42 protein-coding genes (2 of these 42 cut by a window edge) are annotated in these 57,671 nt (G+C 55.0%); 23 read left to right on the top strand and 19 right to left on the bottom strand.

Annotation, left to right across the window (positions count from 1 at the left end; translation table 11 throughout):
• The 6 genes from MSL71_RS10865 to MSL71_RS10890 form a co-directional block, all read left to right on the top strand.
• Positions 1 to 1,090: the 3' portion of an agmatine deiminase family protein gene (locus tag MSL71_RS10865; RefSeq protein WP_180140129.1), read on the top strand. 32 nt of this gene lie to the left of the window's left edge; the window shows 1,090 of its 1,122 coding nt (coding positions 33-1,122); the start codon falls outside the window, past its left edge; it ends in the stop codon at positions 1,088 to 1,090.
• 572 nt (positions 1,091 to 1,662) lie between these two features.
• The gene (locus tag MSL71_RS10870; RefSeq protein ID WP_218951005.1) at positions 1,663 to 4,026 is read left to right on the top strand and encodes an arylsulfatase; all 2,364 of its coding nucleotides are present in this window, start codon (positions 1,663 to 1,665) and stop codon (positions 4,024 to 4,026) included.
• A gap of 365 nt (positions 4,027 to 4,391) precedes the next feature.
• Entirely contained in the window at positions 4,392 to 5,915 is a 1,524-nt protein-coding gene (locus MSL71_RS10875; RefSeq protein ID WP_180140130.1) for a phospholipase D-like domain-containing protein, read from the top strand.
• Positions 5,916 to 5,950: 35 nt separating this feature from the next.
• Positions 5,951 to 6,226, top strand: coding sequence for a DUF4389 domain-containing protein (locus MSL71_RS10880; RefSeq protein WP_180140132.1), 276 nt, complete (start codon positions 5,951 to 5,953; stop codon positions 6,224 to 6,226).
• Between the two features lie 1,090 nt (positions 6,227 to 7,316).
• Entirely contained in the window at positions 7,317 to 8,183 is an 867-nt protein-coding gene (locus MSL71_RS10885; RefSeq protein WP_180140134.1) for a HamA C-terminal domain-containing protein, read from the top strand.
• Complete coding sequence (locus tag MSL71_RS10890; RefSeq protein WP_180140137.1) at positions 8,183 to 10,339, top strand: DEAD/DEAH box helicase; 2,157 nt, start codon at positions 8,183 to 8,185, stop codon at positions 10,337 to 10,339. Before MSL71_RS10885 ends, MSL71_RS10890 begins: the two co-directional genes overlap by 1 nt.
• Before the next feature lie 420 nt (positions 10,340 to 10,759).
• Here MSL71_RS10890 and MSL71_RS10895 read toward each other — a convergent pair whose 3' ends face one another.
• Positions 10,760 to 11,062 (bottom strand): cyclic-phosphate processing receiver domain-containing protein, encoded by a 303-nt coding sequence (locus MSL71_RS10895; RefSeq protein WP_180140139.1) that lies wholly within the window; start codon positions 11,060 to 11,062, stop codon positions 10,760 to 10,762.
• Positions 11,063 to 11,513: 451 nt separating this feature from the next.
• The gene (locus MSL71_RS10900) at positions 11,514 to 11,966 is read right to left on the bottom strand and encodes a YceK/YidQ family lipoprotein (RefSeq protein ID WP_180140141.1); all 453 of its coding nucleotides are present in this window, start codon (positions 11,964 to 11,966) and stop codon (positions 11,514 to 11,516) included.
• A gap of 1,206 nt (positions 11,967 to 13,172) precedes the next feature.
• Between MSL71_RS10900 and MSL71_RS10905 the strand changes: the two genes are divergently transcribed.
• From MSL71_RS10905 to MSL71_RS10955, 11 genes are all read left to right on the top strand, one after another.
• Positions 13,173 to 13,844, top strand: coding sequence for a hypothetical protein (locus MSL71_RS10905; protein WP_180140143.1), 672 nt, complete (start codon positions 13,173 to 13,175; stop codon positions 13,842 to 13,844).
• 1,329 nt (positions 13,845 to 15,173) lie between these two features.
• Positions 15,174 to 16,838 (top strand): sulfite exporter TauE/SafE family protein, encoded by a 1,665-nt coding sequence (locus MSL71_RS10910; RefSeq protein WP_180140145.1) that lies wholly within the window; start codon positions 15,174 to 15,176, stop codon positions 16,836 to 16,838.
• Positions 16,839 to 16,917: 79 nt separating this feature from the next.
• Positions 16,918 to 17,700, top strand: coding sequence for a DUF169 domain-containing protein (locus tag MSL71_RS10915; RefSeq protein WP_180140146.1), 783 nt, complete (start codon positions 16,918 to 16,920; stop codon positions 17,698 to 17,700).
• A 169-nt stretch (positions 17,701 to 17,869) separates the two neighbouring features.
• Entirely contained in the window at positions 17,870 to 18,454 is a 585-nt protein-coding gene (locus MSL71_RS10920; RefSeq protein ID WP_180140148.1) for a hypothetical protein, read from the top strand.
• A gap of 334 nt (positions 18,455 to 18,788) precedes the next feature.
• Complete coding sequence (locus tag MSL71_RS10925; RefSeq protein WP_180140150.1) at positions 18,789 to 19,253, top strand: hypothetical protein; 465 nt, start codon at positions 18,789 to 18,791, stop codon at positions 19,251 to 19,253.
• A complete protein-coding gene (locus MSL71_RS10930; RefSeq protein WP_180140152.1) occupies positions 19,250 to 20,752 on the top strand; it encodes a two-component system sensor histidine kinase NtrB in 1,503 nt (500 codons plus the stop codon). Before MSL71_RS10925 ends, MSL71_RS10930 begins: the two co-directional genes overlap by 4 nt.
• 1,083 nt (positions 20,753 to 21,835) lie before the next feature.
• The gene (locus MSL71_RS10935) at positions 21,836 to 23,242 is read left to right on the top strand and encodes a sigma-54-dependent transcriptional regulator (protein WP_180140154.1); all 1,407 of its coding nucleotides are present in this window, start codon (positions 21,836 to 21,838) and stop codon (positions 23,240 to 23,242) included.
• A 184-nt stretch (positions 23,243 to 23,426) separates the two neighbouring features.
• Positions 23,427 to 24,749 (top strand): glycosyltransferase family 2 protein, encoded by a 1,323-nt coding sequence (locus MSL71_RS10940; RefSeq protein WP_180140156.1) that lies wholly within the window; start codon positions 23,427 to 23,429, stop codon positions 24,747 to 24,749.
• Between the two features lie 7 nt (positions 24,750 to 24,756).
• On the top strand, positions 24,757 to 26,187 hold the full coding sequence (locus MSL71_RS10945) for a TackOD1 domain-containing metal-binding protein (RefSeq protein WP_180140163.1): 1,431 nt from the start codon (positions 24,757 to 24,759) through the stop codon (positions 26,185 to 26,187).
• Between the two features lie 16 nt (positions 26,188 to 26,203).
• Positions 26,204 to 29,173 carry a TolC family protein gene (locus MSL71_RS10950; protein WP_180140165.1) on the top strand — a complete coding sequence of 990 codons (2,970 nt, stop codon included), beginning with the start codon at positions 26,204 to 26,206 and terminating at the stop codon, positions 29,171 to 29,173.
• Between the two features lies 1 nt (position 29,174).
• Positions 29,175 to 30,374 (top strand): HlyD family secretion protein, encoded by a 1,200-nt coding sequence (locus tag MSL71_RS10955; protein ID WP_180140167.1) that lies wholly within the window; start codon positions 29,175 to 29,177, stop codon positions 30,372 to 30,374.
• A 77-nt stretch (positions 30,375 to 30,451) separates the two neighbouring features.
• Here MSL71_RS10955 and metW read toward each other — a convergent pair whose 3' ends face one another.
• The 4 genes from metW to MSL71_RS10975 all read right to left on the bottom strand — a co-directional run bounded on the left by metW (position 30,452) and on the right by MSL71_RS10975 (position 34,965).
• A complete protein-coding gene (gene metW / locus MSL71_RS10960) occupies positions 30,452 to 31,072 on the bottom strand; it encodes a methionine biosynthesis protein MetW (RefSeq protein WP_218951006.1) in 621 nt (206 codons plus the stop codon).
• On the bottom strand, positions 31,062 to 32,201 hold the full coding sequence (gene metX, locus MSL71_RS10965; protein WP_180140169.1) for a homoserine O-acetyltransferase MetX: 1,140 nt from the start codon (positions 32,199 to 32,201) through the stop codon (positions 31,062 to 31,064). Before metX ends, metW begins: the two co-directional genes overlap by 11 nt.
• A gap of 123 nt (positions 32,202 to 32,324) precedes the next feature.
• On the bottom strand, positions 32,325 to 33,500 hold the full coding sequence (locus tag MSL71_RS10970) for an ATP-grasp domain-containing protein (RefSeq protein WP_180140171.1): 1,176 nt from the start codon (positions 33,498 to 33,500) through the stop codon (positions 32,325 to 32,327).
• A gap of 184 nt (positions 33,501 to 33,684) precedes the next feature.
• The gene (locus MSL71_RS10975; protein WP_180140173.1) at positions 33,685 to 34,965 is read right to left on the bottom strand and encodes an O-acetylhomoserine aminocarboxypropyltransferase/cysteine synthase family protein; all 1,281 of its coding nucleotides are present in this window, start codon (positions 34,963 to 34,965) and stop codon (positions 33,685 to 33,687) included.
• A gap of 168 nt (positions 34,966 to 35,133) precedes the next feature.
• On the opposite strand from MSL71_RS10975, the gene MSL71_RS10980 reads away from it, so the two are divergent.
• On the top strand, positions 35,134 to 36,069 hold the full coding sequence (locus MSL71_RS10980) for a LysR family transcriptional regulator (RefSeq protein WP_180140175.1): 936 nt from the start codon (positions 35,134 to 35,136) through the stop codon (positions 36,067 to 36,069).
• 264 nt (positions 36,070 to 36,333) lie between these two features.
• Here the strand turns inward: MSL71_RS10980 and dctP are convergent, their stop codons facing one another.
• From dctP to MSL71_RS11020, 8 genes are all read right to left on the bottom strand, one after another.
• On the bottom strand, positions 36,334 to 37,347 hold the full coding sequence (dctP, locus tag MSL71_RS10985) for a TRAP transporter substrate-binding protein DctP (protein WP_180140176.1): 1,014 nt from the start codon (positions 37,345 to 37,347) through the stop codon (positions 36,334 to 36,336).
• Positions 37,348 to 37,390: 43 nt separating this feature from the next.
• Complete coding sequence (locus MSL71_RS10990) at positions 37,391 to 38,665, bottom strand: TRAP transporter large permease (RefSeq protein ID WP_180140177.1); 1,275 nt, start codon at positions 38,663 to 38,665, stop codon at positions 37,391 to 37,393.
• On the bottom strand, positions 38,659 to 39,186 hold the full coding sequence (locus tag MSL71_RS10995) for a TRAP transporter small permease (protein ID WP_180140178.1): 528 nt from the start codon (positions 39,184 to 39,186) through the stop codon (positions 38,659 to 38,661). Before MSL71_RS10995 ends, MSL71_RS10990 begins: the two co-directional genes overlap by 7 nt.
• A gap of 91 nt (positions 39,187 to 39,277) precedes the next feature.
• Positions 39,278 to 40,048 (bottom strand): maleate cis-trans isomerase family protein, encoded by a 771-nt coding sequence (locus MSL71_RS11000; protein ID WP_180140179.1) that lies wholly within the window; start codon positions 40,046 to 40,048, stop codon positions 39,278 to 39,280.
• On the bottom strand, positions 40,041 to 41,273 hold the full coding sequence (locus MSL71_RS11005) for a YgeY family selenium metabolism-linked hydrolase (protein ID WP_246317767.1): 1,233 nt from the start codon (positions 41,271 to 41,273) through the stop codon (positions 40,041 to 40,043). Before MSL71_RS11005 ends, MSL71_RS11000 begins: the two co-directional genes overlap by 8 nt.
• Positions 41,274 to 41,281: 8 nt before the next feature.
• Positions 41,282 to 42,448, bottom strand: a complete 1,167-nt coding sequence (locus MSL71_RS11010) for a M24 family metallopeptidase (protein ID WP_180140180.1) — start codon at positions 42,446 to 42,448, stop codon at positions 41,282 to 41,284.
• Between the two features lie 29 nt (positions 42,449 to 42,477).
• Complete coding sequence (dpaL, locus tag MSL71_RS11015; protein ID WP_180140182.1) at positions 42,478 to 43,686, bottom strand: diaminopropionate ammonia-lyase; 1,209 nt, start codon at positions 43,684 to 43,686, stop codon at positions 42,478 to 42,480.
• A 195-nt stretch (positions 43,687 to 43,881) separates the two neighbouring features.
• A complete protein-coding gene (locus tag MSL71_RS11020) occupies positions 43,882 to 45,627 on the bottom strand; it encodes a sigma-54 interaction domain-containing protein (RefSeq protein ID WP_180140184.1) in 1,746 nt (581 codons plus the stop codon).
• Positions 45,628 to 46,296: 669 nt separating this feature from the next.
• Between MSL71_RS11020 and MSL71_RS11025 the strand changes: the two genes are divergently transcribed.
• The 4 genes from MSL71_RS11025 to MSL71_RS11040 all read left to right on the top strand — a co-directional run bounded on the left by MSL71_RS11025 (position 46,297) and on the right by MSL71_RS11040 (position 50,307).
• Positions 46,297 to 46,926 carry an ATP-dependent zinc protease family protein gene (locus tag MSL71_RS11025; RefSeq protein WP_180140186.1) on the top strand — a complete coding sequence of 210 codons (630 nt, stop codon included), beginning with the start codon at positions 46,297 to 46,299 and terminating at the stop codon, positions 46,924 to 46,926.
• A 1-nt stretch (position 46,927) separates the two neighbouring features.
• Positions 46,928 to 48,442, top strand: a complete 1,515-nt coding sequence (locus MSL71_RS11030; RefSeq protein ID WP_180140189.1) for an inactive transglutaminase family protein — start codon at positions 46,928 to 46,930, stop codon at positions 48,440 to 48,442.
• A gap of 2 nt (positions 48,443 to 48,444) precedes the next feature.
• On the top strand, positions 48,445 to 49,437 hold the full coding sequence (locus tag MSL71_RS11035) for an alpha-L-glutamate ligase-like protein (RefSeq protein WP_180140191.1): 993 nt from the start codon (positions 48,445 to 48,447) through the stop codon (positions 49,435 to 49,437).
• Positions 49,438 to 49,626: 189 nt separating this feature from the next.
• The gene (locus MSL71_RS11040) at positions 49,627 to 50,307 is read left to right on the top strand and encodes a spermidine synthase (RefSeq protein WP_180140193.1); all 681 of its coding nucleotides are present in this window, start codon (positions 49,627 to 49,629) and stop codon (positions 50,305 to 50,307) included.
• A 213-nt stretch (positions 50,308 to 50,520) separates the two neighbouring features.
• On the opposite strand, the gene MSL71_RS11045 is transcribed toward MSL71_RS11040, so the two are convergent.
• Both MSL71_RS11045 and MSL71_RS11050 read right to left on the bottom strand, forming a co-directional pair.
• Positions 50,521 to 51,411, bottom strand: coding sequence for a DUF1207 domain-containing protein (locus MSL71_RS11045; RefSeq protein ID WP_180140195.1), 891 nt, complete (start codon positions 51,409 to 51,411; stop codon positions 50,521 to 50,523).
• Positions 51,412 to 51,487: 76 nt separating this feature from the next.
• On the bottom strand, positions 51,488 to 51,820 hold the full coding sequence (locus tag MSL71_RS11050) for a hypothetical protein (protein ID WP_180140197.1): 333 nt from the start codon (positions 51,818 to 51,820) through the stop codon (positions 51,488 to 51,490).
• Positions 51,821 to 51,890: 70 nt separating this feature from the next.
• On the opposite strand from MSL71_RS11050, the gene MSL71_RS11055 reads away from it, so the two are divergent.
• A complete protein-coding gene (locus MSL71_RS11055) occupies positions 51,891 to 52,163 on the top strand; it encodes a hypothetical protein (RefSeq protein WP_180140199.1) in 273 nt (90 codons plus the stop codon).
• Between the two features lie 16 nt (positions 52,164 to 52,179).
• Here MSL71_RS11055 and MSL71_RS11060 read toward each other — a convergent pair whose 3' ends face one another.
• The 3 genes from MSL71_RS11060 to MSL71_RS11070 all read right to left on the bottom strand — a co-directional run.
• Positions 52,180 to 55,884: a hypothetical protein gene (locus MSL71_RS11060; protein ID WP_180140201.1), complete on the bottom strand. Its 3,705-nt coding sequence runs from the start codon at positions 55,882 to 55,884 to the stop codon at positions 52,180 to 52,182.
• A 333-nt stretch (positions 55,885 to 56,217) separates the two neighbouring features.
• Complete coding sequence (locus MSL71_RS11065) at positions 56,218 to 57,213, bottom strand: hypothetical protein (protein ID WP_180140203.1); 996 nt, start codon at positions 57,211 to 57,213, stop codon at positions 56,218 to 56,220.
• Between the two features lie 78 nt (positions 57,214 to 57,291).
• Positions 57,292 to 57,671, bottom strand: partial view of a LysM peptidoglycan-binding domain-containing protein gene (locus MSL71_RS11070; RefSeq protein ID WP_180140205.1) — the end only. The gene runs 937 nt beyond the window's last position; only the last 380 of its 1,317 coding nucleotides appear in the window; its start codon lies off the right edge, out of view; its stop codon occupies positions 57,292 to 57,294.

Raw genomic sequence — 57,671 nt, forward strand, 5'->3', positions numbered from 1 at the left:
GATGATCGCCGGAGGAAGCCTGTTCCTCCCGACATTTCAAATCAAGACCTCCAACGCCATGGATTTCAAGGGCTGGTATATGCCCGAAGAGGGGGAGCCCCACACGCGGACCTGGTTGGCCTTTATTGCCAGCCGGGACATCTGGTCAAGAAAGCAGATCCCCGAGGTTCAGCGTAACCTGGCAACCATCGCCAAGACCATCGCCACATATGAACCGGTCTCCATGCTTGTGAGGAAGCAGGACATGGGCAGAGCAAAAGAGCTTATTGGCGGCCCCAATGATCACAACTACCCCATCGAGCTGATTGAATTCGATATGAATGATCTGTGGATACGCGATACAGGGCCCATCTTTGTGGTGAACGGGAAGGGGCAAAAATCTGCCGTTAATTTCAACTTTAACGGCTGGGGAGAAGATCAGGACTATGAACTTGACGCAAAGGTCGCTGATTTTGTGGCCAAAAAGGCGGGGGTGAGCATTGTCCGGTCCAGCGTGGTGATGGAGGGCGGCTGTTTCGAAGTGGACGGCCAAGGCACCGCCATCATGACAGAGAGCTGTATCCTCAACGACAACCGGAACCCGGGCAAAAGCAAAAAAGAAGTTGAAGATGAGTTAAAAAAGGTGCTTGGGCTGAGAAAAATCATATGGCTCAAGGGCATTAAAGGCAGAGATATCACGGACGGTCACACCGATTTTTATGCCCGTTTTGCAAGGCCCGGTGTGCTGGTGGTGAGCCGCGATTCAGACAAATCCTCCTATGACTATCGGGTCACACGGGAAAACATCGACATCCTCAAAGCCTCCACCGATGCCGACGGCAACCCATTTGAGATGATTATTCTTGATACACCGTGGGATATCAATTCAACGTACGGAACAAAAAGTTTTGCGGCCGGTTACGTGGGGTACTACGCGTGCAATGGTGCCATTGTCATGCAGAAGTTCGGGGACAAAAAAGCCGACCGCGTGGCCAGGGAAAAAATAGCAAAGGCGTTCCCCCATCACCGCATTGAACAGATCTCCATTGACGGCATCGCCAGCGGGGGCGGAAGCATCCACTGCGCCACCCAGCAGGAGCCAAAGGCCTGAAAGGGGCGCTGAACATCATAAAGGCAGGTGGCGGAAAGGCCATGTCGGCATGCCCTTTATGCACCGTGCATGAAAGGGGAACCAAAAAAGGGGAGGGACGGAATCATCCTTTGCAGAACCAAAGGAGAATCGTCCCTCCGCTTTTATTTTAGGTGGCCGGCGTTCAGATAGAATCAGGATCTGTTTGATTTTTCGTCAAAATCTGTCATTATATTCGGTGTTTCATCATCGGTGAGACCCTCAACTCTGTCCCCTTCGGCCCCTCCCCCATAAGCTCTCGTCGAAAAACCGGGCCACGTCCCTCGCACATTCAATATCCAGCCATACCAAGTCTCTCTATCACTCAGCATCGCCTTGCAGGCTTTTTCATGTTTCGAGGCGCTCAATTTTCCGCAATCGCGACCCCGCAGAGGTGTCCGGGCGCGCCATGCCAATCGTCAGGCATGGCTCTTCTTGGCTGATTGCAAGCGCAATGGAGGATTCGGGTGAGGGAATCCTTGCTTCGGATCTGTGTGTGGGAACCGGCATTCCCGCCACGACGTTGACACGCTACAAACACAGGAGGACAGTTCATGAGATATTCGGTTATCACCATACTCTGTATGACCTTGACACTGTTTGCCGGTTTGACCACCCAGGTTTCGGCGAGGGAGGCCCTTGATCGCACGGTCCTGCCGATCCAGGAACCGGAACGGCCAACCTACAGCGAACTTGATGTGCGCAACGTGGAAACACCGCCTTTGTTTGAGGTCAAGGCCCCCGAGAAAGCCCCCAACATCGTCATCGTGCTCATTGACGACATAGGTTTCGGTGGTCCCAGCACCTTCGGCGGCCCCATTCAGACACCGACCCTGGACATGCTTGCCGCAGAGGGCATTACCTACAACAACTTTCATACCACGGCCCTCTGCTCGCCCACGAGAAATGCCCTCAAAACCGGGCGCAACCACCACACCGCCAACACCGGGTCCATCATGGAATCCTCCACGGGGTTTCCCGGAAACACCGGGCAGGTGCCCAACAGCGTTGCACCGCTGGCTGAGATGCTTCGCCTTAACGGGTACAGTACGGGGGCATTCGGTAAGTGGCATGAAACCGCTGCCTGGGAGACAAGCGTCTCCGGCCCCTTTGACCGCTGGCCCACCCATCAGGGGTTTGACAAGTTTTATGGTTTTATCGGGGGGGAGACGGATCAGTGGTATCCGCTGATCTACGATGGGGTCATCAAGGTGACGCCGCCGAAGACGGAGAACTATCACTTCACGGTTGATATGACCAACCAGGCCATCCAGTGGGTAAAGGCCCAGCAGTCCATGACCCCGGACAAGCCCTTCCTCATCTACTTTGCCACCGGCGCGGTTCACGCACCGCACCATGTTCCCAAGGAGTGGATCAAAAAGTACAAGGGCAAGTTCGACGAGGGCTGGGACAAAATTCGCGAAAAAACCATGGCCCGCCAGAAAAAGATGGGGATAATTCCTTCCAACACCAAATTACCCCCCAAACCCAAGGACATCAAAGACTGGGATGACCTCACCGACGACGAGAAGCGCCTGTTCACCCGTCAGGCAGAGGTGTTTGCCGGATTTCTGGAGCAGACCGACCACGAAGTGGGGCGCCTCATTGCTGCCATCGAAGAAATCGACGAGATGGACAACACACTTATCTTCTACATTGCCGGTGACAACGGCACGAGCGCCGAGGGCGGCTTTGTGGGCATGTACAACGAAATGACCTACTTCAACAACGTCACGGAGAAGGTTGAAGACCTGCTCCCGCTCATCGACGAGTGGGGCGGTCCGCAGACCTTCCCGCACATGGCCGCCGGGTGGGCCGTTGCCTTTGATTCTCCCTTTATGTGGACGAAGCAGGTGGCCTCGGATTTTGGCGGCACCCGCAACGGCATGACCGTCCACTGGCCAAACGGCATCAAGGAGAAGGGCGGATTACGCCGCCAGTTTTCCCACGTCATCGACATTGCGCCGACCATTCTCGAAGCGGCCGGACTTCCCGAGCCCAAGAGCGTAAACGGCACACCTCAAACGCCCATGGAAGGCACGAGCATGCTGTACTCGTTCAATGATGCAGGCGCCAAAGAGCGGCACACCACCCAGTACTTCGAGATGTTCGGCAACAGGGCGATCTACCATGAAGGCTGGTTCGCACGGACAATTCACCGTGCCCCCTGGATGGCCGTGGATATGCCTCCCCTGGAGTCTGACACCTGGGAGCTGTTCAACGTCCAAAGGGACTTCAGCCTTGCGAACAACCTGGCGGACAAATACCCGAAGAAGGTTGTCGAGCTGGAGGCACTGTTCATGAAAGAGGCTGAAAAATACCATGCCCTGCCCATCGATGACCGGGTGATTGAGCGAATGAACCCTGCCATTGCAGGCCGACCGGATATCCTGGGCGACCGGATGACACTGACGCTCTACCCCGGAATGGACGGTATGCTGGAGAACACCTTCATGAACGTGAAGAACCGCTCCAAGACAATCACGGCCAAGGTCGCCATCCCCAAAGGCGGAGCAAATGGCGTGATCCTTGCCCAAGGCGGACGATTCGGGGGCTGGTCCCTTTACATGAAAGACGGCAAGCCCATCTACACCTATAACTTTTTAGGGCTTGAGCGATATACCGTGGAATCCAAAAAGGCAATCCCCGAGGGAGAAGCCACGATTTTACTGGATTTCGTCTACGACGGCGGCGGGCTCGGCAAGGGCGGCAAGGCAACTCTCTCCGTCAACGGAAAGGCCGTGGCCAATGGCCGCATCGAAAAGACCCAGCCCTTGATTTTCTCCGCCGATGAAACGGCTGACGTCGGCCTCGACAACCAGACACCGGTGGCCGAAGACATCGGTATCGGGCGCGAAGAGACCCGTTTTACCGGAGAAATCCATAAGATCACCCTTGCGGTGAAAGATGTGAAGTAGCCCTTGGCATGATGCAGTAAAAGCGAAAGGGGCCGGGATGGACGTTGCGCTGCCAGGCTCGGCCCCGGAGCGCTGAATGACAAATCAAGACACCATGAAAAAAGGGTGGAGCAATGGCCAATGCTCCACCCTTTTCTCGTATTTTCTTATGTTGACATGGTAAGAATAATAAATTATCCCTGTTTGATTGAAACGATAGCATTTAAAGACAGGCAATTCCTTGAATTCAAGTATTCTTAACGGGGGTTCGACGTACCATGGCCAGTTCCTTTCCCAGGTGTTTCCGGTTATCACTTCTCGCGATTTTGCTTCTTTCTCATTTTCTTGTGTCCGCCGCGTGTGCGGAGACACCGCACCTTGATGCCGTGGAAGCCCAGCTTCGGCAGCTTGCTCCCGGTTCGGAAGGCACGGTCTGGAAGCGCACAGACGGCAACCTCATTGCCGGGCATGGCGTTGGCGGCAGCCATTGGCTGCTGCAGTCTCCCGACTGCTGGGGGCAGGGGGATTGCTCCAGTGCCACCGGTGCCCAGAGGCTTGCCGATGCCATCCGCAGCGATATCGCGGCAGCCCTTGAATGGGTGGATATCACCACCCTGGTTACCTACCCGGACGGCATGTTTCAGGAAGCCATCGTAAGCGGCCTCAAAGAGGCCCTTACCCACAACCCGGACATCACCATTCGCATCCTGGGGGGCACACCCCCTGTCATGGGAAGTGTGGATACGGGGTTAACCGAAACCGCCTCCAACTACATGGATCGCTTAAAAGCGGATCTGGGGTCGTCTGCGGACAACGCCCGCATCATCGTGGCCGGTGTGGAGACCAGCTGGCTCTACTCCTGGAATCACGCCAAAATGGTTGCCGTGGATGGAAAAACAGTCATCACAGGTGGCCACAATCTCTGGGAAGGTGCCTATGCTGGCGGCCCGAACCCGGTGAGCGATGTCAGCATGCGATTAACAGGACCTGCCGCCGAGTCGGCCCACATCTTTGCCGACCTGCTGTGGGACTTTGCCGAGACCTGGAGCCAGGACTGGTGGTCACGCCTTTTTTACGTGGAGGTTGTCAAAGGAGAGGGATTCAACTCCATAACTCGGTTTCCCACACCCCACGAGGTCTCCGCCTCACAGGCCGAAGGGGACGCCCCTGTCCTGGCCTTGGGCGGCCTGGGATTCGGTATGGACGTTCCCGGCGGCACGGCAGGTGGCCTTGAGCCCGCCAATGACAGCGAGGCGACCTGCTCCAGGCTCCACACCGATTACGTAAACAATGACGCGGAATACAGCGTCGCGAACCCCGAGGAAGCAGGCCTGCGGGCCCTGATCGCAAGCGCCACGGAGAGCGTCTTCATCTCCCAGCAGGATTTGCTTGCCGTGTGTGCACCCCCTGTGTCCAACTCCTGTTACGATGCCAGATTGTTTGATATACTTGCCGACAAGCTGATCCGGGAGATCCCCGTAAAAATCATTGTCAGCTCCCCCGGAGCCAAGCAGAGCCTGGCCGCTCCCTATTCAAACATGGATCAGATGACCGACATCACCGACATCCTGATTCGGAAAGTCCGGGCCCGGGCAGATGTGGACCAAACCACCGCCGAGGAGATCATCTGCCACAGCCTGCAGCTTGCCCCCATACGCATCGCAGACAACGTCGACACCTGGGCAAATGGAAGGGGCATTGCAAACCACGCCAAAGTCATCTGCGTGGACGACGCCGCCTTCTACATCGGTTCAAAAAACCTGTACCCCGCCACATTGCAGGACTTTGGCTTCATCGTCGAGGACAGCAAAGCCGCCGCCGACTTTAAGAAAGAGTATATGGATGTGATCTGGAGCGCGTCAAAACATGCCGCCATCGTAGATTTTGAAGAGGGTGTCTGTAACTTCTAACAATAAGCACGGAATACCAATCAAAGGAGAACTCCATGGAAACAAAATCAGACAGTGACAGCAGCCGCGTAGCCCAGGGCATTCGGGCTCTGTTCATGCTGGCGTTCTGGATCGCATCACGGGTCGTCCTGGCCATCGTTGTGGTCCTTGCTCTGTTCCAGTTGATCTGCAGCCTGGTAACCCGCAGCCCCAATGACAAAATCATGCGGTTCGGGAAAAACCTTGGGGTTTATCTGTCCCAGATTGTCGATTTCCTGACCTACAATACGGACCAGAAGCCGTGGCCGTTTCAGGATTGGCCTCGGTATTGACCTGTTGATATGGGAGGGGGAATAGCCAGATTGTGGTGGACGATTGAACGGTTATACGTGTCCGGTGGGGTGGGCATGTAGAGTGTGCTTGCGCATCGTCAAAGCACGGAAACAATCATGAAAACCGATGCGTGTGCTCGTCCCTTGCAGCCAATCGGCATGGCAAAGGGTGTTTGTTTACCGGGCAAATGGTGCGCAAGAACACCCACGGGGTGACGCGTGGCCGGTGGTGTGGGGGATGTTAGGTAGGGTGCGCCGTGCGCACCGCCTAACGTCTGTAAAAACAGCAAATATTAACCCTCGAAAAACGTCTTGAGGCAATGGGTGAGAGGCAGTGGCTTGCGTTGCGGTAAAAGGTGCGAAAGTTCACCCTGCTTATTATGAGGGGCAATGCCATCAGCTTCAGTTCCCATTCTTTCTGGTCAACACACCTCGCCGATGAAAACGGCAAGATATAGAATCTCCGATACCTCGAATCTGAGCAATCGGTTAGGTGCCCGGCCGATGGGCACGGCACCACCTTTGCCCATCCTGCAGGGGTAAAAATATATCCACCGGAAAAGGTTTGAGCTGAGTAGACCCAAACTGAGATGTCAGGAATTTTACAAATGATCACCGGAACCACGAAGCCCACGTAGGATGGGCAAAGCGAAGCGTGCCCATCTCTTTTTGGATTGCCTTAACTGTCCGATGATACCTTTGTAAGGTTTAAAGTGTTACCTCATGAGGGGAATCTGTGAGCATTAAACGAAACGTAGCGATTTTTAATTGAGTCGAGCATGGAGAAAGCGTATGGTTTATGTGGAAATTGAGCGTAGTTTTGGCAGGTTGGCTTGGATGGTGATTGAAGGGCGAGCATGGTCTATGCCAATACAAAACCAAACACAGTTGGTTTGAGTCGATGCGAAAGTGGATGCCGGTAACATATAAATAATTATAGAGGATAATTGATGCTTTATGCCCTCCATTCTAAAAAAATCGGCATGAAAAGTTTAAAAAAAGATTTTTGGTCAAGAGTGTAGTGTAGGTTTGTCCGTCCCCTCCCCTTTTTTTATTCTTATAACTGCCCTCAAAAGGATCGTGTCAATTAATGAAAAAGCCATCTCCTTTTCTTTCTGTTGTCGTACATGATGTCGGTGATCTTGGCGATGATCTTGCTTTGTGTGCTGGATATGAACGTGGTAATTGGCGTAATGACCAGTTTGCAGATCATATAATGGAATGGATCCCTGAGTTTGCTTTAAACTATACAGAAGTCAATGACATTGGTGCTCACAATGCCGTTAAAATGACAAGAAAAGCGGCGAGAATAGTCTACCAAACAGAGAAATACGGCCTACGAGGTGAATTTGGTGAATTATTTTTGCACATTGCTATGCGCCAAGTATATGATACTGTCCCAGCTGTGAGTAAAATTTACTATAAAAGCGCCGTAAATAAAACGGTTGAGGGTTTTGACGCTGTTCACGTAGTGAATAATAATGGTGACCTTGAACTTTGGATTGGGGAAACAAAATTTTATAATGATTTAAGTAGGGCAATCAGAGATGTTATTCCAGAGATTGTAGACCACTTAGAAACAGATTACTTACGATCTGAATTTATGTTGATCAAAAATAAAATTGATCCTCATTGGCCGGAAGCTGATTCATTGTCTGGATTGCTTGAGGAAAACGTTTCTTTGGATGAGGTTTTTAAACGAGCATGTATCCCTATTTTATTGACGTATGATAGTAATGTTGTTTCAAAAAATCATGCTATCCATGATGAATATGTAGATTTGCTCATGTCTGAAATAGGATCCAAATATGATGATCTGAGAGACAAGCTTGAATTTCAATACAGAGAGCGTTTTGGTTGTAGCTTGCCATTAGGCGTACATATTTTTTTGTTACCTTTAGAAAACAAAAAACGCTTAATTGCAACATTAGATTCTTGCCTTAAGGAGCTTCAATAATGATAAATGCGAATGAAATACGCGCAGATATTGCTACAGAAGATTGGCTGGAAGACCCATTCAAAATACTTTCTGAAGTATCCACCGTTTGCACGTCCAATTTAAAAGCAGGGCGTGAACTCGTCATTCGCATATTAGAAAGGCGAGATAAATTATCAGAAATGTATAGGCCAATTCTAAATGATCTTGCGATTCAGGTAGGGCTTTATCCTTACATTTCAAATGATTCAGATTTAGAACAGTTATCATTACGAAACGCAATTCAGCACGCTGCCCATAGGGCCGATGGCACAATGGGTAGTTATGTTCTTCATAGCGCACAGACTAGAATTTTGGTAAAGCTTTTGGCAGGCGAATCGATTATCCTGAGCGCACCGACTTCCTTCGGTAAAAGTTTGTTGATTGATATGGTAATTGCCGCAAAGGATTTCCAAAATATCGTTCTCATTGTACCGACGCTTGCGTTGGTCGAGGAGACGCGACGGAGAATGTCTCGGTTCGTTGATAAGTATGCAATCATCACTGCATCGAAGCAAAAAAGTCAAAATAATAATATTTTTATTTTGACTCAAGAGAGATTTCTTGCCATGGAATCCGAAATTCCTGATGTGGATTTTTTTGTCATAGATGAGTTTTATAAATTATCAATATCAGGTGAAGGAGATCGCGCAACACAACTTAACCAGGCATTGCTAAAACTGTCAAACACAAAGGCACAATTTTATTTACTGGGCCCATCGATCAAATCGGTACCGCCAAGTGTTATTAAAAAACTGAATTGCTCATTTCTTGTTGAAGATTTTGAAACCGTAGCTATTGAACTCCGCAAGTTACCGAAAAGACCGAATAAAGGAGAATCACTTGCAAGGCTAATTGATGGGATAGACGGGCAAACAATGGTTTATTGTAAGTCTCCCGGCAGTGCAAGAAAGGTTTTAAAAGACTATTTAGAAAGGCGTGATATTGCCTTGGCTACTGATCCCGAATTGGTTGAAGCGGCTGATTGGACAGCCAAGAATTACCATCACGAATGGCTCGTGTCTAAGGGGCTTCGCCATGGTATAGGTATTCACCACGGTAAACTGCCGCGTTCTCTTGGTCGGTTTATGATACGTATGTTCGAAGAGAAAAAAATTGACTTATTGCTTTGTACATCTACCCTCATTGAAGGGGTAAATACTTCTGCAAAAAATGTTGTGATATATGATGGTAGTCTTAACAAGCAGCCACTGGATTTCTTTACCTACAACAATATTCGCGGTAGATCGGGCCGGATGTTTCAACACTTTATTGGCAGGGTGTATGTTTTCACGGATCCGCCGCAACCAGATTTACCGTTTGTGGACATTCCTTCATTTAATCCAAGCGAAAAAACTCCGAGTAGCTTACTCTTACAAATACCTCGTGAAGATTTATCAAAAGACCTAAAATGCAAAATTGATAGGTTCACAAATCAAGATTTATTACCCATAGAGCTTTTAAGAGAATATTCAACGATTGAACCTGAATATTTACTGAATGCCGCAGATCACATCAGCAAATTGAGCCTTCATCAATTAAGTCTATTACAATGGTCAAGACGACCCGATTATAAGAATATTTTGGCAACATCGGAAATTATTTGGGATCAACTTAAAGGTGCTGCATCAGCTAAACGAAGTGCCGTATTTAGCGCGAAAATGATGACTTACTGGATTTGGGATCTATATAGAAAAAGAAACGTTTCGAAATTCAGAAGTTCGATGATAACGGATCAAATATCTCAAGGTAAAAAACCAGATGAAGCAGTTGAAAATGTTTTGTCTTTCCTTAGAGGATGGGCATCATTTAATTACCCTAAATATATGACCGTATTGGATGCGGTCGTGAATGCTGTTTTACAAAAGCGGGGGGTTCAATCCTGTAATTATTTGCCCTTTGCTGCTGTAATAGAGAAACTTTTTCAGCCTGATTCTTTTTCGTCACTTGAGGAATACGGATTGCCATTTGAAATATCGCAAAAGCTTCTTGAGAAGAGGTTGTTTAATTCCACAGATGAACTTGATGATGTTGTAAAGTCACTGCGCAAGCATAGGCTTACCGATTATGCTGATGGCATATATGAAAAGCGTGTGATTGAAGATTTTCAAGAGGGCATTGGGGGGGAATTTATCTAATTGATAACCATGTGAATGGTTGAGTACACATCTGTCAAAATGATTCCAGAATTTCATTTCCACTGAATAAGTCCCCTTCGGATCCTTTCCATTTCGATTGGGTAAGCTTCGGAAAGTCAAGTTCGATTCGGGACGGCTTTGGAGGGTAGGGGGCGCGTCTTGACATTTGACAGAACCCCTACTCATTGCTTCTCGATTCATTAATCGGTGGCTTGAGGACGATCTGGTTATAGGGCAAGGGCCTTATAAGCCAAATATTGGGCTCTGCTGTAGCATATAGTGCTTAACCTGAATGCTTTGACAGAATGTCCAATGTCAAGACGTGACCCCTTCTTCTTGCTTCTTCTAACGATTCGTTTTCCCAGTTGAAAAGGCGAATAAAGTAACGAGGGCAGTCTTTTGCAACCCGTTTTCAAATGGTTATTGTTTTGATTTTTTTGACCGCTTTAAAATGCTTCTGATTCCCGACTCCATTTTCTCTCTTGCTGAAGGATTTGCAGAGTGAACTTTTATAACTGGTGCTTGAAAGTCAGTTGTATAGACGGCCTCTTCAATCCACAGTATAACATCATAGCCAGTACCATGGTCATCATCCCCTAGGTCATGATCAAGGCTAATCTCTTCAACCTTGCCAGTTTTTAAGAGTTCAATGGCCTCTTCTGGCCAATAAACTCTTTTCCAGTCACGGGGTGTTTCCCTTTCATCATCCAGGTATACTTTCATAAGTCTCTATTGGTCCGAAAATAATGATTAAATAATTGCGTTACAAAGCGGCGTAATGAGGACCAGATTCCCCAGTGTCGGCAAACTGTCTTATTTCTCATTGGCAATGGGATACGGCTAGGAGCCGTGTGCAACGCATAATGCTTCATAAAATAGCAAATATTAATTCTGACGACAACATACTGAAGGGCTGATATATCACACCCGAGTAATTGAGTGCGCTCGTCCTTGATGGCCACGGCACCATCTATGACCGTCCTACAAGGACACACCGGGAGAGGTTTGCGGTGGGTAAACTCAAAATGAAATGTCAGGAATTTTTACGAATGATCACCGGTGCTACAAAGCCAACGTAGGATGGGCAAAGCGAAGCGTGCCCATCTTTTGTTGGGTGTACCACCATCTTACCATTCCATAGAGTCGGAGACGCTGTATTTCGTTTAGGTTTATTTTATCGTTCTTGGGCTTTGGGTAGAGGTGCTTTGCCTTGGATTTTTGCGTGGTGTGTAGGTTTATCTTTTTCTGGCTCGGGTTCTGAATCGGTTTTGTCGCGTACGGTGACGTCGTCCTCTTTTTGGCCCTCTGATGAATTTAATAATTCTAGATAGTTTGAAATAATTTCTTTTTCGTATGCTTGATCCAAATAAGAAGAGACTGTAATAGGCAAGAATACGGTGTCTAATATTAAGCTCAATGGTGTATCAATTATGAGTAATGGAAGCCAAGACGCTCCAGCATAACAATCACTGCAACCATCAGCTATGGTAATAATTTCTGCTCGAGTTCCTCCATAAATCATGGGGTCTTCAGTACCGAAGGTGTATACAATACTTGCACATCCATTTGAGATTGAGGCTATTAGAACGATGGCAAGAATTATGATTTTATTACAATAAGAATCCATAATACCTTCTACTTGGGGTGAAATGCTTAAAATACTAACAGTAGGTCAAGCCGCGATATTTACGGCGGAGGGGGTCTTAATTTCGAATATGTCTCTGCTTATGCAATATTTTTTCAGTATTATAATCCGTTGAATGGAGATGTGCTAATTAGGTCTTTAAGGGGATCTTGTTGTTTCTCAGAGAGGAAAGGCACGCGCATAAAGCCCTGTCCCCTATATCTCTATGTAAGCCTTATGCACAGACCATCTTTTTGAATAAAGGCTTGATGTGACCTTCGGTCACGAGCAATTCTTATGGCTATGTCTGTGATTTTTTGATTGTTAAATTAACTATGTCTTTATTTCCTTTTATAACTATACCCTCGTATGTTTCAATGATTATCTTGATATTTTTATTTTGTGGGCATTTAATGATTTTAAAACACTATGAAGATTTTTGATTAAATCAGAATCTGTTTCGTGCCCGAGCAATTCACTACGAGAATTAAAAGGCCACATATAAAGGCTCCTTTCCACTTCGAGTGGGTAAGCTTCGAAAAGTCTAACTGGCTTCGAGACGGTTCAGTAGTATCATGCCTGCCATGGCAGGCATACGGAGGCATAAACCCTTAACCATCAAAGAATGCAGACACCCGCAGTAGTCAAAGTTGCGCTGTGTGGCTTGGTCCGTAGCATGGGGCGAAGAGTTTTTCACTCCATAAGTGTTTCATAAAAATCCATACGCATGACCGACTTACTTCTTAACGTTTCCACTTGTGAATACAACTGTGGCAGCTTGGACAGGAACGATATCGGTTCACACAGAGTCGATTCTGCTATCCGAATTACTACAAATTTCGAAATGAATAACCCACAGAATTAACGATAAAAAACTATTGACACATCAATAAGGATGAAATTAGGGTGGGACGTAATCACTAGTGATTGCGGAGATCATGGAGTTCAAGAAGCAGCCCGACAGGATGGTCGGACATCCTGCCAGGCCTGACCAGAGCAACCTTCAAAGGAGGTCGTCATGGCTAAGCGGTTTTTTACATCACGCCCCGATCCATTTCAAGACGTTTTTTCCTCGCAACGCGGTAACCCGCGGCCCTTCTATCAACGCTATTGCCGTTTCAAATGGCCCATGAACACACGCATTTTTGCCTGACGGGTTGAATGATGCCCTTCGGGATTCCTGCGTGGTGACGGACAGCCCTGTCCCTTGTGGCCGTGGCCGGTTTATCTCCTCTTTTATTTCCTGAAGGTGCTTCCTTATTCTGCCTGTTTCAGGCCCGGTTTCAGGGTGGTTTTCTGCTCGTTTCGAGTGACGGCCGTCCTGTAAAAAAATGCCTCTCGTGGCTCGCTGACCAGTATTTCGTGCGGTTTTATCCGGGCAAGGCACCACAGGTGCCCTTTTTGCAGCTTGCCTTGCCCGGGCACGGGAGTGTTGCGGTGCGCCTTTGCCTCTTCTGCATGTTTGGGCGATACGGCGTGCCGTGGCGTGAGGAGGGAAGGGGGAAAGGACTGGGGGAGGCCCGTCCGGGCTTCTCCCAGATCCTTCTCTATTCTTCATGTGCAACCCGGATAAAGGAGATCACCATGGCCTCTTTGGATACCCATACCGGCTCCGGCATGTTTGCAGGGTCGGAAATCTCGGAGCTTTGCGATTCCATCAAAGATGTTCACAGGCTTTTGTCTTCAGTGGGGGCGTTTTATATCGAGTTGGAACAGGCCGAGGCACCGGGCGGCAACGGCCTTCAGATCGATTTTAAAAAATGGGGGATCCGAACCATCACCGAGGATTTGTTGGCCCGGCAATATGAAAAGATTGATCGGATCATGGCCATTTATAAAGAGGAGCAGGAGAAGATGAAGGTGGTGAATGTGGGGATGTGATTTTTTATGGGGGATGGTGGGGGCGGGGTAGGGGGATTTTTCGTTCGGAGTGGTGTGGTTGGTTTGAACGGTGGGGGGAATCGTTACGCTTGATGGGCACGGCGCCAAGGCTCTCATCATCCGGGAGGGTGACGACTTGCCTTTGCCCATCCTACGGGTGAAGCGGGCATGACGGTTGCCGAGATGGTTTCCGGGCTTCACCGTTGGTGCCGCGACGCGTAGGGTGCGGCCCCCGCACCGATTAACGTAGCGCAAGCCACCGGCCCCACGCCAATTCAAAATCATTCCGGGTTTCGCCCTTCGCCTTTACCCTTTCGCCCTTTCTGATGGGCACGGCGCCAAGGCTCTCATCATCCGGGATGGTGACGACTTGCCTTTGCCCATCCTACGGGTGAAGCGGGCATGACGGATACCGATATGGTTTCCGGCCTTCACCGTTGGTGCCGCGACACGTAGGGTGCGGCCCCCGCACCGATTGACGTAACGCAAGCCACCGGCCCCACGCCAATTCAAACCCGTTTCGGGGCTCCGATTGATTAAAACCACCGGGCAATTAGGGGCTTCGCGGTGCGCACGGCGCACCCTACGAGGTATCATCTCGGTTGGGCGACACGTAGGGTGCGGCCCCCGCACCGATTGACGTAACGCAAGCCACCGGCCCCACGCCAATTCAAACCCGTTTCGGGGCTCCGATTGATCAAAACCACAAGACATTTCGGGGCATCACGGTGCGCACGGCGCACCCCACGAGGTATCATCACGGTTGGGCGGCGCGTAGGGTGCGGCCCCCGCACCGATTGACGTAACGCGAACCACCGGCCCCACGCCAATTCAAAACCATTCCGGGTTCCGCCTTTAGCCCTTCACCTTTAGCCCTTCACCTTTAGCCCTTCGCCTTTAGCCCTTCGCCTTTAACCCTTGGCCATTAGCCCTTCGCCTTTACCCCTTCACCTTTCGCCTTAACCCTATCCCCTCTTACCTATTTCCTATTTCCCATCACCTGCTTTATTACGCTTCCCCCCAAAGATCAACATGTCAGCTTTTTGTTCCTTGGGATGGGGTGGCGGCATAAAGATAATGCGCCATAATTTTATTGCGACGCATTCAAAAGCTTGCGAAATCAGCCGGATGTTCCTGGTGTGCTGAAAAATTCCATCAGCTGAACTGATTAAGATGATAAGGAAAATGACAAAAAATCCGTCCCGCCCCATTTTTGGCACGCCGTTTGTAATACCGAGCAGCCAAGAGAATAAATGAATGTCATCAATTAAATTTGATGAAGCACTGTTGTTTAATAAAGCGTTTTATTCGTGATTGGAGGATGTTGCGATGTTTAAAAAGGGACGAATGATCACCATGGCCGTGCTGACCGGCCTGATGCTGTTGTGGAGCGCTACGTCGTTTGCGGCGACGGAGGCCACCATTGACACCCCGGCCCCCAAGGCCGGAGACACCCTGACCGTGACCGGGAAGATTGCTCCGGGCGAAGATCTCTACCTGGTGGTGAGCTCTTCCGAGCTGTTCAAGGCCGGGGACTCCATCGGCTCCCAGGAAGCGGCCAAGCTTGGTAAAAAATTCGGCGACACCGAGATTCCCCCGGTGTTCTACGCCGTGACCACCAACCCCTCGGCCCTGGCCACCCCCAAGGTGGTTTCCAAGGGCAAGTGGTTTGCCCCCTTTAAGTGGGACATCGAGGTCAACAAGATCAACGCCTGGGAGACCATCCCCGAGGACGTGAAGGGCAAGCTCGGTTCCGTGAAGACCGCTGAGCAGTGGAAGTTCCTCACCTTCACCCACGAGGACAAATTCGGGATCAACACCATCTCCAAAGAGCGCCCCATCGGCGGCGGCAACGCCCGCATGGTCATGGGCGGCGATGCATCCAAGAGCTGGAACAAAGACGTTGCCGTGACCCTGGACAAGGCCACCGGCGAGTTTGCAGCCTCCTTTAAGGTGAGCAAGCGCATCGCACCGGACACTGGCCTGGACGTTTTTGTCAACGGCGAGAAAGCCGGTGAAGCGTCCGTGCAGAAGCGCGGTTTTTATTTCCGCATCGGCGGCACCTACATGAACCCCCTGGTGGTCTTTCTGGGAGCCCTTGTCATTGGGTGCATGTTCGTTATCGTGGGGGCCGCAGGCGGCCTCTTTACCGCTGCTTTCCAGATTACCGTCATCGGGACCCAGGGCATGGTGGGGGTCAACGCCGCCAACGCCGTGAAGCCCACCAACCTGTTTTTGACCCTCTGCTCTCCCATCACCGGGGTCTACTCCTACTTTAAAGAGGGGCGCTTTGCCTGGCCCGTGGCCCTCTTCTTCGTGTCCGGTATTCTTCTGGGCGCTTTCTGGATCGGTCCCACGTATTCTGCCAAGTACCTGCCCATGAAGGCGTACAAGTTCTACCTGGGCTTCTTCTGCCTCGTTCTGTTCATCAAGCTCTGGTACGAATCAACCCAGAAATCCATCAACAAGAACAAGGCCGTGAAAGCCATCGTCAAGAAGTTCGACATGGAGATGGCCGCTGCCAAGAAAGAGGGCCGTGCCGCTGAAATGGGCAAGGTGGTCCTGGAAAAAGGCTGGCACGCCACCAACATCAGCTTCTCCTTCTGGGGCGAGGCCTTCCGCGCCAACCCCGTGGCCCTTTTCTTCGGCGGGATCCTCATCGGCTGCATCGCTTCTGCCTTCGGCGTGGGCGGCGGGTTCATGCTCGTGCCCTTCATGACCACCGTCATGGGCTACCCCATGTATCTGGCCGTGCCCATCTCCCTGTGCGGTACCTTCGGAACCTCCGTGGGCGGTATCTCCCGTTACATCCTCTCCGGCTACTCTCCGGACTGGATCATGGCAGCCCTCATTGCAGCCGGTGCCATCATGGGCGGCAAGATCGGGCCCAAGATTCAGAAGAAACTGCCGGAAATCTTTTTGAAACGCGCTCTGGCATTGATTCTTCTCATCGTATTTCTTAAGTATACCAATGCGATTCCCTTCCTCCGGTAGGTAAGGGCGGCTTTCTTATAAAAAATAACCACACGGCCCCCGGCACGCTGGGGGCCTTAAGTCATTACGAGGTTTTGCCATGAATTATACAGATGCCCACAACGCCTTTATCTGGAACTTTCGCCTGGATTACGATCCCGTCGGCATTCGTTACATCTTCGACGAAGACGAGATTGAGAGCCTGCCCGTCACCCACAAATCCAAGGCCAAGATCTCCTACTGCATGTACCTGGCCGCAGCCCGCTCCGCGCGTCACAGCCTCTTCATGCCCCCGGAGCGCCTCCAGTGCAAAAACGCCCAGCCCGTCTTCGGGTTCCGTGAGCTGACCCGGGACGTGGACGGCAAGAACCATGAAAAATATCTCCTTGACCCGGATCTCTCCTGGCAGGCTCCCCAGGAGAAGGCCAGGCTCGACGTGGGTGCCTGCAAAGGCATCTTCATGGCGCCCCTGGACAAATTTGACGAAGCGGGCCTTGAGCCCCACGTGGTCTTTATGATGGTGGTTCCCTTCCAGGCCTACCACATCATGAACGACTACATGGGCGGCACCGGCAAGTGCAACCTGCCCCTGTTCTGCACTCCCAACTCCGCGGTGTGCTCGGGCAGCGTCTACGCCTACAAGAACAACACCCTGAACATGACCACCATGTGCGCAGGCTCCAAGGCCTCCGGCAAGACCGAGATGAACTATATGAACGTTTTTGTCCCCGGCAACCAGATCCTGGACACCGCTGCTCAGCTTAAAAAGCGCATCGAAACCACCGGCGGCCCCTCCCTCCTCGGCAAGGGCGGGCAGGCCTGGCCCGGTCTTGATGTCTGCTCGGGCTGTCCCATGGTGAAGTTTGAAAAGGTCGAAGAGTAAGGCCGGAAAATAAGAACTAAGCCACGCATCAGGCTCGGTTGCGAGACGAGTCGCCCGTCGACTTGTCTCGCATCGGAATGCAGGGTGGAGCGCCGCACGCCTGTGCGGCTTTTTGCGTTTTTCGGCAGAGCCTTCCGTGGCCCTGTAGGACGCATGCAATGAGGTGTGTATGGATGCATTGAACGACATACTGGACCTGGCCGCCGACTGGATCTTCGGCGGCGTTGTGATTCCCCTGATGAAGGTTTTCGCTTCATTTATCAGCCTTTGCTTTTCCCCCCTGTCGGGGGCCTCGCCCGCCCTGCAGGTGTGCGTGGCAGCCCTGGTGGGGGCCCTGCTCTCCATGGGCCTGACCCGCATGAGAAAGGGCAAGGCAGCCACCTCTGCCGCAAAGCGATTCAAAGAGCGCCTCTCCGCAAAGCAGCAGGCCCGGGAGATTGATGACAAAACAGTGCGAAGTGCGGTATACAAGGGATTGGACCGTGAAGCCGACGAAGCCTACGAACACCTGATGCTCGACAAGTTTTTCGAGATGGGGATTACCTACCTCTTTCCCATGTTTCTCTTTCTGCTCTGGGTCGAATACCACGCCTTTACGCCGGACCATCTGGAAGCGCTGACCGGAAGCCGCGGGCTCATGCTGCCGGGCATTTCCCAGGCCGTGGGGGCGGGGGCGCTTTACCTCTACCTTTACAACCTGACGTTGATTACGACGGCGTTGGGGCGGTGGGGGATGAAGAAGGTGAAAGGCTAATAAGGGCTAAAGGTAAAAGGCAAAAGGCTAAAGGCAAAAGGCTAAGGGCAAAAGGCAAAAGGCTAAAGGCAAAAGGCTAAGGGCAAAAGGCTAAAGGCAAAAGGCTAAAGGCGAAGGGCGAAGGGCGAAGGGCGAAATTCGGTAGGATGGGCAAAGGTGGTGCCGTGCCCATCGGGCACGGGAATAACCGGCCACGGCGGGAGGCCGGAATCGGCTTGCCGGAATGTAACATATCATCACCGCTTCGGGCCTCCCGGTGAAAGATGGGCACGCTTGGCGCTTTGCCCATCCTACGGGGCTTTCGTTGTGCCGGCGTTGAAAGGACCCCCACACCATGGTACGCATTGTCGTTTTCTTATTCCTTTTTATTTTTCTTGTGGTCTCACCGGCCCATGCCACACAGGGGCACGGGGGCATCGAAGGGATCCTTGTCCACCAGGCGGCCCATGTGTTGTTTGCCCTGGCCATGGGGTTCCTGGCCTTTCGCATCAAGCGGGATGAGCTGCCGGTGCGCAAAGGGTGGCGCAACGTCCAGTATGCGGCCATTCTTTTTATCCTCTGGAATGTGGACACGATCTTTGTCCATTTTGTGGACGAGCAGGTGAAGCTGGTCACGGTGGAGCGCCTTGCCACCGGGCAGCTCCATATCACCTCGCCTGTGCCGGGCCTTGCCGTTATGTACTACATCGCAAAGCTGGACCATCTCCTTTGCGTTCCTGCCATCGCCTTTCTCTGGGTGGGCCTCGGTCAGCTCCTGACCCAGGCGGAAACACGCCGTAAAAAGGGGGACGCATCATGATTGTCTCCTCTTTTCCCATATTCATTGTCGATCTCGTCGGCTCCATGCTGATGATCGTGTTTTCCCTTTTCTGTTTCGGGCGCATGGTGCGGCTCACCACCCTGGAAAAGGAGAACATCCTCTGGACCTATCTCCTCTTTGTGTGCGCGGCCCTTTCCATTTTTGCCGTCTCCCGGTCGGCGGGTCATATTCTCAAGCAATTGCTGCTTTTTCTCGATTTTACGGGGGTGTGGGGGCATATCCGTCCTTTCAGCGGCTCGGTGAACACCCTGACCTTTATTCTGGTGGCCTCGGTGACGGTTTTCTTTGAGCGGGTCTGGGTGATCAACCGGGCGATTTTAAGGGACAGGCGGGCCCTGCGTCAGGCCCACGAAGAGCTCTCCTGGCTCAACCGCAACCTGGAAAAGCTCGTTGACGAGCGCACCGAAGCCCTGGGCGTTTCCGAAAAAAAATACCGCCGGATGTTTGAGCTTTCAGAGGACATGATCCTCATAGCCACAGGCGAGGGCAATGTCCTGGCCTTGAACCCGGCGGCGGGAAACCGTCTCGATACCGGGGCTTCCCTCGGGGATCTTTTTGCCGACGCCGATGAGTTCCGGGAGATCATGGAGACCGTCTCCCGCAAAGGGCGCGTGGGAAACACCGAGGCGGCCTTGAAGGATGTGGACGGTCGGTCCTTTCGGGCCCTGGTGAGCGGGGTCACCGTCACCGACATGGAGAGCCGGGAGCAGGCGGTCCTGTTCATGGTCCGGGACGTGGAAGAGACCCTCACCATGCGGGAGAAGATGGCCACCACCGAGAAACTGGCCGCCGTGGGTGAACTTTCGGCGGGCGTGGCCCACGAGGTGAACAACCCCCTGGGCATTATCCTGGGCTATACACAGCTCCTCAAGCGCAGCGCCGAGGACGAGAGCAGCCTGAAAGAGGATCTTTCCGTCATCGAAAAGCACGTCATCGGCTGCAAGAAGGTGGTGGAGTCTCTCCTCAACTTTGCCCGGAGCGGCCCCTCGGAAAAACGGGCCTGCCACCTCCACCCCATCATCGAAGAGGTCCTTGCCTTTACCCGGCACCAGGCCGAGATGGACGGCATCCAGGTGATCACCGAGATGGGCCCGGACCTGCCGGAGATCCATGCCGACCCCGAACAGATCAAGCAGGTCCTTATCAACCTTATTATCAACGCAGTCCACGCCATCGACGGCCGGGGCGAGATCCATGTCACCACCGGGGCCGAGGGGCCGGGTACCGTGTTTGTCACCGTGGCCGACACCGGTTCCGGCATGGACGCCGAGACCCGCTCCCGCATCTTCGACCCCTTTTTCACCACCAAGCCCACGGGCACGGGCACCGGCCTGGGCCTGTCGGTGAGCTACGGCATCATTAAAAATCACGGGGGCGAGATCGATGTGATCAGCACGCCGGGGAAGGGGACGGCGTTTACGGTTCATTTGCCGACGGTGGGGGATGAAGGAAAATCAGGCCATAGGGAAAATAGGTAAATAGTGAACAGGGCGTGACGTTTTTGATTCGCTCCCAGGCTCTGCCTGGGAGTGTGTTGTGCAAGGCTCTGCCTTGCCGGTACGGGATACCGTGGTGCAGGGCTTAAACCCAGGTTATCATGGATTCAGGCATGGAGGCAGAGCCTCCGAGAGGCATTCCCAGGCGGAGCCTGGGAACGAGAGCAGTAGCACGTGACGGTGGCCGCAAAACTTCTATTCGCTCCCATGCTCTGCCTGGGAGTGAGTTGTGCAAGGCTCTGCCTTGCCGGTAAGGGATACCGTGGTGCAGGGCTTAAACCCAGGGTATCATGGCTTCAGGCATGGAGGCAGAGCCTCCGAGAGGCATTCCCAGGCGGAGCCTGGGAACGAGAGTAGTAGCACGTGACGGTGGCCGCAAAACTTCTATTCGCTCCCAGGCTCAGCCTGGGAGCGTGTTGTGCAAGGCTCTGCCTTGCCGGTACGGGATACCGTGGTGCAGGGCCTAAGCACAGGTTATCATGGCTTCAAGCATGGAGGCAGAGCCTCCGAGAGGCATTCCCAGGCGGAGCCTGGGAACGAGAGCAGTAGCACGTGACGGTGGCCGCAAAACTTCTATTCGCTCCCAGGCTCAGCCTGGGAGCGTGTTGTGCAAGGCTCCGCCTTGCCGGTACGGCATTCCGTGGTGCAGGGCCTGAGCCCAGGTTATCATGGCTTCAGGCATGGAGGCAGAGCCTCCGAGAGGCATTCCCAGGCGGAGCCTGGGAACGAGAGCAGTAGCACGTGACGGTGGCCGCAAAACTTCTATTCGCTCCCATGCTCTGCCTGGGAGTGAGTTGTGCAAGGCTCTGCCTTGCCGGTAAGGGATACCGTGGTGCAGGGCTTAAACCCAGGTTATCATGGCTTCAGGCATGGAGGCAGAGCCTCCGATGGGCATTTCCAGGCGGAGCCTGGTAACGAGAACAATAGAGCATGACGTTATTATGTTTTTTTGATTGACCCGGGGGCCGCGTTCAGCTAAACGCCCTTAGCCCTTAGCCCTTAGCCCTTAGCCCTTAGCCCTTAGCCCTTAGCCCTTAGCCCTTAGCCCTTTTTCGGAGAAAAACAGTGACACATCGCATCTTAATTGTAGACGACGAAATTGACATGCTGAGGCTCCTCAAGCGGAGCCTGGAGCCGGACCTGGGCTGCCGGGTGGAGACCGCTTCATCCGGTGAGGAGGCCTTTGCCATGATTCAGGAGCAGCGGTTTGACCTGGTGCTCTCGGACATGAAGATGCCGGGCATGGGCGGGGCCGAACTTTTGCGACAGATCAAGGAGCTGAAGCGGGGCATCGCGGTGATCATGATGACGGCCTACGGTTCCATCGATTCGGCGGTGGAGGCCATCCGCGCCGGAGCCTATGATTTTATCGCCAAGCCCTTTGATCACGATACCCTGGTGTTCCGGCTGAGAAAGGCCCTGGAGCGAAACCGGCTCATCAGCGAAAACATACGCCTGCACAAGGCCTTTCGGGAGAAGGAATCCTTCCACAACATCGTGGGCAGCTCCCCTGCCATGCTCAAGGTGTTCGAGACCATCCGCATGGTGGCCCGCACCGACATGACCGTGCTTGTCACCGGTGAATCCGGCACGGGCAAGGAGCTTACCTGCCGGGCCATCCACGCCCAGAGCGAGCGCCGCAACGGCCCGTTCATCACCGTCAACTGTCCCACGGTGCCCGAGCAGATCCTGGAAAGCGAGCTCTTCGGCTATAAAAAGGGAGCCTTTACCCAGGCCTCTTCGGACCGCCAGGGGCTCTTCCAGGCCGCCGACGGGGGCACGCTCTTTCTGGACGAAATCGGAGAGATCAGCCCGGCCATTCAGTCCAAGCTGCTCCGGGTGATCCAGGAAAAAGAGGTCAAACCCCTCGGGGGGACGAAGTCCGTGCCTGTGGACGTGCGCATCATCGCCGCCACCAACAAGGACCTGGTGAAGGCCATCGAAGAGGGTGAGTTTCGCCAGGACCTCTACTACCGCCTCAACGTGCTTCCCTTGCGCCTGCCCCCGTTGCGGGAGCGGCGAGAAGACATCCCGGCCCTGGTGAGTCATTTTATCCATAAGCACGCCGACACCATGGGGCGAGATCCTCTGCCCGTCTCGGATAAGCTCATGGCCCTTTTGATGGAGCTTCCCCTCACGGGCAACATCCGGGAGCTGGAGAGCCTCGTGATGAAGGGGCTTCTTTTTGCCACGGGTGAGATGATGGAGCCCGAGGACCTCCGGGAGGTTCTTGCCTCGGCACCGGCCGCGACCACAGGGGACAGCCCGGCGCCGGACCTGACGGCATTGCCTTACAAGGAGGCCAAGGAGCAATGCCTCAAAGGGTTTAACGACAGCTATGTGGGGGCTCTTCTTGAGAAAACCGCGGGCAACGTGGCTCGGGCGGCCCGCCTCTGCGGTATGGAGCGCCAGGCTCTCCAGCAGGTGATGAAACGTTACGGCATCGACCCCGAGCCATATCGCCACAAATGATTATTCCTTTATAAGGTGCGAAAAACCAGCCTGTATGCTATGATGAACACATCTCCAGGAAAAAATGTTTCGGTTTCAAAGATGTCTGCGGTTTCATAATCCGTCGCATTTCTGTGTGAACAAGGGTTGGTATTGCATTGAATGATTTTGGTGGGTTGTTTGTTTTGGGAGCTCAAGGTGTCATATGACAGATCTCCTGAATCACATGCTGTTCGCACTGGTCGACTTCCGGCACCTTATCGAAGGCCAGTTTGCCACCCGGGCGTTGTGGGAGTGGATCCTCTTTTTCATGCCCGTTTTCATCTTCGGGGAGTTCCCCCGGTATATTTTCCCTGCCGTTTTTCTCCTTGGGGCCAAAGTGGCCGATCGCCTTCCCCATGACGACCGTGAAAAAAAAACGTTTTTTGCCACGGCGCCTTCGGTGAGCGTCCTTCTCGTGGGCTATAACGAAGAGGCCAGCGTGGCAATCGCCATCCGTTCTCTCCTTGAACTCGATTACCCCAACCTTGAGATTATCGTCATCGATGACAACTCGGAGGACCGCATGTATGAGGAGGCCAGGCCCTTTGCCGACAGGGGGCAGGTCAAACTCTACCGCAACAGCGCGGCCACCGGGCGATCGGGACGCCCCACCGCATCCAACATGGCCTTGTACCTCTCTTCCGGCGATTACATTGTCTCCGTGGACGCGGACACCTCCTTTGACCGGGACATGCTTTTCCACATGATCGGTCCCTTTTACGACCCCAAGGTGGGGGCCGTGGCGGGGAACATCAAGGTGCGAAATCTTGGGACCTCTGTCTGGACCCGGCTCCAGGCCGTGGAGTACGCCCTGTCCATAACCATATGGAAGCAGTGGCTGGGACTCCTGGGCATGGGCATGCAGGTCAGCGGGGCCTTCGGGGCCTTCAGGCGGGAGGCCCTGCTCTCCTTCGGCGCCTGGGACCCGGAGCTGGCCGAGGACGCGGACCTGACCCTGAAGATCAAGAAGGTGGGCTGGAAGATCGTCTTTGCCCCGGCGGCCATCGCCATGACCAACGCTCCGGAAACATGGAGGGTGTTGAGGGGACAGCGGTTCCGATGGGACAAGGGGGGCTTCAGGACCTATTTTCGCAAGCATGCCGACATCCTGAAGTTCTGGCAGTACGACTGGCGCAACGCCTTTGAGATTTCCATGGAGTTTTTTTTCACGGTGTTCCTGACCTTTGTCTATGCCCTGTACCTGGTGCTGATGCTCTGGTTTTACCCGAGGCTCCTTATCTTTGTCTGGTGCCTGGCCTATCTTATTTACGTCGGGGTGACTCTCTTCTGTTTCGCCATTTCCCTTGTCTTCAGTGAACGACGAAGTCAGGAGGTGAAGCTGATCCCCACGGTGTTTCTCTTTCCGGGGTACAAGGCTCTTTTCCGCTGGGTACGGTTCGGGGCGCTTATTTTGGAATTTTTCAGGATTAACTACCAGGAAGGCTACCTGCCTGAGTCTGCATGGCGCAATACAAAGAAATGGTGAGGTGTGAATGAAAAAAGTGTTTAACGTGGTCATTGTCGGTGCCAGGGAGGAAGAGTACCGAATCCTTGAAACAGGTCTGGAGTCCGCTCGGTTTGAGACCTCTCTCTCCATTTCCAGGGCCGAGGTGTCGGCGATGCAACGCCTCTCCGGACAGACGGACCTCATGATTTACTGTCAGGGAGAGGAAGAGTCCGAGCAGTGCCATGTGCCGGTGTTTGTGAACAAAACCATTTTTGTGACCTCCTGTTACGGCAGGGGCATCCTTCTGGAAGCCTTTAAAAAAGGGGCCGCCTACGTCCTGTTTCGCCCCCTGTTTCGGGCGGAGCTCCTTCCCGCCATTCGAAATGTTCTGTTTTTTTCCAAAAAATACCGGGAAGCCAACCTCACCGATGCCTCTGTCCTCTCATTTTTACGTGACGTGGCGGACGGCGGTGCTCCGGTCCTCGAGCCCCTTCCTTCTCCCTTTAAGCCCACGGGTCATTTTTACCCCGATGTCCTGAAGATCACCGGAGAGCTGGAAAACGAGGAAGCCTACCTGGAGGCCCTTGCCGAACGGGGTTTTTTCACCAAGCAGCTCAAAAACCGGGTCCGCCTCTGCGAGATGTGCGAATCCTACCAGATCAACTACCGGGAGGTGTGCCCGGCCTGCTCATCCATCGACATCGTCAAGGGGCAGATGGTTCACCACTTCCCCTGCGGTCATGTGGACTCCATAGAGTCTTTCAGGCAGGGCGCGGACCTTGTCTGCCCGAAGTGCGAAGAGACCCTGCGCCACATCGGTATCGACTATGAAAAGCCCACGGACTACTTCAAGTGCGCCCAGTGCCAGACCATCGTCCCCGAACCGGTGGTGGAACTCGAATGCCTGGTGTGCGGGCTGGTCTGCCGACCCGACGAGACCGTGGAGAAGAATATCTACGCCTATGAGATGACCCAGCATGCCTGGGAGGCGGTGCGAAGCGGACAGATCAAGGGCGTGGACCTGGGCACCCTGCTCTACGATCACCACACGAATCTCTACAACAAACAGTTTTTCGAGCATGAACTCAAGCGGGAGCTCATTCGCACGAAGCGCTACCACGCACCCTTTACCCTGATCCTGGCCCGCATCGAAAAAATCGAGGAGATTCGGAAAAACCACCCCGACCGCCTTGCCTGGTACGTGAACAATCTTTTCAAGGCCCTGAGCCAGGGCTTGAGGGAGCTGGACACCACGTGCGTCTGGGACGCCCAGACCCTGGGGCTTATCCTTGCCGAAACCGACTTTGACGGGGCCGTTGTGGTGGTGAACCGGATTCACGAAGCCATTCAGAAGCTGGAATACCTGTTTGACATCTGTCGCCCCGAGGTCTCCTTCAGTGTGGTCCAGGGAGACGCTTCCCACCAGACAGTGGATGACCTTATCGCTCTGGCCATGGCGGATCTTGCGGATGGATAGGAGACGTATGGCGGGCATGGTCCCGTGGATAGGATGCCTTGTGATGGTGTGCTGCCTGGGGTGCGGTATGCGCAACCGCCAGGCCGTGGAGCAGGAGGCCGACATGGCCCTGGTGCGTGAGCTGACGGCCCCGGTCTTCTTTGGCCAGCAGCAGCTGTTCGCTGCCCTGGGAACCACGGCTCACGAGCTTGTTGTGTTTGAGGTGACCGGCCAGACGGTGAAGCGAATCCCGGAGCCGGGCACCGCTCCCCGGGTGCGGTCCGAAGCGCGGGTGGTGTTTTTCAGGATCCCCGATGACTGCGGGGAGGGATGGTCACTCTATTATTTTGATTCCCGTTCTTTCCAGCTGCGAGCCCTTCCGGAGGTCAAGCCTTCCGAGGCAGGGGACGGGTCCGAAGCCACGGATTCGTTTGTGGTGTTCAAGGCCCTGGACCGCACCGGGCGATGGTTTCCCGGCGAGCATGACCTGGCCCTTGTGCGGCTTCGTTTTGAGGTGGATGCCGAAGGGGAGATCCGATTTGCAGGCAAGAAGAAGGTCCGGGACATTCCCGGAGAACCCGTGCTGCCCGTTCACCTGAGGGGCGCGGGAAGGGTCTTTTTCCTGAGCCGGGACAACGAGGGCGGCTCTACCCTCATGTCCGTGGACGAGGCCGGTGAGGACCTGTCCACCCACCTTGAAGAAGGGGCCGGCACCATCAGCCGGATCTACTCCGATGACGGAAGCACCCTGGTCTTTGAGTCGGATAAGCCCGGCTACCAGGCCCTCTACAGGTTGGACCCCGTTACCGGAGAGGTGGCGGATTACCGCCGTCTTGAGGCAGAAACCGGGGAGCAGAGCCGCTATATCCTGCGAAGCCGTTATGTGGACGGCACCGCTTCTCCGGTGGTGGTCCGGGTCCCTGAGATCCTCGGCGTTCGGGAGGTAGCCGCCCTTGTAACCGCACAGAACCCGGAGGTGAGCCTGAGGCGGGCAGAGCTGGCCGCCTCCCTTGTGGAGGTGGGCATTGCCATCCTGCCCAATTACCCCTCTTTCTACTTTGAGCTGGGCACGGTGTCCCAGGCCGGGCTCTTCAACGACCAGACCAGCTTTTTTTCCCAGACCCTCATTGACGGGCTCCTCGGGTTGTTTCAACCCCTGCTCGATATCCGGCGAAACAGGGAACTCTGGCGGGCGGCCCAGCTGACGGCTGAGGCGGCCCGGAGCCGTCTGGACAACGAGGTCAACGAACGGGTGGCCGAGGCGGTGAAGATCTGCTTTGAAGTGGCCTACCTTGACGAGCTGGAGGCCGTGCAGGAGTCGCTCCTGGAAGTGTACGGAGAGCGCCAGGCTTATTACGAAACCCTGGATACCGTGGGGGGCACCCTAAGGCTGCAACTCATGGCGGCAGAGAAAATTATGGTGGCGGCCGCCTCGGAGAAGGCCCACACACGTCGCCGACGCGAGTTTTTGATGAACCGCCTCAAGCAGCTTTGCGGGCTTGCCCGGGAGGTTCAGGTCTCCTTGGCCCCGGACGCCTTTCACCTGAGAGAAGCCGAGTTTGAAGAGGCCGCGGTGCTGAGGGAGCTGGCGGTCCTGAACCACCCCCAGGTCCGTGGTATTAACGCCGAGCTGAAAAAGGCGCGGTTCCTGGAGTCGGCCGGGCCCGAGGTGCGGGGAATCCTCAATGTGGCGGCGGAGTACGAGTACACCGGTAAGAGTACGTCCAGCGCGGTGACCGATATCATCAACCTGACCTTCAGCGGCGGCATCTCCACAGCCCACGGCAAGGCCGCCAGGCTCCACACCGCGTACTGGCGTCATGTGAAAGACGCCCTGGGCATTGAGCTGGGCCTTGTGGCGGGTAGGGTCCGCCAGGGCCTGGACGAGGCCCTCATGGATTTCAAAGCGTCACAGGACGACAGCCGGGCCAAGGCCTTGGACACGCGGTATGCCCTGGAACAAGTGCGGGTGGCCCGGCTCTACGAGGCCATTGACACCCCGGGGGATGCCGACGCCTACGACCCCCTGGCCGTGATCACCGCCGAGCAGGAGTACCTGAGTGCCGTGGCCAGGAAGGCCCGGGTGGAAAGGGACCTGGGGATCCGGTACGTCAACGTCTGGCGGGAGACCGGGCGATCCAGGCTCCTGGCCGACAACCTGTGGGCTTACTCCGACCTGAAGATGGAGGGGCGTACAGCTTCTGTCTGGCTGTGGGAGACCCGGGCCGCCATGGAGACAGAGGGCAGCCGGGATGCCTTTGTGACCACGGCAAAAGAGGCAGGTGTCAACCGGGTTTATGCTTACCTGTATTCTGATTCCCGGCTCCTTACGGAGATGATGGACCGGGAGCGGTTTATCCTCTTTTTAAACGCGTGCGCACAAGCGAACATCGAGGTGTGGGCGCTGCTGGGTGAACCGGAGTGGCTGACAGCGCCGGATGGGGCGCTGGCGCTGGGCCGGGGCGTGGATCGCATCAACCGCTTTAACGCCTCCAGAAGCCGGTTCGAACCCAAAATTGCCGGGGTGAAGATCGATCTGGAGCCCCACTCCGTGCCAGGATGGGAGACAGATGCCGCCCTCAGGGAGGAGCTGAACGTCTCTTTTCTCCGGCTCCTGAAAAAGGCGAAGAGCCGCATGACGGGTGACATGCCCCTGTGGGTGGACGGGCCCGTCAAGTGGTTTACCCAGGAGGCGCACCGGCCCCTGATGCGGCAGGCCGCGCGCCTCACCGACGGCATCACGGTGATGGCCTATTTCAACGCACCGGAAACCACAAGCAGGGTGGTGGCCAAGGTCTTTGAAGAGGCGGCTGGACCCCTGGAGGTCGGCCTGGAGTTTTCCGGCAAAGCCCCGCCTTCGGATACCCTGTATCCCCTGGACAGAGCCGGGTGGGACCGGGTTGAACAGGCCTTATCGCGCCAATGGATGGAAAACCCCGGGTATCGAGGGCTCTCGTTCCACGACTATTCGGCTTTAAAGCAGATTTTTGAAGGGGGGGAGGAGTAAGATGAAAATATCGTTCAGGAAAGGCGGTGAATCCCAGGAGCCGGTCTCACCGGCCCAACCCCGGATGCGGGAGCACAAGAGAAGGAAAACCCCAGTGCGTAAGGTGGTGCTGACCGTGTTGTGTGTGGCGATTCTGGTGGGTGGCGGCATCATGCTTTACAACCGGAACACCCTGTATACCTACGGCATGGTCACGGGGGAAACCCTGGAGCTTACAGCCGATGTGCCCACCGAGATCCAGCAGCTTTTTGTCTCCAAGGGGGACATCGTCAAAAAAGGGGATGTGCTCTTTACCCAATATTCCGTGGAGGGGGAAAAACGGGTCAGGCAGGCCGAGGCCGCCCTGGAAGCCAAGCTCTCCACGTATGATCTTATCGCAGGGGAGTCAGGGGACCAGCGGGACTATGCAGCTCCTTTGCAAAACAAGCTCCGGTTCCTCGATCTGGAACAGCAGGGCAGCGCCCTTGCCCGGGAGCGCATGCTCTCCGAGGCCCGCTTTGAGGCGCGGCGCTTGAAAACCCTGTATGAATCCAAAAAAGAGCGCCACGAGAACCTGGAGAAACTCTACCGGCTGGATGCCACGACCCTGAGCCAGGTGCGGGCGGCGAAAACCGAGAAAGAGCTTCGTTACCACGAATATATCCTGGCCCGGGACCACTACCAGCACGTGGTGGAATCCAACCGCATCGCAGAGGCCGAGGCGGAAAAAAGCTACCGTGCCAGGTCGTCCACCCTCAACCGAAGCGGTATTCAGGAGGACTCGGATGTGGACGATCTTCTCTCTGAAATCGAGCGTGCAAGGGCCTATCGGGACCATCTTCGCCAGTTGTACGGGGCCGCAGGGTTTACGGCCCCCTTTGATGCCATCATCACGGATGTGAAGGTCTCCACCGGCTCCCTGGTGGGAGGCGGTGAGCCCATCTTGTCCTTCGCTTCCCTCAACGGGCTTTGGGTGGATGTCTATGTGGCCCCGGACAAAGCATGGATGCTCACCGACGATAAGGAGATCCTTTTGTATGTGAACGGAAAGCGTGAATCCGTTGCCGGAACCCTGACGGCCATGGGGAACGTGGAACTCCGGGTGCCGGAGGTTCTGCGGGAGAAGCTGCCCAAGCTTGTGAGCGCGGTCTATTTCCATGTGGCCGTGGAAAACGATGAAAACCTGCTTCCGGGCAATGTCGTGAGGGTGGTGGTGAAGTAGGCGCTGCCGTACCATGGGGCACGGGAGGAACCTTTTTGTGGAACGCCGCACGTCTGTGCGGCGTTTTTTTGTGTGTCTTAAGCCTTTGTGATCAGAAACAGCCCGTAGGTCGCCCGCAGGTTGGGCAGGAAGGTGATGGTCTTTCCGTATCGGTCCGCCGAATAGGTCTTGATGGCCATTTCGTTGATGATCTCAAAACCGGCCTCCTGGCCGAGGTGTTTGAAATCCCGCAGGGAGAGGACGCGGATGTTGGGCGTGTCGTACCAGGAATAGGGCAGGACCTCTGTCTTGGGAGCGTGGCCCGAGAAGAGAAACTGCGTCCGGACCTTCCAGTGGCTGAAGTTGGGAAAGCTCACCACCGCGGTTTTGCCCACCCGCATGATCTCGGCAAGGAGGGAGACCGGGTCAAAGGTCTGCTGGATGGTCTGGCTGAGGACCACGCAGTCGAAGCTTTCGTCCGGGTAATCCGCAAGTTCGTTGCTGATGTCCCCCTGGATTACGGAGAGGCCCTTTTCAATGCAGGCCGATACCTTGGACTCCACGATTTCAATGCCCGTCTCCGAGACATTTTTATGCTGCTTCAGGAAGTGGAGCAGGTCCCCCTCGCCGCATCCCAGCCCCAGGACCTTGGAGCCCGAAGGAATCCATGAGGCGATGATTTGAAGGTCGTATCGAATGGGATCATGGCTATCCGTCATGGCACACCCCCTTTAAAAAACCGCGAATCATGCGGGAGAGCCTGTCGTTGGGCAGGAGAAAGGCATCGTGGCCTGCGGTGGACTCCAGCTCGCAGAAGCTGACGTCGTTGCCCCGTTTTTTAAGGGCCTTGACGATGGCCTTGGACTGGTAGGTCGGGTAGAGCCAGTCCGAGCTGAAGGAGACCACAAGGCATTTGGCCTTGGTGCCGGAGACCGGGGCGGACAAGGCAGACTCCAGATCGAAATAGTCCGCGGCCTTGGTGATGTAAAGCAGGGAGTTGGCGTCGAAACGCTCCACGAACCGTGCACCCTGGTAGTGGAGGTAACTCTCCACCTTGAAGGGGGCCTCAAAGGCCGAGGCGTGGGTCTCCGGGTCCTGGAGGCGCCGCCCGAACTTTTTGCGCATGGCCTCGTCCGAGAGGTAGGTGATGTGCCCCACCATGCGGGCCAGCGACAGCCCTGTATCCGGGCCGGGCCCGTCGTAGTAGGCCCCGTTGTTCCAGTTCGGGTCGTTCATGATGGCCTGGCGGGCCACTTCATTAAAGGAGATGGCAAGGGCCGAGTGTCGCAGGGTGGTGGCAAGGGCCACGGCCGAGCGCATCATGTGGGGGTAGGCATGGCACCACTGGAGCACCTGCATGCCCCCCACGGAGCCGCCGATGACCGAGACGAGCTGTTCGATCCCCAGGTGATCCAGAAGGCGTTTCTGGGCGTTTACCATGTCCGCGATGGTGACGACCTCAAAGTCCAGCCCGTAGGCTTTGCCTGTTTCAGGGTTTTCGGAGGAGGGGCCGGTGGAGCCCATGCACCCCCCCAGCACGTTGGAACAGATGACAAAGTACTTGGTGGTGTCGATGCCCTTGCCCGGTCCCACCATACTCTCCCACCAGCCAGGCTTTCGGTCCGTAGCGTCGTAATACCCCGCCGCATGGGAGTCCCCGGTGAGGGCGTGGGTGATGAGAATGGCGTTGTCCCGGGCATCGTTTAGTTTTCCGTAGGTCTCGTAGGCCAGGGTCACCGGGCCGATGTGTGAGCCTGCCTCCAGGGGCAGGGCATCGTCCGCATCGCCAAAGGTGAAGAACTGTTTTTCCACAAAGCCCACGGAGTCGGGGTAAAGATCGGTTTTCATCGCGTCCTTCGGTGGTTATGGGTAAGGGCGCATCGCAGCATGTCGCCCATGATGGTTTTTTTCATTTTCGTGCCGCCCTGTCACGGCCGTTCCATGGATCGCCGCACACCTGTGCGGCTTTTTTTATCCCGCCTGCTCTACGTCCACCACAAATTCTTCGGGATTCAGGGTGAGCATGGCGTCGAGCTCGTGCTCGGTCTCCTTTGTGACACTGAAAAAGAGAAAGGCAAACATGGGAAAGGTGCGGTAATCCATTTTGCGCAGGCACAGGATGGTGCTCAGCCCCTCGGCAAGCTGTCGGTAATCAAAGTCCTGATTGTCCCGCAGGGGGGTGGGGCGTTCGATGACCGCCATGGCAAACGTGTCGTCACCGGCTGTGCCGAGCACCGCGTCCCAGTCGGGTTTTCTCTTCTGGGCAAAATAGTCATAGACGTTGATGCCGTATGCGTAAGAGGCGATGTCCGTGGAGCACCACCCGGCAAAGCGCAGGGGGTTCACTTCAATGGGGCGGATGCAATCGTTTTCATCGATGCGGATCTCGGTGTGGATGGGAAGCCCCCGGAAATCCCCGAGCTCCGCCAGGTCCGCGAGAAAGCCCTCGATGGCGGAAAGGCGCGATGAGATGATCTTAGCGGAGGTGACGTAGAGGCGGTCGCTCATGTCCTGCTCGCCGCTGAACCGGTGCTTTAAGATGTTGAGTACCACCGGTTTGTTGTCGTCGTCAAAGTAGGCGTCCACCGCGTACTCGTCCCCTTCGATGACGGACTCCACAATGAAAAAGGCGCTGCTGATCACCTCTTCGGGAAAGGCGTTGGCCGTCTCCTTTGTCTCTTCCAGAAGCCGGGCCCGGACCGTTTCCCACTCGTCGGCGGTGTTCACTCTGTGGACCCCGGCGCTGATGAACCCCACCATGGGCTTGATGATAAAGGGGGCGCCCACACGCTCAAAGGTGAAGGTCGCGATCTCATCTGCCGCAAGCTTGAAAAAGGCGATGTCCGGGAACAGGGCCGCCGTCTTCTCCCGGAACTTGAATTTGTTCTTGAACAGGTCGATCTTCAGGGCCAGCTCCGAGTCCGCCCCAAAGGTCTCGACGATCCAGCCGATGGCGTTTTCGCTGTTGCTGTAGAGCCAGCGGAAGTTGTCCCGCTCCAGCTCTTTGACGGCCTCGGCATCGGAGATGTGATTGGCTGACGGGGAGACGCACGTCAGGGCAAATTCATTTTCAAGAAGAGGGGCCTGGGACTCGATGAGGTAGTTCTCGGCCACATCGGAGATGTAGGGTTGATCAAAGATAAACATGCACTGTTCCCAACTAATTAAAGATGCTTTTCGTTTTATGTGTTCGTTTCACGCGGGTGCCTCGGTAACCCCGAAAGCCATCGGTCGCCGGAATACCGCTGGGATTTGACCCGAGGAACGAGGGGCAAAGCCCGGCGGTAACCTGCTTTCAAGGTGGCTCACCTTGCCGCCGGAGGCATTCCTTTTAACCCATGCTGTCCAAAGCCTGGGAGAAATCGGCGATGATGTCGTCGATGTGCTCAATGCCCACGGTGATACGGATCAACTCCGGCAGGACGCCGGCCTTGATCTGGTCTTCGTCGCTGAGCTGGCGGTGGGTCATGCTGGCGGGGTGCAGGACGCCGGTGCGGACATCGGCCACGTGGACCACGATCTCGGCCAGCTGAAGGCTGTTCATGAGGCGCTCTGCGGCATCTCTGCCCCCTTTGGGACCGAAGGTGAGGACCCCGCTGCCCGCTTTCATGTACTTTTTGCAGAGGTCGTGGTTGGGGTCGCTTTTAAGAAGGGGGTACTTGACCCACTCAACGGACGGGTGGCTTTCCAGGAACTCGGCCAGGGCCAGGGCGTTGCTGCTGTGGCGTTCCATGCGCAGGTGGAGGGTCTCCAGGCCCTTGTTGGTGAGAAAGGCGTTCTGGGGGGACATGTAGCACCCCAAATCCCGGATCCACTGGACCCGCGCCTTGACGATATATGCCTGGTTGCCGAAGGTCTCGGTGTAGCTGAGGCCGTGGTAGGATTCGTCGGGTTCTGTGAGGCCGGGGAACTTGCCGTTGTTCCAGTCAAAGGAGCCGCCGTCCACGATGATGCCCCCCACGCTGGTGGCGTGGCCGTCGGTGTACTTGGTGGTGGAGTGGATCACGATGTCTGCCCCGTGCTCCAGGGGGCGGCACAGGCAAGGCGTGGGGAAGGTGTTGTCCACGATAAAGGGGACGCCCATGGCCTTGGCGATGGCGGCGAATTTGTCGAAGTCCAGGACCTGGGTGCCGGGGTTGGACAACGACTCGCCGAAGAGCAGCTTGGTGTTGGGCTTGAAGGCTTTTTTGATCTCATCTACTGGGGCGGCGGGGTCCACAAAGGTCATGTCGATGCCCATTTTCTTCAAGGTGTGCTTGAAGAGGTTGAAGGTGCCGCCGTAGAGGGTGGACAGGGCCACGAAGTGGTCGCCCGCTTCACAGATATTGAGGATGGACACCGTGGACGCGGACTGGCCCGAAGAGAGAGCCAGGGCCCCCACGCCGCCTTCCAGGGCCGCCATTTTGTTTTCAAGGACTTCCACCGTGGGGTTGCTGATGCGTGAGTACATGTGCCCCGGGACCTTGAGGTCGAAGAGGTCTGCGATCTCTTTGCACGTGTCGTACTTGTAGGTGGTGCTCTGTACGATGGGGGTGACGCGGGGCTCTCCGTTTTTGGGAGTAAATCCGCACTGAACTGCCTTTGTCTCGATATTCCAGCGTGTCGTATCCATATGAACATCCCGTGTAAGCGTGGTGAATCGTTATTGCCGTAGGTTTCCCTTTGAGGCGGGAAAGTGCACGCATCGGTTTTAGCCTAAGTGTTCGCCGTTTTTCAATTGACAAATTACCCCACATGCATAATCAAGTAAACTTAAACGAATTAAACTATAGGTTAAGTTATGCTAAACGATATCGATTTCAACCGACTCAAGGTGTTTTATTGCATCTACAGCAGGCAAAGCATCGGGGGAGCGGCAAAGGAGCTCAACGTTACCCCGTCGGCCGTGAGCCAGCACCTGAAAAAGCTGGAGCAGGAGATCAGGGTGCGGCTCTTTACACGGATGCACAAACGGCTCCTGCCCACGGTGGAGGCGGACAGGCTCTTCGGGATCCTCAAGCCGTTTCTGGGGGAGTTGCAGGCGGGTTTGACGCTTTTTCAAAACGGGAAGGACGAGCCGTCCGGGCTTTTGCGCATCGGCGCACCCGTGGAGTTCGGCAAGGCCTTTTTTCCGAAGGTCATGGCGTCATTTCGGAAGCAATACGGAGAGGTGACCTTTTCCCTGACCCTGGGCAATTCGGAGAGGCTCCTTGCCATGGTCAAAGGCGGGGAACTCGATTTTGCCATGGTGGATCTCTTTGCAAGCCAGAGGAAATACGTGGCGGATCTGGGGACCTATCATGTGGAGCCGGTTATCGATGAGGAGGTGATCCTGGCCTGTTCGGCGGTCTATTTCCACACCCGCCTCAAAGAGAACCTCTCCCCGGACCACATCCTTTCCCAGGATTTTATCTCTTACGAGCGCAGTCATCAGGCCCTTAACGGCTGGTTTCGCCATCACTTCGGCAAGCAGTCGGTGAAACCCAAGGTGGTCCTCACCGTGGACAGCGTCCAGGCCGTGCGCTCGGCCATCGAAAGTGACATGGGCCTGGGCGTGGTGACCCGAAACGCCGTCCGGGACCAGCTCCGGCAGGGGACCGTCATCCCCGTCAGCACGGGCAAGCGGGAGATCGTCAACAAGATCTCTCTGGTTCAGCTCCAGGACAAGGTCCCCACCTTTACGGAGAAGACAGCCCAGTCGTATTTCAGGGAGGCACTGCGGGAGGTGTCGAGGTAGGCGGTGGGACACTCCCAGGCAGAGCCTGGGAGCGAGAAAAGCTGGTTTCGAATGTGCTTTCCCCTTCGTTTCACAGGGAAAGTCACATTTGCCTTTGATTTAGCTCGAACGGAATCTTTTTTTAAAAGCTGTTTGTCAAACTTTTCAAAAGTTTGGCCCCCGGCAGGGCCGCCGGAGGCCTCGTTCATTTGGCAGTTTCCGGCGGAATGGGTGGCGAAGCCGGGGTATGATGGCATACCCCGGCTGGTTTACACGGAGTGGGGGTTATTCGAATTCAGCCAGCTCTTTTTCGAGTTTTTCCAGCATGGCTGCGCAGCGCTTGCTCAGCGCTTTTTTGTAGTAGTCGCGGACGGGCAGGGCTGCTTTGCGGAAGGCTTCATGCTGCTCAGGGGTCAGGTCCACGCGCTCGGTGTGCTTGGCCAGGACCTCGGCTGCTTTTTCGTTGGCTTCCTTCTGGAGGTCGTAGGCGTAGTCACGCATCTCGGCGACGGTTTCGGTGAGGATCTTCTGCAGGTCCTTGGGCAGGGACTTGAAGAAGCGGTCGTTCATGAACACGCCTTCGAGGTACATGATGTGGTTGGACATGATGAGGTACTTCTGAACTTCGTACCATTTCATGTCCACGAGGGCGCCTAAGGGGTTTTCCACGCCGTCCACCATGTTCAGCTGAAGGGCGCTGTACACGTCGGTGTAGGAGACCGGTGTGGGGTTGGCGTTGTAGGCTTCGTAGTTTTTGATGATGAGCGGGGTGTCCATGGTGCGGAAGGGCAGGCCTTTGAAGTCAGCGGGGCCCATGATTTTTTTGTCGCTCAGCCAGTCGCTTGCGCCCAGGGGCCACAGGTCCATGAGGCGCAGGCTTTTTTCAGCGTAGGCACCGGCGAGGTCCTTTTTGACCACCTGGCTTTTGTCCAGGAACTCATAGGCTTTTTCCACGCTGGAGGGCAGCAGGAAGTGCAGGGCAAACATCTGGCCTTCGGGCACGATGGTGGAGACGTTGCCGGGGCTGACGATGGCCATCTGGGTGGAGCCGGTGAGCAGGTGTTCCACCAGGTCCACGCCGACGCCCAGCTGGCCCACCTGGAAAATCTCAAATTTGATCCGGCCGTCGCTTTTTTCCGTTACGCGGCGGGCAAACTCCTTTGCGTATTTGTCCGGTACGGTGTCCGCGTACTCTTCGTGGGTAATCTTAAAGGTGTAGGTTCCTCGTTTGGCAGATGCGGGAAGCGCACCGGCAAACACAATCAACAGCATCAAACCAAGCGTACAAAACTTTTTCATCTCTCACTCCTAAGTAAATGATCTATTATTTCAAATTGATGAATTACTTCATCAACCCTCCCAGGAACAATGAAATTTCGGGAAACGCGGAAATCAGGAAACAGGCAAAGAGCAGGATGGCGATATACGGCCCTTCGTTTCGAATGACTTCAAGGTACGGTTTGTCGAAGATGGCACAGCAGGTGAAGATACTTGTGCCGAAAGGCGGCGTGCCGGAGCCGATGGCGACCTGCAGGGTAATCAGGACACCCAGGTGCACCAGGTTGATGCCTGCGGCATGGGCGATGGGGGCAAAGATGGGGGTCAGGATCAGGATGACAACCACGGCTTCAACAAACATGCACCCGACAAAGAAGACGATGTTGACGGTGAGCAGGATGAGGAAGACAGAAGCCGACTCCCCGAGGAGGCCCTGGGTCAGCATCTGCGGGATACGGTCGTAGGAGATGACCCAGGAAAAGCACTGGCCCACGGCAACAAGGATGAACACGACGGTGGTGAGCACGCCGGTGGAAAGGGCGATTTCGTAGAGATCTTTCATTTTCACGGATTTGTAGATGATCATCTCCACAAAGGCCGCGTACAGGACGCTTGCGGCCGCTGCTTCCGTGGGGCTGAAGATACCCGAGTAGATACCGCCCATGATGATGACGGGAAAGCCGAAGGGCAGGATGCAGCGTTTGGTGGCTGCAAGGCGCTCTGCGGCGGATGCCTTGGGCAGGCGGGGGATGTTGTTGCGCTTTGCGTAGAACACGTTGTACGCAGCAAAAAGGGCGATGATGACCACGGCGGGACCGATGCCTGCGATGAATAATTCGCCGATGGACGCGCCGCTTGCCACGCCGTAGACGATCATCCCCAGGCTGGGGGGAATGAGGTAGGCCAGGTTACTGGAGTTGATGATCAGCGCCAGGGCTTCGCTGTCGCTGTATCCCCTGTCCAGGAGTTTTTGCCGAACCGGAGACCCCACGGCCACAACCGTTGCCTGGGTGGAGCCGGACACCGCGCCGAACAGGGCGCAGGTGATGGATGTGGTGGAGGCCAGGCCGCCGCTCAGGTGACCCACCAGGCTTTCCACAAAATCGAGCAGGCGTTCCGATGTCTGCCCCTTGCACATGATATCGGCGGCGAGGATGAACATGGGGATGGCCATGAGCACCGGTGCCTGAACGCCCAGGATCATCTGCTGAACGATGATGAAGGGCTGAACCATGGGCGTGTACAGGCTGATATACACAATGGTGGAAAGAAGCATGGTCATCATCATGGGGAACCCCATGAGCAGCAAGAGAAGCATTAAACCAAAAAGAATCAGCATTCTGTGTCCTCCCCCTCGGGCTTTTCCGTTCCCACGTAGAGCTCGGGTTCTTTGATGTTGATGATGATGTTCATCAGGTATTGGATGGCCCCGAGGCCGAACCCTACGGGAACGACGGCAGCGCGAATCCAGTCCGGCATTTCAAGGGCGGAGGTCACCTTGCCCAGCATCTTGGTGTATTCAATGTAGTCGAGAGCGATGGAGCAGACGTAGATGTACGTCGCCATGGTCACAAACGAGATGAAGATCATCAGTGCTTTTTTTATCTTGGGGGACAGCGTGTCGAAAATCGCCGTCATGCGGATGTGGCGTCCCTTGCGGGCGGCATAGCCTATGCCGCTGAATGTCACGAGAATAAGCAGCGACCCGCCGAGTTCATCGGCCGACGCCATGCTTTTCATAAACAGCTTGCGGGAGACGACATTGCAAATCAGGAGGCCGGCCATGAACAAAACGCCGCTGGCCAGGACCCACTCCGTAATCAGTGCAATGAGGTCATCAAGTTTCCAAAAAAGTTTCATGCATTCTCCTCTTTACCCCATTCCCCTCGGGTACGTTACACATGGTATCTTTACCAAAAACAGGTTGTACGGCAGTCAAAGCCTCATTGCTTTAACCTGCCAGCAACTGTCCGAATCCTTTTATTTCGGGCTGTTTCCCCGCAAGGGTCATGGCATGCCAGAACATGGCCTGGGTGCTTGTGACAACGGGAACTCCAATTTCAGCCTCAATCTCTTCAATGTGCTCTAATGCGCGCAAATTGGTGCAGGACATAAACAGGGCGTCCGTGGGTGCCTGGGCCAGGATGCGCCTGGCTCCTTCCAGCATCGAGTCAAAGGAGACCGTGGTGATGTCGGTGTCTTTTTCGATGCGCAGCGCCCCGATGGTGGGCACTTCAAGGCCTTCTGCTTCAAGCTGCTGATAGAGCGGGTAGTTCACCTCCGTGGGGTAGGGCGAAAAGATGGAGACCCGCTTGGCCTTCAGGTGCTTGAAGGCGGCAAGGGCTCCGGCCCACGGGTTTGTTGCGGGGATCCCCGGGTTGTTTGCGGTGAGCAGCTCCCGGATTTTGTCATTGCCGATGACAATGGAGGCCGAGGTGCAGCCGAAGGCCATGACGTCCATGGGAAGCCCGGTTGCGATGAGTTCGGCAGACTGGGTGATGCCCCGGGAAATCTCAGCCAGGGCCTCTTTGGTCATGGAGCTTGAGTAGTAGACCCGGTTGCTGAAGACCATGGCGGAGGATCCCACCAGCATGTTCAGGTCCCTTTCAATGGAATGGTCCGTTGAAAGCTGCACCAGCCCGATATGCACCTTGTCCGGCCGGGGAGCCTTGGAATGGTCCAGAAAGAGTTCGCTTGCTTCGTAATCAGACTGGCTAAGCATGGGATACGCCCTCCTTATTGCACTCGGTTGCGTAGGTTGCGCACATGGCGGCGTACATCATGGTGGCACGCAGCACCTGCTTTTTTTCCACGTATTCGTCGGGCACGTGGCATGCCGCGATCACACCCGGGCCGTAGCCGATGACGGGGATGCCGTGCTTGCCCATGATGGCGACCCCGTTGGTGGAAAACGGCCATGTTGTCAGCGTGGGCGGCGTGTTGAACAGCCCCTCGTAGGCCTTGACCGTGCTGCGGGTGACCACGTGGTCTTTTTCGATTTTCCAGGCGGGGAAGGTGCACTCTTTGCAGGGGACAAGCCCCGTGTAGGACGGCTCTTCAAAGGTGTGGAACTCAACGGTTGCCCGGGCCGCCTGAACCGAAGGCAGCTGCTGCACCTGCTCCAGGGCATACTGGGGAGACTCCCCCCATGTCAGCCGCCGGTCGATGGTCAGTTCGCAGTAATCCGCCACGGACGAGCGGGACGGCGCGCCGGAGATCATCTCCGAGACCACCAGGGTGCCTTTGCCCAGGTCCTCGTCTTCGATGGTGAGGTTGGTGCTCAACGCCTCCAGCTCGGACACGATCTTTGCCATGGCGTAGATGGCGTTGTCCCCCATGTGGGGGGCGGAGGCATGGGCGCTTTTGCCTGTCACGGAGATCTTGAGTTCCATGCGGCCCTTCTGGGCAAGGGAGATCCGGTCGTCGCTGGGCTCTGCGATGATGACAACGTCGGGGGACACCCCCTCGTTTTCGATGAGGTATTCCCACGCCAGCCCCTCGCAGGGCTCTTCCTGCACCGTGGCGCAGACCATGTAGGTGAACTGGTCGGTGAGGGAGAGGTCCCGGAGGACTTTCCCCGCATAGACCATGGACGCGATGGCCGCTTTCATGTCCGAGGCCCCGCGACCGTAGAGGCAGGTGTCGTCCTGGTCACCGGAAAAGGGCGGACGCGTCCATTGCTCCCGGTTGCCCGCACCCACGGTGTCCATGTGCCCGTCGGCGGCGATGAGGGTCTTGCCGGTTCCCACGGAGCCGCGGACGTTGCCCATGGGGTCCACGGTGACGTCATCAAATCCCAGCTCCCGCATCTTGCCCGCAACGAGGGCGGCAACCCCTTTCTCGTTGCCGGAGAGGCTTTCGGTTTTGATGAGTTCACAGGCAAACTCACAGATGTCCCGGGCATAATCCTCGGTGCGGGACACGATTTTTTCATACATATCAGACATCACGATTCCTATTTTATAATCACCATGTGTTCGGCGGCCCTGGGGGAGAGCAGTTCGGGGCCATCTTCCGTGATCACAATGTTCTCTTCGTGTACCATCTCCTTGCCGGGGGCATAGACCATGCCGGGTTCAAGGGTGATGACCATGCCCGCCTCCAGCGTGGTGTTGTCCGTGGCCGTGTTGGAGGGCCACTCCGTGAGCTGGCTGCCGAGGCCGTGGCCGAGGCGTCCCACGCCGCTGCCCAGGGCGCCGCCCTCTTCCATGACGCTCCACATGGCGTTGTAGATGTCCGTGGTGGTGGCACCGGGTCGGGCCACCTTCAGGCCGGCTTCCGTTGCTTCATACACGCAGTCGTAGGCGCGCTGGGTCTCGTCGCTGCAATGGCCGAAAGCAAAGTTGCGGTCAAAGTCCGAGAAATACCCGTCGTGCACCGCCCCCACGTCGATAATCAGCACGTCGCCCTCTTCAATGCGGCGGGGGGTGGGGCCCATGATGATGCTGTCATAGCCGTCGGGGCCGGATCCGGAGATGAGGTATTTAACGAATTCGGCGCCGTGGTTGAGCATGTTGATTCGCATCTGGCGGCAGATCTCCTGCTCGGTCTGGCCGATTTTTGCGTGGGTGGGGAGCATGTCGAACCCGTGACCGGCGATCTCGCAGGCCTTTCTGATCTTGGATATCTCCGCCGGGGACTTGATGGCGCGCAGGTGGTGCATCTCATAGGCGATGTCCACAAACTCTTTTCCGCTGATAAGGGAGGCCAGCTTCAGGTAATCCGCCGTGGGCATGCGAAGGTAAGACTCCTGGCCAAGGGTGGCGCCGATGCGGCCGAAACGTGTGGGCAGGGAGTTGACGACGCCTGCCACCAGGGAGATGCCGTCGTCTTCGGGGTTGGGTGAGGACCAGGTCAGGACGTGGTCCAGCCAGGTGCTGCGCATGCCGCTTTCGCCGATGCCGGGGATCACGGCAACGGGTTTTCCCGTAAGGGGAATGACCAGAAACCAGGGCCGGGTGGGGCTCTCCCAGAATTGGGTGTAAAAACCGGTGAAGTAGCGGACGTTGGCCTCGGTGGTGAGAAAGACGGCGTCCAGCTTTTTCTCCTGCATGACTTTCTGCATGCGGGCAGTACGCGTTTCAAACTCTTCAGCGGTGAATCCAGATTCGAGTATGCTCATCGTTTCTATCCTAAAATCACTCTGGTGGATTAGTTGTCTCGTCCGAACCACACCACGTCGCGGTAGGTCTCAGGCGAGGTATCTCCTTCGGTGTTGATGCAAAGGACCTTTGCGTCTTTGGTAAGGCCCAGTTTTTCACGTGCTTCCCGGCCCTCTTCCTCTTGCATCACCCACTGCAGGAACCCTGTTGTGGCGGCGCCGGACTCTCCGGAGATGACCTGGGGGTCGCCCTTCATGGGAGCGCCCAGGATGCGCATGCCTTTGGCGGCGATGTCGTCGGAGCAGGAGGCGTAGGCCAGGGGGTAGTCCCGCAGCATCTCCCAGCTGGTGATGTTGGGCTCACCGCAGGCCAGTCCCGCCATGAGGGTGGCAAGGGAGCCGGTGACAGCGTGGGGGTTGCCGTCGTTTTCGCAGGCGGAGACGTAAAAGCAGTTGGCTGCCTCGGGTTCCACGATGATGAAGGTGGGGGCGTCTTTTCCGAACACGGACATGAAAAAGCCCAGCATGGCCCCGGCAAAGCAGCCTACCCCTGCCTGGAGAAGTACGTGGGTGGGGCGGTTGACGCCCATGGCCTGCATCTGTTCCAGGGCTTCCAGAGCCAGGGTGGTGTACCCCTGCATGATGGAGGTGGGGATCTCTTCGTAGCCTTCCCAGGAGGTGTCCTGGACAGTGAGCCAGCCGTTTTTCTGGGCCGTGTCCCAGGCCATGCGCACGCAGTCGTCGTAGTAGAGCTCGGAGATGGTGCACTCGGCGCCCAGGGCGCGGATGTTGTCCCGCCGGATGGGGTCGGACCCCTTGGGCATGTAGATGATGGCTTTCTGGTCGAACTGCTGGGCGGCCCACGCAAGCCCTCTTCCGTGGTTGCCGTCGGTGGTGGAGGCAAAGGTGATGTCGCCCACGGCTTTGCGGGTCTCTTCGGAGCGCAGCTCGTTGCAGCTGACCTCGTCGATCTCTTTGCCCAGCTTCTGGGCGAGGAGCTTGCCCACGGCGTAGGTGCCGCCCAGGACTTTGAATGCGTTTAAGTTGAACCGGTAGGATTCGTCCTTGACCAGGATTTCCCCTAAACCAAGGTGGTCGGCGAGGTGGGTGAGTCGTGCAAGGGGGGTGGGGGCATACGTGTCAAAGGTGCTGTGGAACCTGCGCACCTTCTCTGCGATCTCCCGGCTTAATATGGAGACATCGGCTCCGGCGTCGGGAGCTTTTGGATTCTCGTTAAACTTGATATCGACTTTCGACAACGTGTTTCTCCTTTTTGGTAAGCTTGATTGTGAACGGCAAGGAAGTATTGCAGAGAGTATGCCAAATCAGGCTTTCGAAGGAGATGTTTTGCGTTTTCAATCGGTTAAACGAAATTGAGTGCCCTTTTGACGGGCCGGACATGATTCGCAATCTGAGAAGTTTCTCATCTTGCGAATCGTTGTGGAACAAAGCGCCTATTTCTCTATTTTTCGGTAGAGTGTCGCCAGGCTGACCCCCAGGGCCTTGGCCGCCTGTTTTTTCCCTTTTGTGGTGTCTCCGTAATAGGCCAGGGCACGCATAATGGCCTGGTGCTCAAGGGTTTTCAAGGGAACGACGGGCTGCTGCGTGTCGGGTTCAGGGGGCGCTTTAGGAGAAAGATTCTCATTTTGCAAAAAACCGGCGTGGAGGGTGGACTGGTTGATCTCCCCCTGGTTCGAGACCATGTTGACCAGGTACTCGATGGTGTTCTCCAGCTCACGGATGTTGCCGGGCCAGTCATAGTCCCTCATTTTCTGGACGATGGGGGTGGGCAGGGTAAACCGCTTTTTGCCGAAGAGGGTGCAGTATTTGCTGATAAAGTGCTCCACGAGCAGGTCCAGGTCTCCGAGGCGCTGGCGCAACGGGGGCGTGTGCAGGGGGATGACGTTTAAGCGGTAATAGAGGTCGCTTCGGAACATGTTCTGGGCCATGAGTTCCTGGAGGTTGTCGTTGCAGGCGGCGATGACTCGGATATCCACGGAGACGGGGCGGGTGGCTCCGAGGCGGGTGATGGTCCGCTCCTGGAGCACGCGAAGGAGCTTGACCTGGAGGTACAGGGGCATGGAGCCGATTTCGTCCAAAAAGAGCACCCCCCCTTCGGCCAGCTCGAATTTGCCGATCTGTCCCTTGCTCAAGGCCCCGGTAAATGCGCCGCCCACGTAGCCGAAGAGCTCGCTTTCCAGCAGGGTGTCCGGGATGGCCCCGCAGTTGATGGCGATAAACGGGGCGTCTGCCCTGTCCCCGATGGCATGGATGGCCCGGGCCACAAGCTCTTTGCCTGTGCCGCTCTCCCCTGTGATGAGGACCGAAGAGCGGGTGTTGCCCGTGGCCGTGATCTGTTCCTTCAGCTGGAGCAGGAGCGGGGATTGACCGATGATGTTGTCCAGGCTGCTGTCGAAGCTGGGGGCGGATCCCTGGGGGCTGTGGGATATGACCGACTGGATGGTGTCGAAGACAAAGACCTTGGAAAACCGGCTGGCGGCGGACTTGGGCTCCACGTACTTGCCCACGATGAGCTGTTGCCTGTTTTCCTGTTCCACGGTGTATTCGTTCAGGTCGGAGAAGGTGCACCCCGTCGGGGTGATTGTGAAATTCTCAAATTGCGAAGGCAGGGTTTTGTGCAGGATTTCCTTTGCCCGTTCGTTATGGTAGACGATGGCCCCCTTGGCATCGTAGATCAGGGTACCCTTGTTGTTGGTGTTGACCACCTGGCTCATGATGTCCAGCAGGTCGCTGATGTCTTCAAACTCTTGGCGCTCATTGACGCGGGCCGCGATGCTGATGGCAAGAAGGGAAAGAAAATTTAAATAGATGGCCCGCTGGCTCAGGACCCGCTCCCGGGCTTCCTGGGAAAAACAGATGAGGTCGATGGCTCCGAAGGTGGTCTTGCCGTCGGAAATGGGGGCACACACAGACAGGAGTTCATGGCAGTCGGCTTTGGTCTGGCAGCCTTTGCAGATTTCGCTCTCTCTGGGGTTGACGATAAAAAGGGGCTTGCTCCCTTTAAGGGTTGTTTTGAGCAGGTTGCCCGCGTTTTTGATGCTCTCGCCGATTCCTTTGGCGCACCTTCCCGTTCCTGCAATGCGAATCAGGTCGGTGTCCACAACATCCACGTCAAGCCCCGTCACCGTTGAGATGGTTTCGGCGTAATACTGTATCTGTTTCTGCAGTTTTAAAAGCATACCGCGGGTTCCTTGTTTGTCTATCAACGTGCCTTGGTCCCTTGTGCCTTTACACCATTTGTATGCGATCCGGGGAATAGGGCCCCACCGGAAAGCCGTTTAGAATCATGATAATATAGAGTTGGTGTCAAGAGGGAACATTGGTAACTTTTACATGCTATGGTTTTTTTAAGCGGTAAATGGGGAAGTATTGTTGAGAGTGATCCAGGGGTTGAGAAAAGGCGGGTTTGTGATGGTTTTTGGTGCAGGTGCACCGGGAAATGAGCACCGGGTGTTCCATGGGGCGCGCCGCGTGTTTTTTTTATCCCCCATGCGGGCGTGGGAAGGGTTGCTATTCCACTGCAGACGCGGTTGCGTGGGGGGGATTTGCCAATTGTTCCTTGACAATAATGACCGCCGGGGGCATTTAGGTCAGTGCTGATTTCGGTGTGTAGCCGCTTAATTAGACGTGAGGCCTCGGTGTGGTGGGCTCTGAACAACAGTGTATTATCGTTCCTTGAAAGGTTACGTCGTTTCGGATGGATCATTGTGGGGGGCATCTGTACAGGAACTGGTTGTACCAAGGTTATGAGGATTAAAATGGATCAAATGCCCTTGTCGTGGCGAAGCGTGTTTTTCATTCTGTTCATGCCGGTATTTTTTTATTCATGCACAACGGTCAGCCCGCCCGTGGCACCTGTGATAAAGCCCGTGATCGAGCCCGTTGTCAGCCCTGAGCCCGAACCTGAGGCTGAACCGGATGTCTCTCCCGAAGTGAATCCACCTGAAAAATCAGTTGACGAGCCCCCGGTCAAGAGGTCTGTGGTCAAGAAGTCGGTACCGAAGACGCCTGTTCTGACACCGCAGGAGGCCCCAGCCGTTGACCTCCTTTCCGGCCTTCGCATCATCGGAGAAGTGGAGCCGGTGACCCTGGTCCCGTCCGGGGTGACCATGCCGGCACGCATCGACACCGGGGCCACCACCTCTTCCATTGATGCCACGGAGATCGAACCCTTTGAGCGTGACGGAAAAAAATGGGTGCGCTTTATGGTGGCCGACAGGCGCAGCGGTGAGAAAGTATCCCTGCAGTGCCCCGTGTTGCGGCGCGTCAACATCATCAGTCATGCGGGTGAGTCCCTCAGACGCCCCGTGGTGATGATTAAGACCATGATGGGCGGAGTTGCTTTTGAGCATGAATTTTCCCTGACCGATCGATCGGACTTTTCGTACCAGGTTCTCATCGGCCGAAATTATCTTCAGGGTGAGTTTGTCGTTGATGTGAACCGCAAGAATGTAACCAGCCCCATGAGTGAGAATTAAAATGAAAGAGCGGATTCAGATCATCGCCATTGTTGTTGTGCTGATTGTTGTGGGTGTGGGGGCAGCCGTATACAAACATGTCAAACTGGGGTTTCCTTTTTTACCGGGTGAAAAACAGAGGGCCTGGACCGTTGAGGCAACGATCTCCTTTGTGGCCGACGGTGGCCCGGTGGAGGTCTCGGTGAACAGGCCCGATCGAAGCGACACCATGGCTGTGCTGGAGAAAAAATCCGTCACCCCCGGGTATGTGGTTTCGAAAAAAGGGGGCAGGACTGTCTGGAAAGCGGAAGACAGGCATGGGCCCCAGAAAATGTTTTTGAGATCCACCACCTACCGTCGCAGCGGCGGTGAGGCAACGCCCCGCGGGAAGGTTACATACCCTGGGGCACCTGTTTTCAAAGAGCCCCATGAGCTGGCCGCCGACGGTATCGTCTTTGCCGCTCAAAGTGAAAACACCTCCGGTGAAGCAGTGGCCAGAGCGATTTTAAAGGCCTTTAATGACCCCATGAACAACAACGCTTCACTGCTCCTTACCGACGCCGATACCTATGGGGGCGTTGTGCCCCTTGCCTGTGGGCTGATGGCCAGAGCCGGGGTCAAAGCCCGCATGGTGAAAGGGCTCAACCTTGACGAGGAAAAGCCCAAACAGAAGCTGAAAAGCTATATCGAAATAGAAGATGGCTCCGGGTTCAAACTGTTTAATCCGCGAACGGCAGAGCTGGAAAACAGGGATGCATTCCTGGCATGGCAGCAGAACGGGGAGTCCATCCTTGAGATCATCGGGGGAAGCGGCGGAGACATCTCGTTTTCCGTTATCGCCGATGAGATCGCCGCCCAGAAGGCTGCTGTGCAGCATGGCAAATACACCGGCCATGTCCTCATCGATTTTTCTATTTACAGCCTCCCCATTGCCCAGCAGAACGTCTTCAAGCTTTTGCTTCTTATTCCCATCGGCGCCCTTGTCATCGTCATCCTCCGAAACCTTGTGGGGATTGAAACCTCGGGGACGTTTATGCCGATCCTCATCGCCCTGGTTTTTCTCCAGGTCCATTTGCTGGTGGGGCTCTCTCTTTTTGTCATCATTGTGGGTATCGGCCTGATCCTTCGATCTTATCTTTCCAGCCTGAACCTGCTCCTTGTCCCCAGGATTTCCGCGGTCCTGGTCTTTGTCATCCTCATTTATGTGGGGGTGAGCGTCGCCAGCATCCGCATGGGGTTCGAGGCGGGGCTGATGGTGACCTTTTTCCCCATGATCATCATCTCATGGACCATCGAGCGCATGTCCGTCCTCTGGGAGGAGGAGGGGCCCAAAGATGTCTTTATCCAGGGCGGCGGCAGCCTTTTTTCCGCATCCATGGTCTATCTTGTCATGCAAAACAGGGTCGTCGGCCACCTGACCTACTCCTTTCCTGAGCTGTTGCTGGTGGTGCTCGCCGCGATCATCATGATCGGGAGTTATTCCGGCTACCGTCTCACCGAGTTGAGGCGCTTTGAGCCGCTGGCTGGGGGTGAGTGAGCATGTTTACCTCGCCTTTTAAATTAAAAAAAGCGGGTGTCGTGGGCATGAACCGGCGCAACGTGGTGCTCATCGCCCGGAACAACCCGCGGCAGCTTTACCCCAGCGTGGATGATAAGCTCAAAACCAAGAGACTCCTCGCAGAGGCGGGGATCTCCGCACCACGGCTCCTGGGGGTGGTCAAAACCCAGGGCAACGTCCGTGAGCTCGAATCCTTTCTGGACACCTGCCCGCCCTTTGTCATCAAGCCGTCCCGGGGCAGCGGGGGAAAAGGGATCCTCGTCATCAGCGGGCGCCACGGGCAGGATTACCTGAAACCCGACGGGCATCGGGTGACCATCGGGGAGATCAAGCGCCATGCCTCCAACACCCTGAGCGGCCTCTTCAGCCTCGGCGGCCACAGCGATGTGGCCATGATCGAAGAGATGGTGGATTTTTCCGACGCCTTTGAAGGCTTCTCCTACCAGGGGGTGCCGGACATCCGCGTGATCGTTTACAAAGGGTTCCCTGTGATGGCCATGACCCGGCTCTCCACCGCAGCTTCCGATGGAAAGGCCAACCTCCACCAGGGCGCCGTGGGGGTCGGCATTGATGTGGGCACGGGGGAGGCGCTGAAAGCCGTGCAGTTCAGTCGCCAGGTGACCCACCACCCGGACACGGGAAAAGAACTCTCCACCCTGTTTGTGCCCCATTGGCGCGATTTCCTCGACCTTGCAGCACGGTGCTACGAGATCACCGGGCTGGGCTACCTCGGGGTGGATATTGTCCTGGACCGGCTCAAAGGCCCCATGATCCTGGAACTGAACGCCCGGCCCGGCCTTGCCATCCAGATTGCCAACGGGTATGGTCTTCAACCCCGGGTGGATCGTGTGGACGCGGAGGGGGCAGAAGGAAAAAATGCATCGGAGAGGGTGCAGTTTTCCATGGAGGCTTTTTCGGTTTCCAAGGAGACAGGGGGCATGCCCTCTGTGCCTTGCCTCCATCGTTCTTTTTGACTGACGTTTGGGCCTTGGCTTTCGTCTGGCCGCGACCATCAACAAAATTGAAAAGAATCGACCGCACCGGAGCGCCGCACTCCGGTGCGGCTTTTTCGTCCGTCGTTACCCGTGTCGCACAGGAGTGCGGGGCTCCAGTGGCAAAGCGCAGCGGCATTCTATGTACACTTACTATTTAAGGAGCCCCCCATGGCTTTACCCTGGAAAACCCTGGATAGATTCACCGACGGCAACGAAACCCTGGAGCTGCGCCAGCGCGGAGCAAAGGATTTTCTTATTACCCTGGGCTCCCAGGTGCTCATGAACAGCATGGCCCAGCGATCTGAGATGGCCCTGGGAACCATGGGATGCAGGGGCCTCGAACACCATGCCGACCCACGGGTCCTCGTCGGCGGCCTGGGCATGGGCTGTACCCTCCGGGCCGTTTTAGACGCCCTTCCCGAAACAGCCGAGGTGGTGGTGGCCGAACTCAACCCCCGCATTGTGGAGTGGTGTAGAGGGCCCCTGGCCCCTTTGACCGACGGTGCTGTCTCCGACCCGCGGGTGACGGTCTCCGTGGGGGACGTGGCAGCCCTTATTGGTGGAACCGCATGCGGAACAGGCGAAAAGCCCTTTGATGCAATCATCATCGATCTCTACCGGGGGCCCCATCCCAAAACCGACAAAACCAACGACCCTTTTTACGGCACCGGGGCCATTGCCAACGCCCGCAAGGCCTTGAAGCCCGGGGGCACCTTTGCCGTGTGGGGCGAAACCTTTGACGAGGCCTTTTTAAAGCGCATGATCAAGGGCGGCTTTAAAGCCACCTGCGAGCGGCCTGGCAAGGGAGGGTATCGCCATGCGGTGTTTTTGGGGAAGAAGGCGGGGTAGGGCTCTTACACCGATCGACGTAACGATGGGTGGGGATTCCTCGTTACACCAGATGGGCACGGCGCCAAGGTTTTTGTCATTCGCGGGGGTGGCGGCTTGCCTTTGCCCATCCTACGGGGGATACGGGGACGCGGGGGGACGATGGGTGCGCTTGTGCATCGTCGAAGGTGCGTAGCGGTCATGAAAACCCATGGTCGGATATGTGTCTGGCATCTAATAAAAATCAAAAAAGATGCCCAGTGTCAGGTAGGATTCATCGTAATCCAGGGCGAACTCGCCTAAAATGGCCCTTCCGGTATAGGCATCCAGGCCTATCCGCAAATTTGAGCTGTGTTGGTTCCTGGTGATGTGAAAGCCGGTCTGCACGCTTACCCCGGGCTCCCAGTTTGTCTCGTCAAAGGCCCGCACATGGGCGGCAGCATAAAAGGCCGTGGAGTTGTTCCACAGGTCGTGGGGGCCCTGATACTGAATGCCGCCTTCGGCTGCCAGTCGCTTCTGGCGGTCCGCATTGCCAATGGCCCAGGCCCAGCTGGGCTCGACATAAATAAAGAGGTCCTGGTTCAGGTAGCAACCCATGCCGAAGGCCAGGTCATTGCGGGTGTACCCGATGCGCTCCCTGCCGGTCTCCTCGATATATTCGTCACCTAAATGGGATGAAATGTGACGGGAACCGATTCGTGCCACCACCTTATCGCTCCAGTCCCATACGCCAAAGATTCCAAAACGACCATCCCAGCCTATATTGTCCAGACCGTTGCCAGGATCGAACTGGGTAAAAAGGCAGCCTTCGATGTCCACGGCAAATTCGTTTTTGCCTTCCTGCGTGGGAGTGACTTTGAACAGGGTGTAGCGCGTTCCCAGATCACACATGATGCGGCCGGACGAGGTTTCCGGAATTTCACTGTCGGCAACGGATAAGCCCAGCTGCATCTGGGGCCGTCGCGGGTTGGCCAGGTAGTCGGGGTAGGGCTGGTCGTTGGGGTCCAGCTCCAGCACCCAGCCGGATCCAAGGCTGAAGGTGGTATCGGCCCGTTCTTCGTTTTGGGCCGCGGCCCATTTAAAACATAAGAGAACGGTGAGTATCGTCGCCATGAGTATTTTCATTTTAACCTCATTGCCTGGATATTTGATGAGTCGAGTGCCCCCATATTCAAGGTCTCAGGGCCGCGGATGCAGTGGTTCATCTCATGGCTCTGATAACGTAAAAATGGGTGCACCCGGCTCGCCCGAGGGGTGAGAAAAGCGACCAGGAAACGATGAATGACATTTGGCATTTTTTAGATACCTGATTTTTAGAGTAAAATCCTGTAATAATGCATTGTTTGTCAATTTTTGTCGTTTTCCATGAAATATCCGGGCTTGGTACATACCAAAGGCTTGCTTCTGCAGATGAAGTCGCATACTTATCCGGGGTGTTGGGGAAATTGGCAAAAAAAACTGCGGTTTTATTTTTGCTGCGTTGGAATGATTGTACTTGTCTTTGCTCACCACGTTGGTTGAACCGTTTTCTCATGAAATATCCGGGGTAGCTGACGGTTCACGTCTGGATGTCTTCATGCCTGATAAAGGAGCGACGAACACCCATGGACTCCTTCCTGATCCTTCTGATCATAGCCGCGCCACTTGTTCTTACCATCTCGCTGACGGCTCAACTCATTCTTCACTCCCACTGGCTCTATGGGCTTGTGCCCGTACTCCACGCCGCATCCATAGGCTGGTTCACCTGGGATATGGCAACAGATCGATCAAACACCGGGGACGCCACTCCCGGCGTGTTTTTCGCCTATCTGGTGATATTCCTGATCATCCATGTGATTTTTAACCTGGCAGCAGTGCTTTGTTTTGCGTTTGGCTGAACGACAGGGGGACGGGTTATCGTGCATCAATGCTACTCGGGATATTCCCGACCCATGAGTCGATGGACGCGATGCCTTTCCATTTCTCCACGGCTGAATAGTCGGTGGGGGCCTGGAAGTGGAATTGATACTCCGTGCTGGTTGTGTTTAATTTATTTCCCTCCACGCGGGAGACATCGAGGCCGATTCGATTCGGCATCGTGATGTCTGTGAATGCATAGGTGTAGTACTCGGGATAGACAATGCGGTTTTTGCCGATGAGGTGCTTGCAAAAGGGCCGGATGCCCGAAACGTTTCGTTCGTCGGCCACATCATAGTTCATGGAGAAATGGGCGGCAAAAATCTCGTAGCGCCCAGGGGAATAGGTGACGGATGGTATCCATTCGATTTCCGTCGCGGAAAATCCGATCTGCATAGCAAGGTCCTTGCGCGCGGAGTGCGAGGATTCCCATGTCGAGACAAGTGGCGCCAACTTGGGGTGGTGGCCGGTGTCGATTTTCTTAGTGAAGGTGGCGCTGCCTTCGGGATCTTCCGGCTTGTCCATGGAGCCCAGGTGGTTCAAGGTGGTGCGCACCAGGGGGCCGTCGGTGTCCAGAATCCCCTCACGGTTGACCAGCCGCGCGGTGATGGGCAGGGCATTGTATGGTAGGTTAAGCTCTTCGTACCTCTCGAAATTGGTGTGGTCCGTCCTGCACCAGACGATTATGATGATTTCGACCGGGGTATCCCAGCACGACGGTCCGCCCGGCACGATGAACGGCCCGGGCTCGCACCGGGTGTAGGGACCATGATCTGCCGTCCGGATGTAAAAAGGGCCCGCGCCCTTGAATGGCGTGGTGAGTGATTCCACCGGATCTGTCTCAAAGAGCTCGGGGTATTCGAACTGTGATGATCTCAGGGCCAAAAAGCCGTTGTCGAGCATTTTTTCCATTTTTTCTTTGTTTTGCGTGCGGTCACTCTTTTCCGTAGATAGTCCATTTCTGACTATCTTGATTAATTCCACTTTTGGCTTTTCGACGTCAATGGCAACCGGGATCTCCGTTTCGCCGCTTTTGACGCTCCGGCCAGCTTCGATTTTTCCCACATCCAGCATACACCCGGAGTTTCCCGTGCCCACAGTTGCATAGACAGCGTATCGCATCTTGCTGAATGAGCCGAGACGGTACTTGAAATCGGCATCGAGTATGTCAAATGCCAGGGGCTTCAAGCCGAAGATTTTCTCCTTTGTGAGGTGGTAAAAGGGGTAGAAGACACAGCCCCGATGTTTCACTGTCTTTCCGTTTACCACGGCCTCGGACCATGTTGGCTTCTCCGAGTCCAGAAGGGACGATTCAATGTCATGGATGAATCGTTTGTACTTAGGTCCCTTGACATTGAAGAGACCGTCCGTTCGAACAACCCTTATGGAGGCGGGATAGATGCCTTCAGGGGTATCGGTCTTAAGGATGATGAGTACCCTGATCTGGTTAAGGGGGGTGATGGGCTCTTCCCCTCTCGTATGGATGGGAGTCCACCCTTTATCAGGGAGTCCCTTTTCGTCCGCTTCTTCATCGGTCATGCCGCAATCGCGGTAGTAAATGGCCGAATGCTCAATGCAGTTGTGGTGGATGTCCGGAAAAATCGTTTTGAAATGCTCCGACAGGGCACGGTAACTATCGGAATGCGTCACATGCACAGGATAAATCTTCTGGAAATCAGCAGTGACATTGTTGGAGCTGAACATTGATTCCTTGGTGTTGTTGCCCCACTCAAATTTATGCTTTGAATCGGAGTCGCTGTTGGCAAGGTCGTTTTCGTTGAGGTCGTTTTCATAATACCAGTCCTCGTCAAGTCCCACCGGGTTGAAACCATCCTTGTTGATTACCCACTTATCCTTCAGGAGATAGCGCCTGATATAATCATCGATACGGTACTCTTTGATGATGTCGGTGTAGCGGTATTTGGTGGCTTCCGCAGTCAGCCCAGCCCGGGTGATGAGTCTCACCAATCCGGAAACGGCCTCATAGCGGATACAGACCTGGAGAACAAGGCGCTGGCCACCGTCGTTTATGTCCAGGGCACGCATGAAGTTTCTGTTCTCCTCCCCGATATTGGCCAGCATGCCCAGCATCTTCTTGTTGTCTTTATAGTCCTGATACCTTGACTTGCAGATGGCGGAGTCGATGAGCTGAATGCCTGTTTTTACGAGGGTGTATCCGCCCATAAAAAAGGCGATGAGCATGCAGGCCGGCTGGGTGGGCCCGGGAATGGCGCAACCGGTGGCAAGGACCGTAGCAATACTACTTTTGGTGAGTTTGATGGTGGCATCGTCGATGCCCGCTTTTTCAAGGATGGTGGCCAGGTGGTAGGTTTCAATTTCAGCCATTCCCTCCCGGTTGAAGGTCTCTTCACCGTAACGTTCGATGTACCGATTGGCTTCGTTGAAGAGATGGACCCTGTAGTTTTCGATGTTTTGTGCCTTTGTGTCGATTTCTGCGCCGCTGGAGACGGCAGACGTGGCCGCTGTCATCACCTCAAGCCAGGCAACCGCCCTGGGGATATTGGACAGGCCCGGGACGGATCGGACGAATTTTTTCGTATTGACATGATACAGGGTGATTTTCTTGCCAAACTTGCTATCGGACAGGGCCTTTGACATCCTGTCCAGTTTCGCGCCCCGCATAAAAACGCGCGCATAGTTGGCGTCATCCAGTTTATCCACCCATACATACCCAGCAAGGTCCTTGAGGATGTGCGTGTTCATACTTTTGGCAAAGTCATTCCAGGCGTTGATGGTGGCTTTTGTGGAAAAGGCCAGAGCAATAGAGTTGCGAGCGTTTTCATTGAGAACATTATCTCTTCGTATAAAGCCGTAAATGATGTTACCCAGCAACCAACCCCGTTCATATCCCCCATCGGCGTCGATGTATTCCAAGATCATGTGCGCCTTTTTGCTCATCCAGTTCATGCGGTCTGCGATCACCTTGAGGGAACTCGGCAGGCTGGCGTACTTGTCATCTCCTTTCCTCGTGTACTTGACGTCGGCATAGGGCTCACGATCTTTAACCGCCTGGATCAGGTGAGGGTAGGTGGATGAAAACGAGCACAGCATGGACTCTTCCACGGAGATGGGATCACAGCAGACAATGTCGAATTCGCCAGCATCATTTTTGATCTGGAAATCGATGTGTTGGGTGAATTCGTATGAATTTTGTTGCTGAGGGCTGGAGGAGGCTATGCCTCTGAACTCGCCGCCTTTGTAGTCGGTTGGCAAGGTGACCTTTACGGTGTAAAGTCCACTATCGAGTTGAATTTTTTCATTTTGGATGAGGGTTGCACAGATAACACCAGTTTCAGCTTTTATGACAGTAATTGGCCAATTTCCATTATCTGGTGTTGATACGCTTAGCTTCGAATAAATCATATTTTGACTTGAAAAAACGAAGACAATGGCCTTCGTTTTGATGATGTGATAGCCGTAGACTGTCTCGTTTTTTGCTTTGATGGTGTTGTACCATGTTGTGTAAGCTTTTTCGTCCTGCGAATCACTTGTCGGGTCCGGCTTCCTGAATCTATCGTAGGTAAGAGCGGTAATAGGCAGGGGCGTGAATTTGATGTCGGAATGGATTTTGAAATAAGACGAAAAGAATGTGGCCCATTTCTCTTTTTGAGCATACATGGTTTGTAGAACGATATCCCGGGGTGGAAGATGAAAGGCACGGGATTGTTCGATTTTAGCCACGCGACCAGGTCCTTGCCCAAATCCTTCCTCCGAGATATGGTGAAGAACCCCATTGATGTTGGTACACCAGGCTACGTATCGTTTTTCCCGTTTGAATTTTGTCGGAAGTTGGGGATGGTTGATTTTTGTTAAAACAGTCTCTTCGGAAAAAATAATTCTGTTTCGGAGTAAGTCGTAACTGCCCGCAGTGGGATTTATTTTTTTTGTTTTTCGATCCAAGCTTCCGTAGCCACAAAATACATACAAAAATGGAATTTTTGATCCTTTAATGTCAAGAAGTGTATTTGTCATAATTGGTCACTGTGAGTTATGTTTTGGCTTGGTGGGGAAAAGTTAATTCAGAGGATTAAGCATTGACAAATGGGCAATCGTGCCACCGGGAAGAGTAAAGACTTGTGTTTCTTTTTTTGTTTTTATGTCTAAATACTCAACGGATCCGTTTGAGAAATATAAGCGTTTGTTAGATAAATCAAACGCTGGACTCGAGTATATTGTGTCAGCAGCTTTATAATATACCTTTTCAGGGTTGTTTAAGTTAAAGATAATGCTGAAGGGTTGTTCTTTTCCACCGACGACGCAGAATATCATGCTACCATCGTTGGCCACAGTCTGAAATGAATGTGCTATAACACCGTAATTTATAGATTTTTCGAATAGTTTTTTCCTTTCTTTCGAATAGACCTCATAATAGTCGTGGTGAAGGGAAACAAACCTGTCATCGTTTAAAATAAAGAGTCCACTTGAATAAATGACAGGTGTGTCGTGGTTTGTTTTTGATTTGACATCGTATTTCCAGAAACCGTCATCATTGTAGTAGTAGAGGAATCGGCTGTCCGACGTCCACTGAAAGTCTGGCACATACGCCCCCCTTCCCAACTCTGTGGCTGTTTTTTCCTTCAAATCGAAAAGCATTTTGATCGTCCCCATGACCTCGTTGCTGTCCAAGGAAACCGCAAGATAACGGTTGTCCGGTGAGCGTATGGGTAAGTGAAAAATGACGCCATCCTTTGCGAAAAGCAAGTCAGGAGGTAAAACCCTTCGCAGGTCGGACCCGTCAAGCCGCGTGCTCCAGATGGTATACTTTTCCTCAGTGGGTGCTTGCCACACGAATTGAAGCCTCGGCTCGCTGAATATGTCGGGGTCTCCGTAGATCTCTTCTTTGTACACAGTCTTTTGTGTTGGCTTTTCCGGTACGGTGAATTTTTCGTTGCGGGCCTGTCCTCCGGATTCTTCGGGGGGGGAGTCTGAGCAACCCATGAGGCCGGTCATGATGATGAGGAACAATACGGAGGCAATGTGTAGGCGGAAATGTGTCTGTTTGGTGTTCACGTTGTGTCCTTGCGTTTCTATGGAAATGTTGGGGGTGAGATACATGTTGCTTCTCTTTACTGGCTATTACTGGTTTTTTTAGGCGAACATATCTGACTCCAGGACTTTGGTTACGTCGTAACGCAAATGGTCCTCCGGCAGACTTTCGAATATAAACAAGGCCTCTTTGTCGCCTCCCGGGTTGTGGATGAGCGAGTATTTTTTCTTCTTTGGAGGGCTCGGGAAGGTAAGCCGGACCCAGTCTTCTTCAACCTCCTGGAGGTCGTTCAAAGGCAGGGTGTATTCCCAGGTATTGTCGTCGCTGATCAGGGTGACGGTGTCGTTTTTTAATTCCGGGTCGTTTAGGTCGATTTTGTACATGTATGTCAGGTCATAGCCGGTTTTTTTGACCCGGATGGTGTGCTCTGTGTTCGTGGGAAGGTCGGAGATGGTCAGGGGTGTGGGGATGTAGACAATAC

It is taken from the genome of Desulfoluna butyratoxydans, from assembly GCF_900699765.1.
GTDB lineage: Bacteria > Desulfobacterota > Desulfobacteria > Desulfobacterales > Desulfolunaceae > Desulfoluna > Desulfoluna butyratoxydans.

What these genes read in the sequence shown, in the direction of transcription:
- MSL71_RS10910 (WP_180140145.1), top strand. Translation starts at nt 15,174, where the DNA reads ATGTTTAAAAAGGGACGAATGATCACCATGGCCGTGCTGACCGGCCTG.
- MSL71_RS11020 (WP_180140184.1), bottom strand. Translation starts at nt 45,627, where the DNA reads ATGCTTTTAAAACTGCAGAAACAGATACAGTATTACGCCGAAACCATC.
- MSL71_RS10950 (WP_180140165.1), top strand. Translation starts at nt 26,204, where the DNA reads ATGGTCCCGTGGATAGGATGCCTTGTGATGGTGTGCTGCCTGGGGTGC.
- MSL71_RS10975 (WP_180140173.1), bottom strand. Translation starts at nt 34,965, where the DNA reads ATGGATACGACACGCTGGAATATCGAGACAAAGGCAGTTCAGTGCGGA.
- MSL71_RS10980 (WP_180140175.1), top strand. Translation starts at nt 35,134, where the DNA reads ATGCTAAACGATATCGATTTCAACCGACTCAAGGTGTTTTATTGCATC.
- MSL71_RS10940 (WP_180140156.1), top strand. Translation starts at nt 23,427, where the DNA reads ATGACAGATCTCCTGAATCACATGCTGTTCGCACTGGTCGACTTCCGG.
- MSL71_RS10915 (WP_180140146.1), top strand. Translation starts at nt 16,918, where the DNA reads ATGAATTATACAGATGCCCACAACGCCTTTATCTGGAACTTTCGCCTG.
- MSL71_RS10995 (WP_180140178.1), bottom strand. Translation starts at nt 39,186, where the DNA reads ATGAAACTTTTTTGGAAACTTGATGACCTCATTGCACTGATTACGGAG.
- MSL71_RS10930 (WP_180140152.1), top strand. Translation starts at nt 19,250, where the DNA reads ATGATTGTCTCCTCTTTTCCCATATTCATTGTCGATCTCGTCGGCTCC.
- MSL71_RS11050 (WP_180140197.1), bottom strand. Translation starts at nt 51,820, where the DNA reads ATGAGAAAACGGTTCAACCAACGTGGTGAGCAAAGACAAGTACAATCA.
- MSL71_RS10920 (WP_180140148.1), top strand. Translation starts at nt 17,870, where the DNA reads ATGGATGCATTGAACGACATACTGGACCTGGCCGCCGACTGGATCTTC.
- MSL71_RS11010 (WP_180140180.1), bottom strand. Translation starts at nt 42,448, where the DNA reads ATGAGCATACTCGAATCTGGATTCACCGCTGAAGAGTTTGAAACGCGT.
- MSL71_RS10955 (WP_180140167.1), top strand. Translation starts at nt 29,175, where the DNA reads ATGAAAATATCGTTCAGGAAAGGCGGTGAATCCCAGGAGCCGGTCTCA.
- MSL71_RS11030 (WP_180140189.1), top strand. Translation starts at nt 46,928, where the DNA reads ATGAAAGAGCGGATTCAGATCATCGCCATTGTTGTTGTGCTGATTGTT.
- MSL71_RS10945 (WP_180140163.1), top strand. Translation starts at nt 24,757, where the DNA reads ATGAAAAAAGTGTTTAACGTGGTCATTGTCGGTGCCAGGGAGGAAGAG.
- MSL71_RS10895 (WP_180140139.1), bottom strand. Translation starts at nt 11,062, where the DNA reads ATGAAAGTATACCTGGATGATGAAAGGGAAACACCCCGTGACTGGAAA.
- MSL71_RS10885 (WP_180140134.1), top strand. Translation starts at nt 7,317, where the DNA reads ATGAAAAAGCCATCTCCTTTTCTTTCTGTTGTCGTACATGATGTCGGT.
- MSL71_RS11000 (WP_180140179.1), bottom strand. Translation starts at nt 40,048, where the DNA reads ATGCTTAGCCAGTCTGATTACGAAGCAAGCGAACTCTTTCTGGACCAT.
- MSL71_RS10880 (WP_180140132.1), top strand. Translation starts at nt 5,951, where the DNA reads ATGGAAACAAAATCAGACAGTGACAGCAGCCGCGTAGCCCAGGGCATT.
- MSL71_RS11045 (WP_180140195.1), bottom strand. Translation starts at nt 51,411, where the DNA reads ATGAAAATACTCATGGCGACGATACTCACCGTTCTCTTATGTTTTAAA.
- MSL71_RS11035 (WP_180140191.1), top strand. Translation starts at nt 48,445, where the DNA reads ATGTTTACCTCGCCTTTTAAATTAAAAAAAGCGGGTGTCGTGGGCATG.
- MSL71_RS11040 (WP_180140193.1), top strand. Translation starts at nt 49,627, where the DNA reads ATGGCTTTACCCTGGAAAACCCTGGATAGATTCACCGACGGCAACGAA.
- MSL71_RS10900 (WP_180140141.1), bottom strand. Translation starts at nt 11,966, where the DNA reads ATGGATTCTTATTGTAATAAAATCATAATTCTTGCCATCGTTCTAATA.
- MSL71_RS11005 (WP_246317767.1), bottom strand. Translation starts at nt 41,273, where the DNA reads ATGTCTGATATGTATGAAAAAATCGTGTCCCGCACCGAGGATTATGCC.
- dctP (WP_180140176.1), bottom strand. Translation starts at nt 37,347, where the DNA reads ATGAAAAAGTTTTGTACGCTTGGTTTGATGCTGTTGATTGTGTTTGCC.
- MSL71_RS10925 (WP_180140150.1), top strand. Translation starts at nt 18,789, where the DNA reads ATGGTACGCATTGTCGTTTTCTTATTCCTTTTTATTTTTCTTGTGGTC.
- MSL71_RS11055 (WP_180140199.1), top strand. Translation starts at nt 51,891, where the DNA reads ATGGACTCCTTCCTGATCCTTCTGATCATAGCCGCGCCACTTGTTCTT.
- metX (WP_180140169.1), bottom strand. Translation starts at nt 32,201, where the DNA reads ATGAAAACCGATCTTTACCCCGACTCCGTGGGCTTTGTGGAAAAACAG.
- MSL71_RS10970 (WP_180140171.1), bottom strand. Translation starts at nt 33,500, where the DNA reads ATGTTTATCTTTGATCAACCCTACATCTCCGATGTGGCCGAGAACTAC.
- MSL71_RS10890 (WP_180140137.1), top strand. Translation starts at nt 8,183, where the DNA reads ATGATAAATGCGAATGAAATACGCGCAGATATTGCTACAGAAGATTGG.
- MSL71_RS10990 (WP_180140177.1), bottom strand. Translation starts at nt 38,665, where the DNA reads ATGCTGATTCTTTTTGGTTTAATGCTTCTCTTGCTGCTCATGGGGTTC.
- metW (WP_218951006.1), bottom strand. Translation starts at nt 31,072, where the DNA reads ATGACGGATAGCCATGATCCCATTCGATACGACCTTCAAATCATCGCC.
- MSL71_RS10870 (WP_218951005.1), top strand. Translation starts at nt 1,663, where the DNA reads ATGAGATATTCGGTTATCACCATACTCTGTATGACCTTGACACTGTTT.